The following is a 55,634-nucleotide window of genomic DNA, read 5'->3' as shown; positions in this document are numbered from 1 at the left end:
TGCAGGCCAGCGGCGGCAGCGGCAGCCAGCTGACCGTGGTCAGTTACGGCGAGGAGCGCCCGGTCTGCAACGAATCGGGCGAATCCTGCTGGTCGCAGAACCGTCGCGTCGAACTGGTCTACAGCGCCAAGTGATGCGCGCCCGCACCGCCGTCATGCTGGCCCTGGCGACGCTCGCGGCGTCGCCGGCGGCCTTCGCCCAGCGCGCCAGCCTGGCCGACCGCGTCGCCGCCCTCGAGGCGCGCGCCGCGGCGGACCAAGGCGCCACCGAGCTGGTCAACCAGATCGGCCAGCTGCGCGCGGAAACCCAGGAGCTGCGCGGCCAGATCGAGGTGCTCCAGCAGCAGCTCGAGCAGGCCAAGCAGGCCCAGCGCACCCAGTACCTGGACATCGATGGTCGCCTGAACCGGGTCGAGGGGGCGACGCCCGCCACCCCGGCCTCGACGATGGACGCACCCGCTTCTGGGGCGCCGATTGCGTCGGCATCTCCCGCACCAGCCCCCGCGGCGGTGGCCGGCAAGGGCGAGCGCGGCGCTTACGACCACGCCTTCGAAGCGCTCAAGGGCGGCGACTACGTGGAGTCGTCGCGGCGTTTCCGCGATTTCCTCGCCGCGTTCCCGGCGGGCCAGCTCGCGCCGAACGCGCTGTACTGGCTGGGCGAGAGCTATTACGTGACCCAGAACTACGCCCTCGCCGGCGAGCAGTTCCAGCTGCTGATGGACCGCTACCCGACCCACGACAAGGCCCCGGGCGCGCTGCTCAAGCTGGGCCTGGCTCAGTTGGGGCTGAAGCAGTCGGCGCAGGCCGAGGCGACCCTGCGCCAGGTGGTGAAGCGCTACCCGGGCTCGGACGTGGCGCGCACCGCCGACGACCGGCTGCGCGCCATGCAACTGGCGGGCGCCCGTTAAACTAGCCGCATGGACGCAGTCGCCGATGCGGCCGCCGCATCGGCGGCCGCCCTCCAGCCCGACCGGCTGAAGCTCACCGAAATCTTCCTGTCCCTGCAGGGCGAGGCCCGCGATGCGGGCTGGCCGACCGTGTTCGTGCGCCTGACCGGTTGCCCGCTGCGCTGCACCTACTGCGACACCGCCTACGCCTTCCATGGCGGGCAGTGGTGGGACATCGACGCGATCCTGGCCGAAGTCGCACGGCTGGGCGCCCGCCACGTCTGCGTGACGGGCGGCGAGCCGCTGGCGCAGAAGCGTTGCCTGGTCCTGCTGGCGCGCCTGTGCGATGCCGGCCACGTGGTGTCGCTGGAGACCTCGGGCGCGCTCGACATCGCCGGGGTGGACCCGCGGGTCTCGCGCGTGCTCGACCTGAAGACCCCGGATTCCGGCGAGTCCCATCGCAACCTGTGGTCCAACCTGCCGCTGCTGACCGCGCGCGACCAGGTCAAGTTCGTGCTGTGCTCGCGCGCCGATTTCGAATGGGCGCGCGACGTCGTCGCCGAGCATCGCCTCGCCGACGCCTGCGACGTCCTGTTCTCGCCCAGTTACGCGCAGCTGGCGCCGCGCCAGCTCGCCGACTGGATCGTCGCCGAGCGCCTGCCGGTCCGGTTCCAGATGCAGTTGCACAAGGCCCTGTGGGGCGAGGAGCAGGGCAAGTGAACGCGATCCGGCCCGCGGTGGTGCTGGTGTCCGGCGGCATGGACTCGGCGGTGGTGCTGGCGATCGCCCGCGAAGCCGGCTTCGCCGTGCATGCGCTGAGCGTGCGCTACGGCCAGCGGCATACCTCGGAACTGGATGCCGCCGCACGCGTCGCCCAGGCGCTGGGCGCGGTCGCGCACAAGACCGTGCACGTCGACCTGCGCAGCATCGGCGGCTCCGCGCTCACCGACGACATCGACGTCCCCACCGATGCCGACGGCCACGAGATCGGCGTCGGCATCCCGTCCACCTACGTGCCCGCGCGCAACACGATCATGCTCTCGGTGGCGCTGGGCTGGGCCGAGGTGCTGGGCGGCACCGACCTGTTCTGCGGTGTCAACGCGGTCGACTACTCGGGCTACCCGGACTGCCGCCCCGAGTTCATCGCCGGCTTCGAGGCGCTGGCGAACCTGGCCACCAAGGCCGGCGTCGAAGGCAGCCGCTTCCGCGTGCATGCGCCGCTGATGCGGATGTCGAAGGCCGACATCGTGCGCGAGGGCCTGCGCCTGCGCGTCGACTTCGCGCAGACCGTCAGTTGCTACCAGGCCGATGCCGACGGCCGCGCCTGCGGCCACTGCGATGCCTGCCGCCTGCGTGCGCAGGGCTTCGCCGATGCCGGCGTCGCCGACCCGACGCGGTACGCGTAGCGCGCTGCGCTAGAATGCGCGCCCCGGCCCGCGCCGGGCGTCGAGTTTCCCCGTGGGCCGTTAGCTCAGTCGGTAGAGCATCGGACTTTTAATCCGCTGGTCGATGGTTCGAATCCATCACGGCCCACCATCTCCCCGTTCCCTCCGCGACGATCCCGATGCATGGGCGTCGATGGCCGAGTCGCCGCATCAGCGGTCGTCGGGCGGCAACGGCAAGGCCTCGCACCGACGCTGCAGGAAGTCGCGCAACGCGTGGACGGTGCCGTCCAGCAGGCGGCGATTGGGCACGATCATGTGCATCGGCACCAGTTCACCGGGCCAGTCGCGGCAGAGCAGGCGCAGGCCGCCCGAGAGCACGTCGCGGCCGACGTCCAGCCACGACTTGTAGGCGATGCCGTGGCCCGCCAGGACCCAGCGCCGCACCGCCTCGCCGTCGTCGCTGATGCGGTCTCCGCCCACCTTCACGATGACGTCCCCGCCTGCGGACGAATGGAAGCGCCATTCGGAGTAGGGGTGCTCGTCGCCGACCACGAAGCGCAGGCAGTTGTGATGGCGCAGGTCCTGCGGCGTGGCCGGCGCGGCCTTGCGCGCCAGGTAGGCCGGCGAGGCGACCAGCACCCGGCGGAAGCGCGTGGACACCGGCAGCGCCACCAGCGACGAGTCCGGTGGCACCCCGTAGCGCAGGGCCACGTCGATGGGCTCGCGGAACAGGTCGGTGATCCGATCCGTCAGCTGCAGCCGCACCTCGAGGCCGGGGTGCTGCTCCTGGAATTCGTCCAGCCAAGGCAGCAGCTGGTTGCGCCCGAAGTCCGACGGCGCCGAGATCCGCAACTTGCCGCGGCCCACGCGCTGGGTGCCGTGCATCCGCGCCATGCCTTCCTCGACCTGGCGCAGTGCCTCGCGGGCATGCGCCACGAACAGCTCGCCCTGCGGGGTCAGCCGCAGGCTGCGGGTGGAACGCACCAGCAGCGGGGCGTCCAGCTTGTCCTCCAGGCGCTTGAGCGTTGCGCTGGCGACCGCCGGGCTGATTTCCAGCTGGCGTGCCGCCGCGGACAGGCTGCCCAACTCGACCACCCGCAGGAACAGGCGCAGTTCGCTGACCGCTTTCATTTTCAATATTTCATTGAAGGTGAATCATCGTAACTCGCCTTCATTCAATGCGGACACCGGGCGACATTAGGTGCGGAAAGCAACGCCGCAGCACGATGCAGCCGGCCTCGCGCCTGCCCGGTCGACCCCGGCGCAGGCAGCGCTGCGGGGCGGGTGCCTTCGCACCGCCATTACCCACGGATTCGAGCGCAGGATGCGACGCCATGGTTGCGCGACGTCAACAACACGAGGAAGGCCGCGTGCGAGCTTGCGACGGGCTCGGGGATCGGCGCCGCGATCCCGTCCTGCGCGATGCCTCCCGAATGCCCGCATCCCCATTGCCCTTCATCCACCCGGCGGTCCCGATCCTGGAGAGATGTCCATGAAGCAGTCCCTGTTGGCCCTTGCCGTTTGCCTTGCCCTCGCTGCTTGCAGCAAGCCTGCACCGACCGACACCGCCGCCGCCCCCGCCGATGCGGCGGCGACGGCCCCCGCCGCCGATACCGCGGCACCTGCCGATGCCGCTCCTGCGTCCCCGGCCACGGGTGGCGACCAGGCGGGGGTGAAGATGATCCGCCTGAGCTGCCCCGGCGGAGTGGCCTTGCAGGCGGCCGATGGCGGCCCAGTGCTGATCAACGGCGAGCCTGCCGCCGTCAAGGCCTATCCGCAGGGCGGCTACGACGCCACCGACGCGGCATCCGGCACCACGGTCTCCGTGCTGCTCAATCCCGATGGCAGCCAGTCGGCCAGCTACACCGGCAAGGGGGGCGCGAATGGGGTCTGCACCGTGGAGGATGCGGCACCGGCGGCCGGCAAGGTCGCGCTGCTCAACGCGACCTGCCCGGGCGGGCTGGAACTGCACGCCGCCGATGGCGGCCAGGTGTTCGTCAACGGCAAGGAAGCCAAGCTCGACATCAAGAACCCGCGCTACTACGAAGTCACCGACGCGGCCAGCGGCACGGTCATCGCGGTCGCGACCGACGCGCAGGGCCAGGCCACGGTGAGCTACACCGGCAAGGGCGGCGCCAACGGCATCTGCACGGTGAAGTAAAGGCACCCGGCGTTCCATCGGTTCCCCCGTCGCGGATGGCGTGTCCCCATCCGCGGCGGGGTGCCAGTCCCGGGTATCATCGTTTGGTCGCAAGGCGGCGCATGCCACCGCCCGGTCATTACGATGCCGCGACGAAGGGGACGGACGCGCAGGGCGTCCACACATCGGAGGGGAGTCCGACATGCAAGGCAAATGGAAGCACCTGGTTGTCGCGATCGCGATTGCGGTCGCCAGTGCCGGGCAGGTCTCGGCCGCCGTGCCGTTCTGGGGTGCCAAGACCTCCAGTCCCGCGGACACCCCGCCGGCCCAGCTGAAGCCCGGGCAATGGATCTGGGGAGGCGACCGCAAGACGCTGGGACCGATCGCCGTCGTCGTCAGCCTGACCGAGCAGCGCGGCTACGTGTACCGCAACGGTTTGCTGATCGGCACCACCACGGTCAGCACCGGCAAGCCGGGCCACGAGACCCCGACCGGCGTGTTCCACATCTCGCAGAAGGACAAGGACCACCACAGCAGCAAGTACAACAACGCGCCGATGCCCTACCAGCAACGGCTGACCAACGATGGCGTGGCGCTGCATGCCGGCGGCCTGCCGGGCTACCCCGAGTCCCACGGCTGCGTGCACCTGCCCAGCGAGTTCGCCCGGCTGCTGTTCGAGGCCAGCAACATGGGGATGACCGTGGTGGTCTCGCGCGAGGGCAAGTCGCCCGCGCATGTGACCCACCCCACCGCACTGATCCCGATCGATCCGAAGACCGGCGCGTCCTCGGTCATGCCTACCCTGGACGATGGCCAGCCGTTCCGCTGGCAGCCGGAGCGCGCGCCGGAGGGCATGGTGTCGATGGTGATCAGCACCTCCGACCAACGGATCGTGGTGTTGCGCGACGGCACCGAGATCGGCCGCGCCCGCGTCCACGTGCGCGACCCGCGCAAGCTGGCCGGGACCCATGCCTACATCGCCAATGCCGGGTTCATGGACCGCGAGGTGCCCGGGTTCCCCGGCCTGAAGATGCCCAAGTGGACCGTGCTCGGCATCCCGGGACACGGCGAGCAGCATGGCGAGGCACTCGATGCCGAGGCCATCCACAACCTGGTCCTGCCGCACGAGTTCGCGCGCCTGCTGGCGCCGCTGGTCGTGCCCGGCACCGTCGTGGTCACCACCGACCAACGCATGCTGCCGTCGACGACGGGCAGGCCGCAGGCGGTCATCGATGCGCTGCCACCGGAAACGGGTGCGCGGCGCTGACGCCCGGCCCGTCCGCATTTCCCGCAAGTCCCCCGCGCATCCGCGCGCCAACCACCAGGAGTCGTCATGAACACGCGCAACCTGCTTCGTACCGCCGCCCTCGTCGCCGGCATCGGCTTGGCCGTCGGCCCGGGTACCGCCATCGCCCAGAACGCCCGCAACCTGGGCGACCTCGTCGGCGCGCGCGCCGCCGGCGGCCAGACGGAACTGGAGGTCCGTGGCTTCACCTTCATCAACGAACGCGAGACCTATGGCGATTCGGTCGAGGCCTACTACTGGAACCGCGGCAGCAAGACCTGCGTGCGGGTCGAGACCTACGACGGCCATTTCCGCTCGATCACCGACGCCAGCGCCTCCGACTGCAACCAGCGCGCCAGCAGCAGCAACAGAGACCGCAACACCGCCGCGGCGATCATCGGCGCGGCCGCGATCGCCGCCGCGCTGGCGCACAAGAACAACCAGCACACCAACGCCGGCAACAATGGCGCACAGTGGGACATCGGCTACAACGACGGCCTCCACGGCGTGCCCTACCACAACGTCGCGCGTTCCGATGCCTACGCCACCGGCTACGACGCCGGCGTGCAGCAGCGCAGCCGCAACACCAGCTACCACAGCGGCCGTGGCGGCTATTCCAGCGCGCCGAATTTCCGCAACGTCGTCGGCCAGGGCTTTGCGCGCGGCATCGACATGATGAGTGAAATGGGGTTCCGTGACGTCGATACCATCTCGTCCGGCGACACCACCTATGGCATCTACTACCACCCGGCGAGTCGCACCTGCGTCCAGCTCACCATGGCCAACGGCCAGGTCCTGAGCGCCGACGACATCAAGACCCACCCGAAGTGCCGCTGATCCTTCCCGCATGACCCGGGATGCCGCGGCCTGCAGTGGCCGCGGCATTTTCTTGGGGCGTGCAGGGCAGGACGCTCGCGCGTCCGCCCCCTCGGACCTTCGAAGATTTGCGGACGAGGATCGGTCGGATGCCGAACACGCAGGAAACCCCGCCAGCGGAAACACGCCACGCTCGCCGCCCCTGGTGGGCGCTCGCGACGTGGCTGGCATGGCTGCTCGCCACCATGTACGGCATGCGCTGGGCCAGCGACGGCAGCAAGAAGCCGCTGGTCGACACCGTGACCCACGGCGTGGCCTGGAACCTGGTGATGGCGATCGCGGTGCTGGCGATCGCGACCTTCGCGTGGCGTTGGCGCGACCTGAAATTCGTCGCGCCCAGCCGACCGGGCTGGCCCAGGCTGCTGTGGTTCCCGGTGCTTTACCTGCTGTTCTTCGCCCTGCTCGCCGGGCTGCTGGGCTTGCCGCCAGCCGGCAAGCTGGGCTTCGTGCTGGTCAATACCCTGCTGGTCGGCCTCTCGGAGGAATGGGCGTTCCGCGGCGTGTTGTTCCAGGGGCTGCGCAGCCGCCTGTCCGTCTGGCCGGCGCTGGTCGCCACCACGCTGGTGTTCGGCGGCGTGCACGTGCTCAACGTGATCACCACCGGCAACCTCGGCGAGGCAGTGGTGCAGGCCGTCGCCGCCGCGATGAGCGGGACGGTGATGATGGCGCTGCTGCTGCGCACGGGGTCGTTGTGGGTCCCCATCGCCTACCACGCGCTGTGGGACTTCGGGACGTTCGTGGTGTCCGCTGGCCCGGCCGATGGCGGCGCGGCGGCGGCCGACATCACCCAGGGCATGCGCTGGGCGATCCCGATGCTGCTGGTCCTGCCCAATTTCCTGTACGCGGTGTTCCTGCTGCGCAAGGTGCGCAACGATCCAGCGACCACCCGGGCCGCCGCATGAGCCGGCCCGCGCCTGCGGGTCCGGCATCGGCAGCCTCCGCGTGCCGCGTGGGCACTGCGCCCGCCCACCCGGCGTCGCGGCGGACCGCGCCAACGCAGGCCGCTTTGTCCGCGTTGCTGGCGGTGGCATTGCTGCCGGTCGCCGGCTGCCGACCGCAGGCGCCCGTCGAAGACGCGACGCCTCCGGCATCGCCAGCCAATGCGCGATCGACGCAGCCTGCACCCGCGCTCGCGGCTTCCACCCGCGTCGCCCTTCGCCCGGAGATGGCCATGAAAACCCTGCAGGATGTATTCGGTGGTCCATCCTCGAACGGCTTCGGCAGCGCAAGCTTCGTGGTGCCAGCGGCCACGGAGGCGCAACTGGACGCCCTGGCCCTCGCTCGTTACCAGGACTTCGTCGGGGCTGCGTGGTCGAAGCGCGGTGACGCGTGGCGTTCGGGCTTCCACGAGGTCTACCGGCGCCCGGCGGCGGGTGACGGCGGCATCGAGGCGGCGCTGCATGCAGTGGCGGATCCAGCCGTGCGCGGCGTGGCCGGCGGGGTCATCGACGACCACGAGGATCCGGCTGGCGCGCGCGCGGCCATGGTGGGCGTGTTCGATGCGCCCGATGTCCGCGCGTTGCGGATCTATGCGCTGGGCGACGGCGAGGCGATGTCCGGGATCGAAGTCGCGGCGCTCCGCGACTCCGGCGAGGCGGTGTTCCTGCTGGTCCTGCTGGATTGAGTGCTTGGCGGCGGGGCGCCTGCCGCCACCCCTCGAGCGCGAACGGCCAGGCGAGGCCTGACCGTCCGGGTGCTTGCCGCAGGATGCTTACTGCAACAACGAACGCAGCATCCACGCGTTCTTCTCGTGGATGTTCAGGCGCTGCGTCATCAGGTCCACGGTGGGGTCGTCGCCGGCGCCATCCGCGGTCTTCAGCACCTTGCGCGCGGTCTTGCACACGGCCTCGTTGCCGACCACCAGCTGGCGCACCATCTCGCGCCAGTCGGCGGCGTCGGCCAGGCCCGGCTCTTCCTTGATCGAGCCCAGCCGGATGAACTCCGGGTAGGAGCCCGGCGCGTTGTAGCCCAGCGCGCGCATGCGCTCGGCGATCTCGTCCAGCGCGTTCCACTGCTCGGTGTACTGGCCCTCGAACATCACGTGCAGGCTGTTGAACATCGGGCCCGAGATGTTCCAGTGGAAGTTGTGGGTCTTCAGGTAGAGGGTGAAGGCGTCGGCCAGCATGTGGCCGAGGCCCTCGGAGATCTTGCGGCGGTCGCCGGCCGACAGGCCGATGTCGATGCCGGGCGCGCCGTCGGCGTGCGCGGGCGGGACGGGTTGGGAAGCCTTGGCGGGCTTCGCGGCCGATTTCTTCTTGGTCATGACGATGTCCTCTGGGGGGCTTGCGCCAGAATACGCTCCTGCGGCGTTGCCGTTGGATGAAATCGCGAACATCACCGATCCATGGAACCTATCGAAGCCGATGGCCGCAAGGCCCTGCGCCAGGCCCGGCGCGCCATCGACGGCGCGTCGACCCGCGACCGAGGGCGCCTGCTCGGCCTGTGGACGAAATGGAACGCCAAGCCGGGCGACGCGGCGCTGCGCGATGCTTTCGCCGACAAGCTGCAGGCCTCGGTGGCCGCGCGCGATGCCCGGGCGGCGGCGCTGCCGGCCGCGCGCTTGGACGAGGCGTTGCCGATCGCCGCGCATGCCGACGAGATCGTCGGCCTGGTCCGCGCCCACCAGGTGGTGGTGATCGCCGGCGAAACCGGCAGCGGCAAGACCACCCAGCTGCCCAAGCTGTGCCTGCTGGCGGGACGCGGCGCGGCCGGGATGATCGGCTGCACCCAGCCGCGACGGATCGCCGCGCGCTCGGTCGCGCGCCGCGTGGCCGAGGAGCTGCAGGTGCCGATCGGCGGGGCGGTCGGCTACCAAGTGCGCTTCAACGATGCCGTCGGCGACGCCACCGCGGTCAAGTTCATGACCGACGGCATCCTGCTCGCGGAGATCCAGGCCGATCGCTGGCTGTCGAAGTACGACACCCTAATCATCGACGAGGCGCACGAGCGCAGCCTCAACATCGACTTCCTGCTCGGCTACCTCAAGCAGCTGCTGCCGCGCCGGCCCGACCTGAAGCTGGTGGTGACCTCGGCGACCATCGACACCGCCCGCTTCGCCGCCCACTTCGGCGGCGCGCCGGTCGTCGACGTGGAGGGCCGCGGCTACCCGGTCGAGGTGCGCTACCGCCCGCTCGAGGGCGAGGCCGAAGAGGACGGCGGGCAGCGCACGCTCGTGGACGGCATCGTCGCCGCGTGTGATGAAATCCAGAAGGACAAGGGCATCGGTGACACCCTCGTGTTCCTGCCGGGCGAGCGCGAGATCCGCGATGTCCACCAGGCGCTGGAACGGCGCAAGTACCGCCATACCGAGGTGCTGCCGCTGTACGCGCGGCTGTCGGCGAAGGATCAGGACCGGGTGTTCCATCCGGGTCCGCAGCGCCGCATCGTGCTGGCGACCAACGTGGCGGAAACCTCGCTGACGGTGCCGCGCATCCACTACGTCGTCGATCCCGGCGTGGCCCGGGTCAAGCGCTACAGCCCGCGGCAGAAGCTGGACCGGCTGCACATCGAGGCGGTGTCGCAGGCCAGCGCCAACCAGCGCGCCGGTCGTTGCGGCCGCATCGCGCCGGGCACCTGTATCCGCCTGTATTCGGAAGCCGATTTCGCCGCGCGCGCCGCGTTCACCGACCCGGAGATCCGCCGCGCGGCGCTGGCCGGGGTGATCCTGCGGATGCTGTCGCTGGGGCTGGGCAATATCGAAGGCCGTGTTTCGGCTTCGCCGAAACGCGCAAGTTCGCATCGGCCATCGGACGATGCGAACGTTATCGAAAATTTCCCGTTCCTCGAACCGCCTGACCCGCGTGCGATCGCCGACGGCTGGCAGCAGTTGAACGAACTCGGCGCGATCGATGCCGACCGCAAGCTCACCGCCATCGGTCGCACGATGGCGAAGCTGCCGGTCGACGTGAAGCTGGCACGCATGCTGGTGGCCGCACACGCGCACGGCGTGCTGCGCGAGATGCTGGTGATCGCCAGCTTCCTCGGCATCCAGGACCCGCGCGAACGCCCGGCCGACGCGCGCGCCGCCGCCGATGCCGCGCATGCGCAGTTCGCCGACGCGAAATCCGAATTCGTCGGCATCCTCAAGCTGTGGGACGGCTACCGCAGCGCGCACGAGGAACTGACCCAGTCCCAGCTGCGCAAATGGGCCGACAAGCACTTCCTCGGGTTCCTGCGCCTGCGCGAATGGTGGGAACTGCACCGGCAGCTGAAGCTGCAGTGCGAGGAGCTGTGGCCGGCGGCGGAAAGGGGAGCAGGTGCACTTTCCGCCCTTGCTGCACAGGGTGAGGAGGCAAGCGGGCAGTCCTACGCGGCGCTCCACCGCGCGCTGATCGCCGGCCTGCCCACGCAGCTGGGCCATCGCGGTAGCGATGGTGATCGAAAGGCAGGGGGCCTCTACGACGGTCCCCGCGGCCGCAAGTTCCAGCTGTTCCCGGGTTCGAAGCTGGCCAGCAAGCCGCCGCCGTGGCTGCTGTCGGCCACGCTGCTGGACACCGAGAAGGTCTGGGCGATCACCAACGCCGCCATCGAGCCGGACTGGGCGATCGCCGAGCTGCCGCATCTGCTGGCGCGCCGCCACCACGATCCGCACTGGTCGCGTGCGCAGGGCCGCGTGCTGGGCAGCGAGCAGATCAGCCTGTTCGGGCTGGTGCTGGCGCCGAAGAAGCCGGTGCATTACGGCGCGCTGTTCCCCGAGGAGAGTCGCGGGATCTTCGTGCGCGAGGCCCTGCTCACCGGCGAGATCAACACGCGCAGTGCGTTCCTGCCCCGCAACCTGCGCACGTTGGAACTGGCGCAGCAGGAGGAGGCCAAGCAGCGCCGGGTCGGCCTGGTGGTGGACGAGGACTGGCAGGCGCGCTGGTACCTGGACCGGCTGCCGCCGCACGTGCACAACGCGCAGGCGCTGGACGCCTGGTTCGGCAAGTTGTCGAAGGACGAGAAGGCCGCGCTGGAGTGGTCGCGCGACGACCTGCTGGTGGCCGACCAGACCGACGCCGCGCGCTTTCCGGCCTACATCGGCCTCGGTGATGCGCGGCTGGCGGTGCAGTACCGCTTCGAGCCGGGTGCGCCGGACGACGGCATGACGGTGGCGGTGCCGCTGCACCTGCTCAACGCGCTGGATGCCGACCGCCTGTCGTGGCTGGCGCCGGGCTTCGTCGAGGACAAGGCGACCGCGCTGATCAAGTCGCTGCCGAAGGCGCTGCGCCGCAACTTCGTGCCGGCCCCCGATTTCGCGCGTGCCTTCGCGGAAGCCTTCGCGCAGCCGGACGCCGACAGCATCGAGGGCGCGCTGGCGCGCTTCCTGAAGAAGCTCACCGGCGTCGCCGTGGCCACGACCGATTTCGATGCGGCCGCGATCGAGCCGCACCTGCGCGCCAACCTGCGCCTGCTGGACGGCAAGGTAGTGCTGGCCGAATCGCGCGACCTCGACGACCTCCGCGCCCGCTTCGGCGAGCGCGCTGCGCAGGCGTTCGCGCGGCATGCGGCGCAAGGCATGGCGCAGGCCGGCTTGACCGTGTTCCCCGACGCGCGGATCCCGGTGTCGGTGCCCGGCGCCGGCGGGCTGCCGGCCTATCCCGCCTTGCAGGACGACGGCCACAGCGTCTCGCTGGCCCTGCACGCACAACGCGAGGTCGCCGAACGCCTGCACCCGCAAGGCGTCCGCCGGCTGCTGGCGATCGCGCTGGCGGACAAGCTGAAACAGGCGCGCAAGCAGCTGCCGGTACAACCGAAGATCTCGTTGCTGTACGCGGCCATCGAGTCCGCCGACCCGCGCCGCGATGGCTTGAAGGACGCAGACCGCCTGCGCGCGGACCTCGTCGACGGCGCATTCGATGCGCTGGCCGCCGACGGCCTGCTCGAGGTGCGCGACGCGGAGGCCTTCGCCCAGCGCCGCGACGTCCTCGCCAAGGCGCTGTTCGCCGAAGCCATGCAGCGGTTGCGCCAGGCCGAAGCGATCCTGGGCCTGGTCGCGGAGGCGCGGGCCAAGCTCGAATCCACGCTGATGGGCTGGGCGCGCGGCAACCTCGACGACATGCGTGCGCAACTCGATGCGCTGGTGCCGCCGGGTTTCCTGCGCGACGTTCCGGCCGCGGCGCTCGCCGAGTACCCGCGCTACCTGAAGGCGTTGGCCTTGCGCGGCGAGCGTGCGCAGCGCGACCCGGTCCGCGACCAGGCGCGGATGCTGGAACTGGCGCCGTTCGTCGCCGCGCTGGCGGACGCCGAGCCCGACGACCCGGAGGCGCAGGCGTTGCGCTGGGACCTGGAGGAACTACGGGTCCAGGTGTTCGCGCAGGAGCTCGGCGCGAAGGGCGGGGTGTCGCCGAAGCGGCTGGCGGCGCGGGTGCAGCGCCTGCGCCGGGCGTGATGGCTGGCTGCGCGACCGGCGCGTCGCTACTGTAGGGCCATGTCCCCCGAGACCGCTGCCCCCGACCATGCCGGTGTGCTCGCGCGCTTGCCGGCGGGCGCCTTGCCCGGGCCGCTCGCGGCGCTGTGGCGGGCCCGCGCGGAAGCCGGCGCGCCGATGCGCGACCCACCCGCGGTGCTGGCCGACACCCTGGCGATCCTCGCCTCGCTGAACGCCGACGCGGAAGTGATGGCCGCGACCCTGCTGGATGCGCTGGTCGATGTCGAGGCGATCGCCGCCGAGGCAGGGGTGCCGATTCCCGAGCGCCTGCACGCGATGCTCGAGGGTCAGCGTGCCGCCAGCCGGGTCTGGGCCCTGCACCGCGACCATGGAGGCGGCCGCAACCCGGAAGGCATGCGCCGGCTGCTGCTGGCCCTGGTGCGCGACCTGCGGGTGGTGCCGATCGTGCTGGCGCGGCAGCTCTCGCGGATGCGCGCGTGCGAGCGTTTGCCGTCCTCCGAGCAGCGGGCGCTGGCCCAGCTCACCCGCGACATCCACGCGCCGCTCGCCAACCGGCTCGGCATCTGGCAGCTGAAGTGGGAACTCGAGGACCTCGCGTTCCGGGTGCTGGAGCCGGACACCTACAACGCCATCGCGCGTCTGCTGGACGACAACCGCGCCGGTCGCGAGCGCTACATCGCGGCGGCCCTGGCGCAGCTGCGCGAGGCGCTGGCGGCGCAGGGCATCTCCGGCGACGTCGCCGGGCGACCGAAACACATCTTCAGCATCTGGAAGAAGATGCGCCGCAAGGATGCGCCGATCGGCGAGCTCTACGACCTGCGCGCCTTGCGCGTGCTGGTGGACGACGTCGCCGCCTGCTATGCCACCCTTGGCGTGGTGCATGCGCTGTGGCTGCCGGTGCCGAGCGAGTTCGACGACTACATCGCCCGGCCGAAGCCCAACGGCTACCGCTCGCTGCACACCGCGGTGATCGGCCCCGAGGGCAAGACCCTCGAAGTGCAGATCCGCACCCGCGAGATGCACGCGCAGGCGGAACTCGGCGTGGCCGCGCACTGGCGCTACAAGGAAGGCAGCGCGGCCGGCGGCGCGGCGATGGACAAGCGCATCGCGTGGATGCGCAAGCTGCTGGAGCAGGCCGCCGAGGCCGCCCGCGAGGGCGAGGCCACGCCACTGCAGGGCATGGACGCGGAGCTGGCCGAAGACCGCGTCTATGCGCTGACCCCGAAGGGCGAGGTGGTCGACCTGCCGCAAGGCGGCACCGTGCTCGACTTCGCCTACCAGGTCCACACCATGGTCGGCCACCGCTGCCGTGGGGCGAAGGTGGACGGCCGCATCGTGCCGCTGAACTACCAGCTGCACACCGGCGAGCGCGTGGAGATCCTGACCGGCAAGACCGCGGAACCGCGCCGCGACTGGCTGCAGGCGGGCGCGGGCTTCCTCGCCAGCGGTCGCTCGCGCGACAAGGTGCGCGCCTGGTTCAACAAGCTGGACCGCGCGCGCAACCTGCAGGCAGGCCGGGAGTTGCTGGACCGCGACCTGCGCCGGCTGGGCCTGCTCAACGCCGACCTGGCGCCGGTGCTGGCGCGCTTCAACGCGGCCAGCGTCGACGACCTGCTGGTGCTGGTGGCGCTGGGCGACGTGGGCCCGAACCAGGTCGGGCGCGCCTTGCTCGACCTCGAGCGTGCCGCGCAGGAGCCGGCGCCACCGGCGCCCGCTGCGCTGCCGGCGCGACCGGCCGGCGCTGCGGCACCGGGCCCGGGTGCGGTCACCGTCGAGGGCGTCGACAACCTGCTGGCGCAGGTCGCGCGCTGCTGCCAGCCGTTGCCCGGCGAGCCGATCGTCGGCTACCTCACCCGTGCGCGCGGGGTCAGCGTGCATCGTCCCGACTGCGCGTCGTTCCTCCGGCTGGCCGCGCGCCAGCCGGCGCGCGTGCTGCCGGTCGAATGGGGCAGCCGCCGGCGCGAGCAGGAGGTCGGCATCCGCATCGAGGGCGTCGACCGCAAGTGGCTGCTGAAGGACATCACCACCCTGGTCGCGCAAGTCGGGGTGCATGTCGCCAGCCTGCACGCGGAACCGGTGCGCGGCGGCCATGGCCGGGTGCGCGTGCAGTTGCAGGCGCGCATCGCCGACTTCGGCCAGCTCGGGCAATTGCTCTCGCGACTGGAGGCCTTGCCCGGGATCCAGTCCGCGCGCCGCGCATGATCCCCGGCGAACGCCCGCGTCCCTGGTCGCGCCCGCCACGCGGGTGGGGCTGGGCGGTGGCTGCCGGGGGCGTGCTGGTGGTGACGGCGCTCGCCATCGGCCCGCGCCTCGCCGATTGGTGGTGGCCCGAGTCCGATGCCGCTGCGTTGCGTGCCCGCGCCGAGCGGGCCTTGCAGGACGGACGCTTGTCGATGGCCGACGGCAGCGGCGCGCGCGAGTTGTACGAGGCGGCGCTCGCGCTGCAGCCGGACCAGGTGGAGGCGCGCGAAGGCCTGGCCCGGGTCGCCCGCGCGGCACTGGCCGATGCGCGTGCCAAGGCCGCGGCGGGACAGGCGGCGCAGGCGCGGATCGCGCTGCGGCTGGCGCGCGAACTGCAGGCGCCGCAGGCCGGGATCGACGCGGTCGAGGCAAGCCTGCGCGACGGCGAGGCCGGCCTGGCCGGCGTCGATGCGCTGCTCGATCGCGCCGAGGCGGCGCGTGCGGCCGGGCGCCTGGATGGCGACGATGCGGCGGCGCTGCCGCTGTACCGGCGGGTGCTCGCGCTGTCGCCGCGCAACCAGCGCGCGGTCGAAGGGCGCGAGGATGCGTTGGCCGACTTGCTGCGTCCCGCGCACGCCGCGCTCGTCGCCGGCGACCTCGGCGCAGCGATGGCGGTGGTGCGGCGTGCGGAGGCCTACGATCCGGGCCATGCCGACCTGCCGGTGCTGCGTGCCGGCGTCGCGCGCCTGCTGGAACAGGCGGCCGCGCGGGTGCAGCGTGACGTGCGGGCGGGTCGCCTCGCGCAGGCCGAGGCGGCCTGCCGTCGCCTGCTGGGCAGCGTGCCCGATGTCCTGCCGGCGACGTGCAGTGGTGCCGTGGTCGATGGCCTCCTGGCGCAGGCGCGGCGGCAGGCGGAGGCGGGCGATGCGCGTGCCGTGCGGGTATCGATTGCCCAAGCGGAACGGCTCGCCCCGGAGGATCCACGCCTGCGCGAGGCCCGCCAGCTGTTGCGCAGCGAACATCGGGTGGAAGCCGCGCCCGACCCGGCGCGGATCCGCGACGCGCATGCCTTGCTGGCGACAGCGCGTGCCGCGCAGGCCCGCGGCGACTGGCTCACCCCACCGGGCGACAGCGCCTGGGACGCGTTGCGCGCCGCGCGTGCGCTGGCACCGCGCGATCCCGCCGTGGTCGCGGCATCGCGGGCGATTAGCATGGCCACCCGCGATTGCTTCGAACAGGCCCTGCGCGACAACCGCCTGGGCGAGGCCGGCAACTGCCTGGATGCATGGCGCCAGCTCGATCCCGATGGCAGCCGTCGCGCCGAGGCGCGCCACCGGCTGGCGCAGCGCTGGCTGGCATTCGGCGACGAGCGCCTGCAGGCCGGCGAGGTCACGCGTGCAGTACGCGCGCTGGAGCAGGCGCGCGTGCTGGAGCCGTCGTCGCCGGAACTCGATGCCTTCGCCGCGCGGGTCGAGCGCGCGCGGCAGGCGGTGCCCTAGCGCGCGAGGAAGGTCTCGCGGACCACGTCGCGGGCGGCATCCAGCGAGAAGTGCCGGGCCACGTTGTCGCGGCCGTGGCGCGCCAGCCGCGTCCACAGGTCGGCATCGCCATGCAGGCGCGCGATCGCGGCAGCGAATGCCTCCGCGTCCGCGCCGACCAGCACGTCGTGGCCGTCGACCAGGTGCATGCCTTCCACCGCCGCGGGCGTGCCGACCACCGGCAGGCCATGCGCCATCGCTTCGTTGACCTTGCCCTTGACCCCGGCGCCGTAGCGCAGCGGGGCGACCGCGGCGACGCAGCCGTCCAGCCAGGGTCGCAGGTCCGGCACGTGGCCGTGCACGTGCACGCCATCGATGCCGGCCAGCGCGGCGATCGCGGGCGGCACGTCGCCGCCGATGCAGTGGAAGCCGATCCCGGGCAACGCGGCGCGCACGCGCGGGAACACTGCCTCGACGAACCAGCGCACCGCATCCACGTTCGGCGGGTGGCGGAACCCGCCGACGAACAGCAGGTCGCGGCGCCCTGCGCGGCCGGGTCCGGGCGCGGGCAGGACGTGCAGGTTCGACAGCACGCGCACGCGGGCACCGGGGGCTTCGCGGGCGAGCAGGGCGCGCTCGACGTCGCTGACGACGAAGGTGGCATCGGCCATGCCGATCAACGCGAGTTCGCGCGCGCGGGTGGCATCGGCGGCGCGCAACGCAGCGGCATCGCCGGCGAGTTCGGCGGCGCGGCGTTCGCGCAGGAAATGCAGGTCCACGGTATCGAACAGCAGGCGTGCCTGCGGGGCGTGCCGGCGCAGCAGCGGGAAGACTTCGCTGGCCACGTAGTGACGGCTGACCATCGCGGCGTGGAAGCGCGGGCCGTGCGCGCGCAGCCAGGCCGGGATGCCTGGCGCCCACGGGGCGTGCCAGCATTCGATCCCGAGGGCCTGCAGCGCCTGCGTGTACGCGCCGTCTGCGCTGCGATTGGCAGGCAGGAACACCACGTGCGCCCCTTCGTCGCGCAGCAGGCGCATCAGATTCACCAGGCGCACCGAGCCGGAATCGCGGTCGGGTTGCGGGGTCAGCGCATCGATCAACAGGACCTGCGGGCGGTCGCGATGCAGGCGCGCCGGGGTCGGCAGGGTGCCGGCCGGCAACTGCCGCGCGAGGGCGTCGGCCCATTTCGCGGCGAACACGGCCTGGTTGCGCGCCTGCGCCGCCTTCGGCCCGCTGGCGAGGTCGGTGCCGGCGGTGCCGCCCTCGTCGTGGGCGACCACGGCCGCGGGCTGGAACAGCGTGCGCAGGCCGGCGGCGCGCACCGCGAAGGCAAGGTCGGTGTCTTCGTAATAGGCCGGGGCGTAACGCATGTCGAAACCACCCAGCCGTTCGAACAGGGTCCGCGGCAGCGCGATCGCCGCGCCGCTGAGGTAATCGGCATCGCGCAGGTAGGCGTAACGGCAATCAGCCGGATCCTCGCCACGGCCGTAGTTCCAGCCGGCGCCATCGGCGAACACCACGCCGCCGGCTTCCTGCAGGCGGCCGTCGGGATAGACCAGCTGGGCGCCGACCAGGCCGACATCGGTCTGGGTGTCGAAGGTCCGCAGCAGCGCGTCCAGCCAGCCGGGCTGCGGGACCGTGTCGTTGTTGAGGAACACCAGCCAGTCGCCGCGGGCCAGCGCGGCGCCCTCGTTGCAGGCGGCGATGAAGCCGCCGTTGGTCGCGCGCGCATGCACCCGCACGCCCGCGACCTGCCCCAGCCTGGCCAGGGTGTCGTCCGGCGAGGCATCGTCGACCACGATCACCTCGAACGGCACCGCCGGCGGATGCGCCGCGAGCGCGCGAAGGCAGGCGAGGGTGTGCGGAAACGCCCCGTGCACTGGGATCACCACGCTGGCGCGCGGCTGCCCGGAGGTCGCCAGCGCGAACGGCGCGAACGGGGTGGGTTCGGGGCGCCACAGCACGGTCGTGGGTGCTGGCCGGCGTGCGAACTGCGCCCGCAGCCGGGCCCAGCTGGCGCGCAGGCCACGGGTGCGCAGGCTGGCCCAGCCGCGCCGCCACAGTCCCAGCGCGCGCGCGAGCCAGAAACGCGCGTCGGCGGGGATCGGCATGCGGCGGAACTCCTGCTGAAGGATGGGGCGAACGCCGACGCCGGGCCGTGCGACCCCTGCGCTAGACTCGCCCGCGACGTCCCGCCATTGTCGCATTCCGCGTACAGGCCGCCAGCAGCCCACCCATGCCCCGCATCGAAGACGAAGACGACCTGCACGACGACGAGGAAGGCGAAACCGGCGGCCAACCGGGCTGGCGCCAGCGTCTGCTGACCTGGGGCCTGGCCGGTGCGGCCCTGCTGCTGGGATTCCTGATCCCCTACATGCTGTACCTGAACCACCAAGTCGGCGAGCGCTTCGGCAAGCTGCGCTGGCAGGTTCCGACGCGCGTTTACGCGCGCCCGTTGCTGCTGCGCACCGGGCTGGCGATGGACGCGCAGACCCTGAAGACCGAGTTGGACGCCGCCTCCTACCACGCCGGCGACGGCAAGCGCGCCGGCACCTACGCGCGCAACGGCGGGCGCTGGCACATCGCCAGCCGCGGCTTCGACGACGTCGACGGGCGGATCGCGCCGGCGCGGCTGGAGGTGACGCTGTCCGGTGGCGAAGTGCTCGCCATCCGCGACATCGCCAACCGCCGCGCGTTGCGCAGCGCGCGGCTGGACCCGGCGCGCATCGCCACCCTTTACGGGCAGCAGCAGGAAGAACGCCGGCTGGTGCGCATCGAGGAGGTGCCCGAACTGCTGGTCACCGGCCTGCAGGCGGTCGAGGACCGCGACTTCAACCACCACATGGGCATCGACCTGGGCGGCATGCTGCGCGCGGTCTTCGTCAACGTGAAATCGGGCGGCGACACCCGCCAGGGCGCCAGCACCCTGACCCAGCAGCTGGCCCGCAGCGGCCTGCTCGGCATCGGCAAGGAGCAGACCTACACCCGCAAGTTCAAGGAAATCCTGTTCGCCCTGCTGCTGGAGGCGCGCTACGACAAGCGCACCATCCTCGAGGCCTACCTCAACCAGGTCGACCTGGGGCAGCGCGGCGCGCAGGCGATCCGCGGGGTGGCCGCGGCCTCGGAGTTCTGGTTCGGCCGCGACCTCCGCGACCTGTCGACCGAGCAGGTCGCGCTGCTGATCGGCATGGTCAAGGGGCCGTCCTGGTACAACCCGCGGCGCAACCCCGAGCGCGCCACCGAGCGCCGCAACTTCGTGCTGACGAAGATGCACGAGAGCGGGCTGATCGACGACAAGGAGCTGCAGCGCGCCAGCAAGGCCCCGCTCGGCGTCACCACCAACGCCGGCAACCTGGCCGCCAACCGTTTCCCGGCCTACGTCGACCTGGTGCGCAAGCAGCTGGCGCGCGATTACCCGGCCGATTCGATCTCCGGCGCCGGCTTGTCGGTGATGACCGGGATGTCGCCGGCCGCGCAGGGCTATGCCGAAGGCGCGGTGGTGCGCACCCTGAAGTCGCTGGGCAGCAAGGGCAGGCCGCCGTTGCAGGCCGGGCTGGTGATGACCGACGTGCACAACGGCGACGTGCTGGCGGTGGTCGGCAGCCGCGACGTCACCGAGGCCGGGTTCAACCGTGCGATCGACGCCAGGCGCCCGGTCGGCTCGCTGCTGAAGCCGTTCGTGTACCTGCTGGCGCTGGCGCAGCCGGACAAGTGGTCGCTGGCCAGCACCATCAGCGACGGACCGATCTCGGTCAGCCTGGGCCGCGCGCGGACGTGGAAGCCCGGCAATTCCGACGGACGCAGCCACGGCACGGTGCGCCTGCAGGACGCGCTGGCGCAGAGCTACAACCAGGCCACGGTGCGGCTGGGCATGGAGGTCGAGCCGAAGCGGCTGGCGGACCTGATCCGTACCCTGGCCGGCATCAATTCCGATGGGCAGCCCTCGCTGATCCTCGGCGCGGTCGACCAGAGCCCGTACGCGATGGCGCAGCTCTACCAGTTCCTCGCCGCCGACGGACGCATCCAGCCCCTGCATGCGGTGCGCGGCGTGCTCGACTCGCGCGGCCGCGCGATCAAGCGCTACGACGCGGCGCCGCCGCCGGCGCAACGCGGCGATGCGGTGGCGGCCCGGCTGGTCGGCACCGCGCTGCAGTACGCGGTGAGCTCCGGCACCGGGCGGCCGCTGGTGCGCGACGGCCTCGGGCGGTTGTCCGCCGCCGGCAAGACCGGCACCAGCAACGACAGCCGCGACAGCTGGTTTGCCGGCTACACCGGCGACCACCTGGCGGTGGTCTGGGTCGGCAACGACCAGAACCAGCCTACCGGCCTGTACGGCGCAACCGGCGGCATGCGGGTGTGGTCGGACACCTTCGCGCGGATGCCGAGCGCGCCGTTGCGCTTGTCCGGCGATGGCCTGGACTGGCAGTGGGTCGCCGACGGCCACAGCACCGACGCTGGTTGCCCCGGCGCGCGCCGCTTCGCCTTCGTCGCCGGCTACGCGCCGAGCTACCAGGCCTGCGCCTTCGCGCCTCCGCCGGCGCTGGACGAGTTCGGCAATCCGATCGCGCCGCCGGAGGAAGGCGAAAGCGCGCTCGAACGTGCCGGCCAGGCGATCCGCGACTGGTTCGGCGGCGGCGACCCGGCCAAGCAGGCGCCGCCCGAGCCGGTTCCCGAACCGGCGCGCTGACCGCGATGGCAGGACCCGCCTCCCGCCTCGCCGCGGGCGTCCGCGACGCCTTGTCGGCAGAGGCCGCGCTCGCCGCGCGCATCCCCGGCTTCGTCGCGCGTCCCGCGCAACAGCGGCTGGCGATGGCGATCGCCGATGCCTTCGAGCACCGCGACGCCCTGCTCGCCGAGGCCGGCACCGGCACCGGCAAGACCTTCGCCTACCTGGTGCCGGCCTTGCTCTCGGGCATGAAGACGATCGTCAGCACCGGCACCCGCGCCCTGCAGGACCAGCTCTACCTGCGCGACCTGCCGCGGGTGCGCGACGCGCTGGGCACCGGGCTCAAGACCGCGCTGCTGAAGGGGCGCTCGAACTACCTCTGCCGCTACCGGATGGAGCAGGCGAAGGGGGAGCCGCATCTGTTGAAGGGCGCGTTCGCGTCGCGCGAGATTGCCGCCCAGTTCCAGCGGGTGGTGGCGTGGAGCGGGCGCACCCGCATGGGCGACCTGTCCGAGCTCGATGCCTTGCCCGAGGATTCGCCGCTGCTGCCGCAGGTCACGTCGACCGCCGACAACTGCTTGGGCAGCGAATGCCCGTTCTGGGGCGAGTGCTTCGTGGTCCAGGCGCGCCAGCGCGCGCAGTCGGCGGACCTGGTGGTGGTCAACCACCACCTGCTGCTGGCCGACCTCGCGCTCAAGCAGGAGGGCTTCGGCGAGATCCTGCCGGGCGCGCAGGCATTCGTGGTCGACGAGGCGCACCAGCTGCCGGAGCTGGCTGCGCAGTTCTTCGGCGAAGGGCTGGGCGCGCGGCCGCTGGTGGAACTCGCGCGCGACGTGGTCGGCGAATGCAAGGACGTGCCGGGTGCGTTGGCCAGCGTGCAGGCGCCGGCGTTCGCCCTGGAACAGGCGGCGCGCAGCCTGCGGGCGGCGATGGACGGCTTGCCGGTGCGCGGCACGGCATGGCGCGCGCTGGACGAGGTCGACATCGAGCCCGCGTTCGCGACGCTGTCCGCGGCCCTGCACGGCATGGTCGAGGCACTCGCGCCGCTGCGCGAGGCGGCGCCCGGCTTCGATGCCGCCCACCTGCGCGCGCGCGACCAGCTCAGCCGCTTGCGGCGCTGGCTGGGCGAGCAGGCGGCGGATGCCGCCGATGGCGACGACGATGACGACGCCGGCTTCGACTGCACCGGCGGCGCGAAGAGCGTGCATTGGTACGAGCTGACGCCGAAGGGCTTCCGCCTGCAGCGCACGCCGCTGGACGTGTCCGGGCCGTTGCGCACGCATCGCGAGCAGTCGCGCGCGGCCTGGGTGTTCACCTCGGCGACGTTGGCGGTGGCCGGGCGCTTCGACCATGTCGCCCAGCGCCTGGGCATCGAGCACGCCGCGGAATTGATCGAACCCAGTCCGTTCGACTGGGACCGCCAGGCCCTGTGCTACCTGCCGCCGCGGATGCCGGAACCCGCCGCGCGCGAGTTCGGCGCCGCGGTGCTGGAGGCGGTGCGCCCGGTGCTGGAGGCCTCCGCCGGCCGCGCCTTCCTGCTGTTCGCCTCGCATCGCGCCCTGCGCGAGGCCGCCGAGGCGCTGCGCGACGGGCCCTGGCCGCTGTTCGTGCAGGGAACCGAGCCGCGCCACGTGCTGCTGCAGCGCTTCCGCGAGTCCGGCAACGGGGTGCTGCTGGGCACCGCCAGTTTCCGCGAGGGCGTCGATGTCGCCGGCGATGCGCTGTCGGTGGTGGTGATCGACAAGCTGCCGTTCGCGGCGCCCGACGACCCGGTGTTCGAGGCGCGCCTGGACGCGATCCGCCGCGCCGGCGGCAATCCGTTCCGCGACGAACAACTGCCGCAGGCGGTGATCGCGCTGAAGCAGGGCGCCGGCCGCCTGATCCGCACCGAGACCGACCGCGGGGTGCTGGTGCTGTGCGACCCGCGGCTGACCCAGAAGACCTACGGCCGCGTGTTCCTCGATTCGCTGCCGCCGCTGCCCACCACCCGCGACCTCGCCGACGTGCAGGCGTTCTTTTCGGCACAATCCGGGCCACACCCGATGCCCGCGGGAGGGCACCCATGAGCGACACGCCACGCGTCCACGGAATCGGCGGGATCTTCTTCAAGGCCAACGACCCGCAGGCGCTGGCCGACTGGTATGGCCGCCACCTGGGGCTGGACGTGCCGACCGGCTGGGCCGGCGCGCTGCTGCCCTGGAAGCGCGCGGACACCGGCGCGGATGCGCTGACCGTGTGGTCGCCGTTCGCCGCCGACACCCGCTACTTCGAACCCGGCGACAAGCCCTACATGCTGAACTTCCGCGTCGACGACCTCGACGCGATGCTGGCGTCGCTGCGTGCCGCCGGTTGCACGGTGCTGGATCGCTACGACGAGACCGAGCAGGGCAAGTTCGGCTACGTGCAGGATCCGGAGGGCGCGGTGGTCGAGTTGTGGCAGCCGGCCGCCGACGACGCCGGATGAAGCTGCTCGCGTTCGAGACCGCGACCGAGGCCTGTTCGGTCGCCGTGTACGCCGATGGTGCCGTGCTGGAGCGCTTCGAGGTTGCGCCGCGCCGCCATGCGGAACTGGCCTTGCCCTGGGCGGAGGCGGTGCTGGCCGAGGCCGGCATCGCCCGCAGCGCGCTGGATGCGATCGCGGTCGGCCGTGGCCCGGGCGCGTTCACCGGCGTGCGCCTGGCGATCGCGATCGCGCAGGGGATCGCGCTGGGACTGGATCGCCCGCTGCTGCCGGTGTCCACCCTCGCCGCGCTGGCGATGCGCGCGCCGGGCGATGGCGACGTGCTCGCCGCGATCGACGCGCGCATGGGCGAGGTCTACGTCGCCGCGTTCCGTCGCTCGGGCGATGCCGTCGACGCCTGCAGCGACGAACGCGTGGTCGCACCCGCCGCCTGCGTGCTGCCCGCCGGGACGGGCTGGCAGGGCGTCGGCACCGGCTTCGCGGCCGCCGACGGCCTGCTGCAGGCGCGGATGGGCGATCGCCTCGTTGCGGTCGATGCGGCTGCGCTGCCGCATGCCGCCGATGTCGCCCGCCTGGGCGCGCGGCTGTTGGCGGAGGGGCACGCGGTCGCCCCGGAACGCGTCGAACCCGCCTACCTGCGCGACAACGTCGCCCAGACCATCTCCGAGCGCGAGGCGTTGCGCGCAGCGTCGGGGTGAGCGGTATCGCGCGGCACCACTTGCGCGGACCGTGATCCAGTGCAGCGCGCCTGTCATGTCGGGTCGATATCGTGCGGCTGGGCATTCCAAGGACGCGACTCCCCATGGCTTATCGTCACGGCATCCTGCTCGTGCTGCTGGCGACCGCGCCGGCATTGGCCGACGATGCGCAATTCCTGGGGCATGCCATCGAAACGGACGGCGCTGCCGACGCCCGGCAGGTGCTGCGTGCGAAGGGGACGCGCTATGCCATTCCCGGCATGCCCGCGCAGATCGTGCGCAAGGCGCAAGTCTGCCTGGCGAGGCCGGACAGCCAGGCGGGCATCGTCTCGGTGGATGCCGAGGGCGGGCGGCTGGTCGCGATCAGCCGGGTCGAGTTCCGCGACGCGGCGGGGAGCGGCCTGGCCAAGGGACGCCTCGCGCTGGAGGCGGGCGATGGGGGGTTCCAGGTCGTGTTGGGCAACCTCGGGATCCGGCAGGGCGCTGCGGATGCGAACGGCGACGAGGTGTTCCAGCCCTTGGCGATGCGCCCGGATTCCGGATGGGAACCGGCGCTGGCCGCGCTGATCGGCGTCGAACAGGCGCTGGTCGACTGCATGTTCCTGTGAGCGGTCGCTAGCGATCCAGGAGTTCGCCGCCCGGCAGGAACTGCCAGGTGCGCGTCACGTGCAGGACATCGGGGTCCTCGCGCGTCTTCGGCAGGGGTTCGAACGGCGCGGACAGTTGCACGATCCGGATCGCCGCGTTGTCCAGCATCGGGATGTTGCTGGACTGGATGATGCGGGTGCTCTCGACGGAGCCGTCGCGGCGCACGCCGACGCTGATCACCACCAGTCCGCCGATCCGGCGCCGGCGCGCCTCGTCCGGGTAGTTGAGGTTGCCGACCCGCTCCACCCGGTCGACCCAGCCGCGCAGGTACTGCGCCCAGGCGTACTCCTTGGTGCTGGCGGACACGAACTTGCGCTTCGGGCGCTTGGCGTATTGCTGCGAGCGCAGCTGGATCTCCGCCGCGAGCCGTGCCATCTCGATGTCGCGCGCGATCTTCTCCTGGCCGGGCGGCAACGGTGCCGGCGCCACGTCGGGCGTGGGCTGTGCCGTCGGGACCGTCTCCTCGGCGCGGATCGACGAGATCACCCGGGCATCCGGTGGCGGGCTGGGCGCCGGGGTCTGCGCGCGCAGCGGCCGGGGCGCCAGGCCATCCTCCGGTTGCGGCAGCGGACCGGCCTGTGGCGCGGTGGGGCGGGTGCTGCGGTCGTGCTCGCCGCCGCCCTGGTTGTTGGCCTGGGCCAGGAAATCGGCCTGCGCCGGCGTCAGTTCGGTGCGGGTCTGCGACAGGATCACGTCCAGGGTCGGCACCATCGGCGCCGCGTCCTCCGCGGCAAAGCCGATCCCGAGCACCAGCATCGCGTGCACCAGCGCCGACAGCACCAAGGTGGCGCCGAGCCGGGAGGACTCGCCGATCGCCGGCGGTGCCGGGAGCGCGGATGCAGCCTCGGCCTGCATGCGCCTATGCGCCCGCCAGCCCCGCCTCGATGCGGTCGAACAGGGTGCCGGCGATGTTCAACCCGAACTGGGCATCGAGCTCGCGGATGCAGGTCGGGCTGGTGACGTTGACCTCGGTCAGCCAGTCGCCGATGACATCCAGGCCGACGAATCGCATGCCGCGGCGGCGCATTTCCGGCCCCACCTGGGCCGCGATCCAGCGGTCGCGTTCGGTCAGCGGCCGGCCTTCGCCGCGGCCGCCGGCGGCGAGGTTGCCGCGGAACTCGTCCCCTTGCGGGATGCGCGCCAGGCAGTAGTCCACCGGTTCGCCATCGACCAGCAGGATGCGCTTGTCGCCATCGGTGATCTCCGGCAGGTAGCGCTGCGCCATGGCGAGGTGCCGGCCACCGGCGGTCAGCGTCTCGAGGATCACGTTGAGGTTCGCCTCGCCGGCGCGTGCGCGGAAGATCGAGCGCCCTCCCATCCCGTCCAGCGGCTTCAGCACCGCGTCGCCGTGCTCGCCGACGAAGGCCTTGAGCGCGGCGGCGTCGCGGCTGACCAGCGTGGACGGGCAGCATTGCGGGAACAGCAGCGCGGCCAGTTTCTCGTTGAAGTCGCGCAGGCCCTGCGGATCGTTCGCCACCAGCGCACCTTGCCGCTGGGCCATGCCCAGCAATTGGGTGTCGTGCAGGTAATCCGCGTCGACCGGGGGGTCCTTCCGCATCAGGACGACCTGGCCGGGCCCGAAGGCGATTTGAGACCAATCGCCCAATTCGAAGAACTCGTGGGTGTCGTCGCGCACCCCCAGCGGCGCCACCCGGGCCACCGCCAGCGCGCCGGCGACGGCCAGCCCGCCCGGCTTGACGTAGTGCAGCCGGTGCCCCCTGCGCTGCGCCTCGAGCAACATCGCAAACGTCGAATCCTTGGCGGTCTTGATGGTTCCGATCGGATCCATGACCACGATCACGTCGAGCGGTTTCACGGCGGGCGAGCGCTCAGCAGGGGTGGCCCCGCATGTTACCAGCGGCCGCGAGGCGCCCGGCTGGCGCCATGTCGCGGCGCTTGACAGTGCACGTCGAGGCTGGGATATAAGCGGTCTGCCCAGCGGCCATCCGCCGTGGCTGGTACGTGCGGGCGAAGGGGATTGCATGTCGCAACAGAACGGACAGGACATCAGCCTCAAGGGCTTGAGGGTGATGGTCATCGATGACTCCAAGACCATCCGGCGCACGGCGGAAACGCTGCTTGCGCGCGAGGGCTGCGAGGTCGTCACCGCCACGGACGGTTTCGAGGCGTTGTCCAAGATCGCGGACCATCATCCGCAGATCATCTTCGTCGACATCATGATGCCGAGGCTCGACGGCTATCAGACCTGCGCACTGATCAAGAACAACCAGACCTTCAAATCTGTGCCGGTCATCATGCTTTCGTCGAAAGACGGTTTGTTCGACAAGGCCCGGGGACGTATCGTCGGGTCCGAGCAGTACCTGACGAAGCCGTTCACGCGGGAAGAACTGCTCGGAGCGATTCGGACGTACGTCAACGCCTGACCGGGGGGTAGGGCACGCATGGCACGCATTCTGCTGATCGAGGATTCGCCGACCGAAGCGGCGGTAATGGTCCAGTTGCTGGAGCGCAACGGCCACCAGGTCACCACCTCGGGCAACGCCGAGGACGGCATCGCCAGTTGCAAGCGCGACAAGCCCGACCTCGTCCTGATGGACGTCGTCCTGCCCGGCATGAACGGGTTCCAGGCCACCCGCGCGCTATCGCGCGACGCCGAGACCAGCCACATCCCGGTCCTGATCGTGAGCACCAAGGGGCTGGATACCGACCGCGTCTGGGGCCTGCGGCAGGGTGCGAAGGACTACATCGTCAAGCCGCCGCGCGAACAGGACCTGGTCGCGCGCATCAACGCACTGGTCGGGCACTGACGCGATGGCCAAGCGCGGCAAGAACAAGCACAAGTCCGCCAAGTCGCTGCCTGCGCAGGCGGAGCAGCCGGCCGTGGAGCTTGCAGCGGCCGCCGACGAAGCAGCCGCGGCGGTCGAACCGGTCGCGGACGTTGGGCCTGGGGCAGAGATCGAGCCGGCTGCAACGCCGGCCGCAAGCGAGCCCACGGCGGATGTCCGGCCCTCGAAGCGCGTGCGCGAGGTGCCCCGGCGCGCACGCGACGCGCGTTCGCCCTTCCTGGTCTTGGCCGACTACGAACAACGCAGCCTGGCCCACGTGGCGGGCCTGCCCGAGCAGCTTGATGCGCCCGGCCTCTGGCGCGGCGTGGCCTACCGGGTCGGCGCGCACCGGCTGGCCTCGGGTTTCGACGAGGTGGTCGAGATCCTGTCGATGCCGGCGGTGACGCCGATCCCCGGCGCCGAGTCGTGGATGCTGGGCGTCGCCAACGTGCGCGGCACCCTGCTGCCGGTGGTCGACCTCAAGCAGTTCCTCGAGGGCGAGCGCACGGTCATCCACGAGAGCCAGCGCGTCCTGGTCGTCCGCCAGTCGGGCGGCGATGTCGCGGTGACGATCGACGAATTGTTCGGCCAGCGCAGCTTCGTCGAGGCGCAGGGCGTCGACCTCGATGGCGTGGCGGATGGCCGTTACGCGCATTTCATCGATCGTGCCTACCGCGTGAACGACCAGGCCTGGGGCGTTTTCAGCCTCGAGCGCCTGACCCGCACCCCCGAATTCCGCCAAGCCGCCGCGTGATCCGCGGCCAACTCCGCAAGCCTGAGGTCGCAACATGAGCACTCTGATGGATTCCGTCGCCGGCAAGGGCCGCAACCTCAGCACCAATGCGTGGATCGCGCTGCTGGTGGGGTCGCTGGTGGTGTTCGCGGGCAATACCCTGTATGCCACGACCAAGGCATCGCGACTCGGTAGCGCCAGCACCGCGGCCTCGCGCCTGCAGCTGAATTCCCAGCGCCTCGCGAACCAGGGGCGCGAAGCGATCGGTGGCGATGCCTCGGCATTCGAAGCGTTCAAGGCGACGAAGGCGGAAGTCGACGCGGACATCAAGACCCTCAACGAACGCTTCGGCGACGAAGTGGGCGTGTCCGGGCCGATCCGCACCGTCAGCGCCACGTGGGATCCGCTGTCCAAGCGCGCCGACGAGGTCACCGGTTCGCAGCAGGCCGTGCTCGGGCTCGCAGGCAAGGCCGACAGCTTCACCGCCAAGGTGCCCCAGTTGCAGGCGCAGTTGAACGAAGTCGTCCGCGGCCTGGCCACGGGTGGCGCCGGCTCCGGCCAGGTGTTCACCGCGCTGCAGCAGGTGGTGACCTCGGCGGCCATGGCCCGCCGCATCGCCGAATTGCGGGCGGGTGGTTCCGGTGCGCAGGTCGCGGCCGGCGCGCTGGGCCGCGACGCCGCGGTGTTCGATCGTTCGATGAACGCGCTGCGCAATGGCGGCGCCGACATCACCAAGGTCACCGCCGCCGGCGCGGTCGGTCCGCTGAACCAGGCCTTCACGCTCTGGCAGGGCATGAAGACGGACCTGAACGCGATCGTGGCCAGCTCGGGCAACCTGATCAAGGCGCAAAGTTCCGCCGAAGCGCTCGCGACCGGTTCCGACAAGTTGCTGTCGGACAGCGAGAACCTGTTCGCGGCGTTCACCTCCTTCGGTTCGTTGAAGGACACCAGCGTCATCGGTGGCGTCTGGGTGAGCATCCTGTCCGGCCTGCTGGCCCTGGCCGCCCTGGCCGGCCTGATCTGGTCGCTGGGGCGTGCCAACCGGCTGCGCTACCAGACCACCAAGGAGCTCAACGACCGCAACCAGGAGGCGATCATGCGCCTGCTGGACGAGATGGGCTCGCTCGCGGAAGGCGACCTGACCGTGAAGGCGACCGTGACCGAGGACATGACCGGCGCGATCGCGGACTCGATCAACTTCGCGGTCGAGCAGCTGCGTACCCTGGTGGCCACGATCAACGACACCTCGGTGCAGGTCTCCGCCAGCGCGCAGGAAACCCAGGCCACCGCCATGCAGCTGGCCGATGCCGCCGAGCACCAGGCGCAGGAGATCAACTCCGCGACCGACCGCATCAACGAGATCGCGACCAGCATTAACGAGGTGTCCCGCAGTTCGGCGGACTCCGCGGAAGTGGCGCGGCGTTCGGTGCAGATCGCGACCAACGGCGCCGGCGTCGTGCGGCAGACGATCGCCGGCATGGACAGCATCCGCGACCAGATCCAGGAGACCTCCAAGCGCATCAAGCGACTGGGCGAGAGCTCGCAGGAAATCGGTTCGATCGTGGAACTGATCAACGACATCTCCGAGCAGACCAACATCCTGGCGCTGAACGCGGCCATCCAGGCGGCCTCGGCCGGCGAGGCGGGCCGCGGGTTCGCGGTGGTGGCCGACGAAGTGCAACGACTCGCGGAGCGCTCGTCGAACGCGACCAAGCGCATCGAATCGCTGGTCCAGACCATTCAGGCCGACACCAACGAGGCGGTCAGCTCGATGGAACAGACGACCTCGGAAGTGGTCGCGGGTGCGCGCCTCGCCGAGGACGCGGGTACCGCGCTGGGTGAGATCGAAAAGGTGTCGGCGGACCTGTCGAACCTGATTGAAGGGATCTCGGTGTCGGCGGCGCAGCAGTCGCATGCCGCGACCGACATCACCCAGACCATGAACACGATCCAGTCGATCACCGCGCAGACGTCGCAGGGCGCCAGCCAGACCGCCGAATCGATCGGCAACCTCGCGCAGCTCGCCGCCGACCTGCGTCGTTCGGTCGCCGACTTCAAGCTGCCGGCCTGACGGAAAGGTAGCCCCGGCATGAACGGCCCCGTCCACCAGGCTCGCCCCGACCGTGCGCGGGGCCATAGCGGAGCGTCCCGATGACGACGGCGTTGCGTGATGCCATCGACCACACCGCGCTCGGATGGGTGAAGCCCGAGATCGACGAGACCCTGCGCCAGGCGCGGATCGAGATCGAAGCCCACCTCGAGGATGCCGCCGATGGCGCGTCCATGCGTGCTTGCGCCGACCACCTGCACCAGGTGCTGGGTACCCTGCGCATGCTCGAATTGCAGGCGCCGGCGATGGTCGCCGACGAGATGGAGCAGCTCGCGCGTGCGCTGGCTGCCGGCGGAGCCGAGGCGCGCGAGGAAGGTTGCGCCGCGCTGATGCGCGGCATCGTGCAGCTTCCCGATTACCTGGAACGGCTGCAGGGCGGCCATCGCGACATCCCGATCGTGCTGCTGCCCCTGCTGAACGAGCTGCGCAACGCGCGCGGGGTCGAAGCGCTGGCGCAGGAGGCACTGCCGAGCCTGCTGGTCGAACCGACCGAGGCAGAACTGGAGCATGCCCGCGGAAGCCTGGCGGGTCGCAACCGCGCGCTGCTGGATACCGTGGCCGCTGCGCTCAAGGAAGACCTGCTCCGGGTCAAGGATGCGCTGGACCTGCAACTGCGCGCGGGCTTGACCGACGTTGCAGGCCTGCAACCGCAGGCCGATGCGCTCGAGCGCATCGGCGAGACCTTGGGCATGGTGGGCCTGGACGCGGCGCGCGGCGTCGTGCTGGAGCAGCGGCGGGTGGTGCGGGACATCGCCACCGGCGTGCGGCCGCCCAGCGAAGACGCGCTGTTGGAGGTTGCGGGCGCCCTGATCCAGATCGATCACTCGCTTGACGACCAGGTTTCGCGTCTCGGCCAAGGTCCCGCGGAGGGCGGCGAGGACCAACTCGCGTTGGAGTCGCGCAAGGTCATGGGCGCGCTCTCGCGCGAGGCCGCCGCGAACTTCACTGAGGTCCGCAACGCCTTCGTGGCCTTCGTCGAGACCAACTGGGACCACGCGAGCCTGGACCCGGTGCCGCGCCTCCTCGCCGAGGTCGCCGGTGCCATGCGCATCCTGCAATTGCCGGAGCCGGCCGGGTACCTGGAGGCACTCAGACGCTACAGCCAGGCGGAATTGCTGGAGAAACGGCAGGTCCCGGGTGGTCGCGAGCTCGACACCCTGGCCGAAGCCCTCGCGGGGATGGAGTACTACCTGGAGTCCTTGCGCGATCCGCTCGGGCAACGCCTGGACCTGCTGGATCGTGCCCGCGCCAGCATCGAGGGACTCGGGTATTGGCCGCTCGACGATGATGGCCAGGCGCCGGCGGACCATGGGGCCGAGGCCGAACCGGCCATGCCTGCAGTGCCAGAAGTGTCCGCGCAGCCCACCGTCGAACCCACGGCTGCGGTCGTGGTGACCGCGCAGTCGGGGACGCCGGCGCTGAGCGCCGGATTCGATGCCGCGGGCGACGAGATCGACGACGAGATCCGCGAGATCTTCCTCGAGGAGTTCCAGGAGGAGATCGCCAACCTCGACGAGCTCCTGCCCGTCTGGCGCCGCGGTCCGGACGACCTGGAACAGTTGCGCCCGATCCGGCGTGTCTTCCATACCCTCAAGGGCAGCGGCCGCCTGGTCGGCGCGAAGACCCTCGGCGAGTTCAGTTGGCATGTCGAGAACATGCTCAACCGCGTGCTCGACGGCTCGCGTTCCGCGAGCCCCGCCGTCGTCGCGTTCGTGTCGCAGGTGCGGGACGTGTTGCCGCAACTGCATGCGGCCCTGCGCGGGGAGACGAGCCTGTCGGTGGACCTTGCCGCGATGGAGGGCGTGGCAGATCGCCTCGGCGCTGGCGAGGAAGTCTTGCTGGATGTCGCGCCCACTCGCGAACCGTCGGTGCCATCGACCGAGTTCGAAGCAGCGCTGCCGGGCGATGCAGCCGGCGATACCACCACGGTTCGGGTGGATCCGGTCTTGCTGGAGATCCTCGGTACCGAGGTCGGCGGTCACCTGGAAACCATCGATGCGTGGCTCGCCACAGCGCGCGATGGCGACGCGGCGGTCAACGATGGCCTGCTGCGCGCGATCCATACGCTGAACGGCGCGTTCGCGATGACCGAGGTGCCCTCCGTCACGGCATTCACGGCGCCTGCGGAAACCTACGTGAAGCGGTTGCTCGCCGCGCGCGCACCGGCCGATGGCGTCGGCGTTGCGGCACTCGGGGAGATGGCCGAGGCGATCCGTGCGTCGACCCACGCATTGCAGGCAACACCTGATCGAGTGCCGGTGTATGCCGGCCTGGCGGCGAGCATCGCCGCGCTGCGGGATACCCTGCCGGAGGCAAGCCTCCCGTTCGTGGTGGACACGACCGATGCAGCCGACGAGGCCGCCGAAGCGGCGCGCCTGGAGGCCGAGCGCGTGGCCGCCGAACAGGCCGAAGCCGAACGCTTGGCTGCGGAAGCCGCTGCGCAGGCTGCGGCGGAAGAAGAAGCGGCGCGCCTGGACGCCGAGCGCGTGGCCGCCGAACAAGCCGAAAGCGAGCGCCTGGCTGCGGAAGCGGCAGCGCAGGCTGCGGCGGAAGAAGAAGCGGCCCGTCTGGAAGCCGAGCGCGTCGCCGCCGAGCAGGCCGAAGCCGAACGCCTGGCGGCGGAAGCGGCGGCGCAGGCTGCGGCGGAAGAAGAAGCGGTGCGCCAGGAAGCCGAGCGCGTCGCCGCCGAACAGGCGGAAGCGGAACGTCTGGCTGCGGAAGCAGCCGCGCAGGCTGCGGCGGAAGAAGCGGCGCGCCTGGAAGCCGAGCGCTTCGAAGCCGAGCGCGTGGCCGCCGAACAGGCCGAAGCCGAACGCCTGGCTGCGGAAGCAGCCGTGCAGGCTGCGGCGGAAGAAGCGGCGCGCTTGGAAGCCGAGCGCGTGGCCGCCGAACAGGCCGAAGTCGAGCGCCTGGCTGCGGAAGAAGCCCGCCTGGAGGCCGAGCGAGTGGCCGCGGAGCGCGCCGAGGCCGAACGCCTGGAAGCGGAGCGCATCGCTGCAGCCCGCGCCGAGGCCGAACGCCTGGAAGCGGAGCGCATCGCCGCAGCCCGCGCCGAGGCCGAACGTCTGGAAGCGGAGCGTCGCGCAGCAGAAGCGGCTGCAGCCGCCAAGGCGCGCGAGCAGGCGGCACTGGCGGCGTTGCTGTCCGCGGCGACATCCGCCGAAGATCCGGATCAAGCCCTCGACATGGCCGGCTTGGACGCTGAACTGGTCGACATCTTCGTGGAGGAAGGCGGGGACCTGCTGGACCATTCCGATGGCCTCCTCGCGCAGCTGCGGGAGACGCCGGACGATCGCGAAGCGATGGTGGGGCTGCAGCGCGACTTGCACACGCTGAAGGGCGGTGCGCGCATGGCGGGCATGATGCCCATCGGCGAGCTGGGCCATGCCATGGAGTCCCTGCTCGAGGCCGTGGTGGCCCAGCGCGCCGAGCTCGGCACCGATGGCGTGCCGCTGCTGGAACGTGGTTTCGACCGCTTGCACGGCATGGTGACCCGCGTCGCGGCGCGCCGTGCGGTCGGCATGCCGGTTGGCTTGATCGACGAGTTCAATGCGCGGGCGGAAGCACCGCTGCAGGCCGCCCAGGCGACCCCCAAGGTCGAGCTCAAGCCCTTGTCCGCGCCGATGCTGGTGGAGGGGCTCGGCGAAGACGACGACATCGGCGTGCGGGCGCCCCAGGAACAAGTCCGCATCCGTGCGGACCTGCTCGACCGGCTGGTGAACTACGCGGGCGAGGTCGCGATCTACCGCGCCCGTCTGGAGCAGCAGCTCGCCGCATTCCGCGCCACCGCGCAGGAAATGGAGCGCACCAACATCCGACTGCGCGACCAGCTGCGCCGCCTGGACGCGGAAACGGAAGCGCAGATCATCGCCCGCTACCAGCGCGAGAGCGAAGCCGGCAACGAAGCCTTCGACCCGCTGGAGCTCGACCGCTTCAGCAACCTGCAGCAGCTGTCTCGCGGCCTCGCCGAGTCCGCCGCCGACTTGCAGAGCCTGCACGAGTCGATGGACGACCTGACCCGCCAGTACGAGACCCTGCTGCTGCAGCAGTCGCGGGTGAGCTCGGACCTGCAGGAAGGCCTCATGCGCACGCGCATGCTGCCGTTCGATTCGCTGGTGCCGCGCCTGCGCCGCGTGATCCGCCAGGCCGCCGGCGAAACCGGCAAGCAGGCCCAGCTCAAGCTCGAGGGTGCGCAGGGCGAACTCGATCGCAACGTGCTGGAGCGCATGACCGCGCCGCTGGAGCACATGCTCCGCAATGCAGTGGCGCATGGCCTAGAGGCTCCCGACGCGCGTCGCAAGGCGGGCAAGGGCGAGGAAGGCAGCATCCGCGTGTCGGTGCGGCGCGAAGGCTCCGAAGTGGTCCTGCAGGTCGCCGACGACGGCACCGGCCTGGATCGCCAGGCGATCCGCGCGCGTGCGGTCGAGCGCGGTTTGCTCAAGCCCGACGCGATCCTCGCCGATGCCGACCTCGACGTGCTGATCCTGGAGCCCGGTTTCTCGACGGCCCAGTCCGTCAGCCGGCTGGCCGGGCGCGGTGTCGGCCTCGACGTGGTCGCCAGCGAAGTCCGCCAGCTGGGCGGCTCGCTCGACATCGCGTCCAGCCCGGGCGAGGGCACTACGTTCACCCTGCGCCTGCCGCAGACGCTCGCGGTCACGCAGGCGGTGTTCGTCAAGATCGGCGAGATGCAGTACGCCGTGCCGATCGCGTCCGTGCGCGGCGTCGGCCGCATCTCCCGCGAGGACATGGCCAAGCCCGATGCGAGCTATCGCTACGGCGGCGAAGACTATGCCCTGCACGATCTCGGGACGCTGGTCGGTGGCGCCACGGCGAAGGCCGAGGGCCAGCTCCAGGTGCCGCTGTTGCTGGTGCGCTCGGGCGACCTGCGCGCCGCGGTCGCGGTCGACCAGGTGGTGGGCAACCGCGAGATCGTGGTCAAGCCGGGTGGTCCGCAGCTCGCGTCGGTGCCGGGCATCTTCGGCGCCACCATCATGGGCGATGGCTCGGTCGTGGTGATCCTCGACGTCGCCCCGCTGGTGCGCAGGTCCATCGCGATGCCGCGCGATGCCGTGCCGGTGCGCCAGGCGGTGGAGCAGCGGCGGGTGCCGCTGGTCATGGTGGTCGACGACTCGGTCACCATGCGCAAGGTCACCGGGCGCGTGCTCGAGCGCCACAACTTCGAGGTCGCGACCGCGAAGGATGGCCTCGACGCGCTCGAGCGCATGGCCGACGTGATCCCGGACCTGATGCTGCTCGACATCGAAATGCCGCGCATGGACGGCTACGAGCTGGCGACCGCGATGAAGGGCGACCCGCGGATGCGCGACGTGCCGATCATCATGATCACGTCCCGTACCGGCGACAAGCACCGCGAGCGCGCGTTGCAGCTTGGCGTCGAGCGCTACCTCGGCAAGCCTTACCAGGAGGCCGAGCTCATGCGCAACGTGTTCGAGCTGCTCAAGCTGGAGCGCGTGGGCGACGGTCCCGCGCAATGAAACGCAAGCGCGTCGTCCTGCTCGCGCGCGCCGGGGCCGCGCGCGAGCGCACGCAGGCGGCGATCGTCGATGCCGGCGGCGACGTGGTCGCCTGCCTCGACCCGGGCGAAGCCGACGAGGACGCGGTGCGCGCCGCCGATCCCGGCGTGCTGATGGTGGTGCTGGATCCGGCGGTCGAGCACGCGCTCGAACGCTTCGACGGGATCCTCGGCGATCCCTCGATCGAAGCCATCTTCGAGGATGCCGATGTCGCGATGCGCCGCGAGGGCTGGGAAGCCGCGCGCTGGGCGCGGCACCTCGCCGCCAAGCTGCAGGGCCACGACGACGTGCTGCCGCGGACTGCCGCGCCTCTCGCCACCGATGCCCCCGTGGCCGCGGCCGACGATGATGCGAGGTTCCACGACGAGATCGCCGCGTTGCAATTGCGGGTGGCGGCGATGCCGGCACTGCCGCACGGCAACGAACTGGCCCAGGCGCCTCGCCTGCAGGGCGCAGTCGCGGTGGCGGCCGGCGTTGGCGGCCCGGATGCGGTACGGCAGCTGCTGGGCGGCCTGCCTGGCGATTTCCCGCGCCCGGTGCTGCTGCGCCAGCGGATCGACGGCGGCCAGTACGAGAAGCTGGTGCGGCAAATGCAGCGCGCGGGCAGCCTGCGCGTGGTGTTGGCGCAGCCGGGCGACACGCTGGCCGCAGGGACCGTGCATGTCCTCCCGGACGGCATGGACGTGCACGCCGCGCCTGCCGGCCTGGTCGTCGTGCCCGGCGAAGGGGAGCCCCGTTTCGCCGCGTTACCGCCTGGCGACAGCGCGATCCTCCTGCTGAGTGGCGCGGATCCGATGCTGGTCGAACGCGCGCTGTCCGTGGCCCTCGGTGGCGGACTGGCGCTGGGCCAATCGGCGGAAAATTGCTTCGACCCGGCGGCCAGCCAGGCCTTGGTCGCCCGTGGCGGCCAGGCGGACGGCATTGCCGGCCTCGTCCACCGCCTGCAACAACGTTGGCCTGCCTGAGGTAACCCATGTCCGATTCCGCCCAGATCATCCGCGGGGTGCTGATCCAGGTCGCCGACGCGCGCCTGCTGCTGCCGAACGCGACCATCGCCGAGGTGCTCTCGTTCTCCGAGCCCGACCCGATCGCCGATGCGCCGGACTGGCTGCTCGGCCGCATCCGCTGGCGCGGCTGGCAGCTGCCGCTGGTGGGCTTCTCGCGCTTCACCGGCACCGGCCGCGACGAGGGCGGGCTGGGCAGCAAGGTGATCGTGCTGAAGGCGCTCGGCGGCGACCCCAAGCATCCCTACATCGCGCTGCTGACCCAAGGCTTCCCGCGCCTGGTGACCGTGGCCGAGTCCGCGCTGCAGGCGGTGGACGATGGCGATGAACTCCCCGAGGGCGTGCTCGCGCGCGTGCGCCTGAACGAGGACGAGGCGCTGCTGCCCGACCTCGCCGCGCTGGAGCAGCACGTGACTCACGCGCTGGCGGAAGCGGCCTAGCCGAGGTCCCCGCGCAGGGCTTGCAAGGCCGCGATCGCCGCGATGCCGGCGGTCTCGGTGCGCAGGATCCGCGGCCCGAGCCGCACGCCCTCGTAGCCCGCGGCGTCCAGCTGGCCGCGGTCGCGTGGCGACCATCCGCCCTCGGGGCCGATCGCCAGCGTGCATGCATCGAACGCCTGCCCGCCCAGGGTCGCCAGCGATGCCGCGCCCTGCGGGTCCAGCAGCAGGCCACGGCCTTCGCGCAGCGGCGCCGCCTGCGCCAGCGCCTGCGGCGGAAGCACGTCCGGGACCACGGCGCGACCGCTCTGCTCGCAGGCCGCGACCACCACTTCGCGCCAGTGCGCCAGCCGCTTCTGCGCGCGGGCGGCATCGAGCTTCACCTCGCTGCGCTCGCTGTCCACCGGCAGGATCCGCGCGACGCCCAGCTCGGTCGCCTTCTGCAGGATCCAGTCCATCTTCTCGCCGCGGGCGATGCCCTGCAGCAGGGTGACCCGAAGCGGCGCCTCGTTGTCGACCCGGCGCGCCGACAGCACGTCGGCGCGCGCCTCGCGCTTGCCGGCGGCGACGATGCGCGCCTCGTAGTCGTGGCCGTCGCCATTGAACAGCACGCAGGCATCGCCGGGCTGCAGGCGCAGCACGCGCACCAGGTGTGCGGCGGCATCCTCCGGCAGGACGACCTCGCTTCCCACCGCCAGCGGCATCGCGACATGGCTGCGGGTCAGGCGCATCGGACGGCCTCGGCGAGCGCGGCGGCGGTGGCGTCGGCCATCAGCGCAAGCTGCGCATCATCCACGCAATAGGGCGGCATCCAGTACAGCACGTCGCCGAGCGGGCGCAGCAGCACGCCGGCGTCGAGCGCCGCGCGATACATGCGCAGGCCGCGGCGGCCGGCGATTTCCACCGCATGCCCGTCCTCCGCGGACGCGGCATCCGGATGCAGCTCGATGGCCAGGATCATCCCGGTTTGCCGCACCTCGGCGACCGCTGGGTGGGTGGCGAACGGCGCGGCCAGGGCGGCCATCCTCGCCCCGGTGGCGCGGTTGCGGGCGAGCACATCGTCGCCCTCGAGGATGTCCAGCGAGGCCAGCGCGGCCGCGCAGGCCAGCGGGTTGCCGCTGTAGCTGTGCGAATGCAGGAAGGCGCGGTCGCGCGAGTCGTCGAGGAAGCCGTCGTAGATCGCCTGGGTGGCGAGCACCGCGCACAGCGGCAGGAAGCCGCCGGTGAGGCCCTTCGACAGGCACAGCAGGTCGGGCTGGATGCCGCCGCCCGGGGCCTGCTCACAGGCGAACAGGGTGCCGGTGCGGCCGAAGCCGACCGCGATCTCGTCGGCGATGAGCAGGACGCCGTGGGCGTCGCACAACTCGCGCACGCGGCGCAGGTAGGCGGGATGGTGCATGCGCATGCCGCCGGCGCATTGCACCAGTGGCTCGAGCACCAGCGCGCACACTTCGCCCGGGTGGGTGTCGAGCAGGTCGGCCAGCGCGTCCGCCGCGGCCAGCGCGCGGGCCTCGGCATCGGCGGCATCGGCGGCCCCGAACGCATCCGGCGACGGCGCGAACAGCACGTCCAGCAGCAGCGGGGCGTAGACCCGCCGATACAGCGGGATGTCGCCCACCGACAACGCGCCGAGGGTTTCGCCGTGGTAGCTGCCGGTGAGCGCCACGAAGCGGGTGCGCCGGGTCTCGCCCCGGTTGTGGAACCAGTGGAAGGCCATCTTCAGCGCGACTTCCACGCCGGCCGAGCCGTTGTCCGCGTAGAACACCTTGGCCAGCGGGGCGCGGCCCGGTTCGCGCGGGGCACGCGCCAGCAGGCGTTCGGCCAGCTCGACCGCGGGCGGGTGCGAGAAACCGGCGAGGATCACCTGCTCCAGCGTGCCCGCCTGCCGCGCGATCGCCGCGGCGATGCGCGGTTCCGCGTGGCCGTGCAGGTTGGTCCACCAGCTGCTGACGCCGTCCAGCACCCGGCGGCCGTCGTGGCCGACCAGCCAGGCGCCCTCGCCGCGCGCCGCCGGGAACAGCGGCAGGGCATGCGGGTGCTCGCGCATCTGCGTGCAGGGATGCCACAGCACGGCCAGGTCGCGGGCGCGCCAGCGGTCGGCGGCGGCTATCATGTCGGCATCGTGAAGGCCTTCCATCCCCCCATTATCGCCGCGGGCGGCGCCCGATGAGCCGCCCTTTGCCGATCATCCATCGCGTCACCGAGCACGATGCCGGGCCGTACCGGATGGAGCGGCTCGACCTCGAGTTCAGCAATGGCGAGCGCCGCCTCTACGAACGCCTGCACGGGCGCGGCCACGGCGCGGTCGCGGTGGTGCCGATGCTGGATGCGGACACCGTGCTGCTGGTGCGCGAATACGCCGCCGGCATGCACCGCTACGAACTGGGCTTGGTGAAGGGCCGCATCGACGCCGGCGAAACCCCGGAGCAGGCCGCCAACCGCGAGTTGATGGAGGAGGCCGGCTACGGCGCGCGCGACGTGCGCGTGCTGCGCAACCTCACCCTCGCGCCGACCTACATGAGCCACCAGACCCACGTGGTGCTGGCGCGCGACCTCTACCCGCAGCGCCTGCCCGGCGACGAGCCGGAGGCCCTCGAGCTGGTGCCATGGAAGCTGGCCGACCTCGGCCAGCTGATCCTGCGCGAGGAATTCTCGGAGGGGCGCAGCATCGCCGCGCTGTTCCTGGTGCGCGAGTGGCTGCAGCAGCATGCGCATGGATGAGGCGCTGCGCGAGGGCGTGATCGCGCTTGCCCATCGCGCCGCCGCGCGGATCCTCGCGGTGTACGACAGCGCCGCGTTCGAGGACGAGGCCGCGATCCGGCAGAAGGACGACCGTTCGCCGCTGACCGCCGCCGACCTTGCCTCGCACCGCTGCATCGTCGACGGCCTCGCGGAGCTGACGCCGGGCGTGCCGGTGCTCTCCGAGGAATCGGCGACTGTGGAGATCGCCGCGCGCCGCGGCTGGCAGCGGTTCTGGCTGGTCGATCCGCTGGACGGCACCCGCGAGTTCATCAAGCGCAATGGCGAGTTCACCGTGAACATCGCGCTGGTGGAAGCGGGCGTGGCCGTGTTCGGTGTGATCCAGCAGCCGGTCACTGGCGCCCTGTGGCACGGCGTGCCCGGTGGCGGTGCGTTCCGTCGCACGGAGGGTGGCGACCTCGCGTTGCGCACGCGGGTGCCCGCCGCCCGACCGCTTCGGGTGGCGGCGAGCCGCTCGCATCGCGACGCGCGCACGCAGGCGTTGCTGGACGCCCTGCCGGCGCACGAAACCCTTGCCTGCGGCTCCTCGCTCAAGTTCTGCCGGATCGCCGAGGGCGAGATCGACCTCTACCCGCGCTTCGGCCCGACCAGCGAGTGGGACACCGCGGCCGGCCAGGCCATCCTCGAGGCGGCCGGCGGCGCGGTGCTCGACCCGCGCGGGCGTCCGTTTCGCTACAACCAGCGCGAGGGCCTGCTCAACGGCGATTTCGTCGCCCTGGGCGACCCTGCGCTGCGCGCGGTGCTGCCGGCATGAGCGATCCCCGGGCACACGATCGACGCGACATCGCCGCCCTGCTCGGGATCATGGCGGCGCTGCGCGATCCCGCCGGTGGTTGCCCGTGGGACCTGGAACAGGATTTCGCCAGCATCGCCCCCTACACCATCGAGGAAGCCTACGAGGTCGCCGATGCGATCGACCGCGGCGAGCTGGGCGAGCTGAAGGACGAACTGGGCGACCTGTTGCTTCAGGTCGTCTTCCATGCCCGGATGGCGGAGGAAACCGGCGCGTTCGCCTTCGGCGACGTCGTCGCGGCGATCTGCGACAAGATGGTGCGCCGGCATCCACATGTGTTCGATGCATCGGGCCGCCCGCTCGATCCCGCCGCGCGGGCGGTGGCGGTGGCGGATGCCGAGCAGCAGACCCGCGCCTGGGAGGCGTTGAAGCGCGCCGAACGCGAGGCCAGGGGTGATGCCGATGCGTCCGCGCTGGCCGGCATTTCCCGCGGGCTGCCGGAATGGCAGCGGGCGGTGAAGCTGCAGCACAAGGCGGCCAAGGTCGGCTTCGACTGGCCGGGGCCGGATCCGGTCATCGCCAAGCTGCACGAGGAGATCGAAGAGGTTCGCGCGGAATTCGCGGCGGTGGCGGCAGACCCCGGCGATCCCGCCGCACGCGACCGGCTGGAGGACGAACTGGGCGACCTGTTGTTCGTCTGCGCCAACCTCGCGCGGCACGCGAAGGTGGACGTCGGCGCCGCGCTGCGTCGCGCCAACCTCAAGTTCGAGCGTCGCTTCCGCGCGATGGAAGCGCTGGCCGCCGCCGATGGCGGCCTTGCCGGGCAGTCGCTGGAGGCGCAGGATCGCTACTGGGACTTGGCGAAGGCGGCGGAGAAGGCAGGACGGCGATGAGCGAAGGATTCACCAGCTTCCGCGCGTTCTACCCGTACTACCTCGGCGAGCACCGCGACCGCACCTGCCGGCGCCTGCATTTCGTCGGCACCAGCTTCGCCCTCGGCTTCATCGTGCTGGCGATCGTCCGCGCCGAGCCACGCTGGCTGCTGGCCGCGCTGGCCTCGGGCTATGCCTTTGCCTGGGCGGGCCACTTCTTCTTCGAGAAGAACCGCCCGGCGACGTTCAAGCATCCGTTCTACTCGTTCGCCGGCGACTGGGTGATGTACCGGGACATGCTGCTCGGCAGGATCCCGTTCTAGCCGCCGGCCACGCCCGCGACGCGCCGCCCCGCGTCATTCCAGGAAGATCAGCCAGGCCGCCGCCACGATCAGCGCGAAGCCGGCCCAGTGGTTCCACTTCAGCGGCTGCCCCAGGTACCAGAACGAGAACCCGGCGAACACCAGCAGGGTGATCACTTCCTGCATGCCCTTGAGCTGCGCGGCGCTGTACAGGTTGCTGCCCATCCGGTTGGCCGGGATCATGAACAGGTACTCGAAGAACGCGATCCCCCAACTTGCGAGGATCACCTTCGGCAACGCGACCTCCTTGTGCTTGAGGTGCGCATACCAGGCGAAGGTCATGAAGATGTTGGAGCAGACCAGCAGCAGCGGGGGCAGGAAACGGTCGTAGGGCATGGGAGGGGTCCTTTGGGCCGCGCTAGGGTAGCCCTTCACGCGTCATCCACCCGTCGACCCGGATGCTTCACAAAACTGAAGCCATCACGGACACGCCACGCATGCGCACCCAGGAACAAGCCGGACTGGTCCTCATCGTCGAGGACAATCGCAACATCTCGGAAATGGTGGGGGAGTACCTCGAGAGCCGCGGTTTCGAGGTCGATTACGCCTCGGACGGCCTGGACGGCTACCGGCTGGCGGCGGAGAACAGCTACGACGTGATCGTGCTCGACCTGATGCTGCCGCGCCTGGACGGCGTCGAGGTCTGCAAGCGCCTGCGCAACGAGGCGCGCAAGTCCACGCCGGTGCTGATGCTGACCGCGCGCGACACCCTCGACGAGAAGCTCACCGGCCTGTCGTCGGGCGCCGACGATTACCTGACCAAGCCGTTCGCGATCCAGGAGCTGGAGGCGCGGCTGCGTGCGCTGATCCGTCGCGAACGCCGCCAGGTGGGATCCGAGGTGCTGAAGGTCGCCGACCTGGTGCTGGACCCGGCGTCGCTGCGCGTCACCCGCGCCGGCATGGAACTGCAGCTGTCGCCGATCGGCCTGCGCCTGCTGACCATCCTGATGCGCGAATCGCCGCGGGTGGTGAGCCGTCAGGAAATCGAACGCGAGATCTGGGGCAACAGCCTGCCGGACTCCGACACCCTGCGCAGCCACCTGTACAACCTGCGCAAGGTGATCGACAAGCCGTTCGACAGCTCCCTCCTGCATACGGTGCAGAGCGCCGGTTACCGCATCGCGGACCTGTCCGGCCATCCGGGCTGAGCCGCGCGGGGGGGGGGGGCTCGTGTCGTTTTCGTGGCGCAACATCCGCGTGGTGTTCCTGCTCCAGGTGGCGATCGCCAGCCTGGTGGTGCTGCTGTGCATGCTGGGCCTGGCCGCGGCTTACGGGCAGCTGCCTTTCGCGGGGCCGGTGCTGGCGGCGATCCTGGTCGCGCTGGGCGCGATCGCCGCCGCGACCTGGCTGGGTTACCGTGCCACCAAGCGCATGCTCACCCCCGTGCACTGGCTGTTGCGCGAAGTCTCGCGCTGGGATCCGGCGCGGCCCGACACCCATGTGTTCGCCCCGGAGCGCATCCCGCCGGGGTTGCAGGGCGACGCGCGCAAGCTGGCCGACGCCCTGCACGGGCTGGGGTCGCGCGTGGATGCCTGCGTGGCGCGCGAGCGCGACTTCACCCGCGATGCCAGCCACGAGCTGCGCACGCCGCTCACGGTGATCCGCATGGCCGCGGACCTGATGGCGCACGATGACGGGTTGTCGGAACGTTCGCGGCGCTCGCTGGCGCGCATCCAGGCCGCGAATGCCTCGATGGAAGCGCTGATGGAAGCCCTGCTGCTGCTGGCGCGCGACGAGCAGGTGCCGCTGGAGACCGAGGACTTCCCGGCCCGCGACATCGTCGAGGATGCGGTCGCGAGGTTGCGCGACGAGCTCGAGGGCAAGCCGGTGGACTTGCAGGTGGAGTACGCCGCCGATCCCGTGCTGCATGCGCCGCCGCGCGTGCTCGGGGTGATGCTGGGCAACCTGCTCAGCAATGCGGCGCGGTTCACCGACGCCGGCAGCATCCGGGTTCGCCTCGGGCACAACCGACTGGAGGTCGAGGACACCGGCATCGGCATGGACGCCGCCTTGCTCGCGCGCGCGTTCGAGCCCTTCCAGCGCGGCGATGGCGGCCAGGGCGGGCCGGGGCTCGGCCTGTCGATCGCGCATCGGCTCGGCCAGCGCTGCGGCTGGCCGTTGCAACTGGAGAGCACGCCCGGGGTCGGCACGCGTGCGGCGATCCTGTTCGGCGCATCGACCCAAGACCTCTGACACGTGGCGCGCAGGGTGTCGCGCCGCTAGCATCGCCGGCTGTCAACGGACGCGCCGCTGGCGCGTTCCGCTCCCTTTGCCCCCATCAGATCGTCTCCCATGACCCAGCCACGCCGCCGCAACGCCCTGCCGCTCCGGCAGATCGGCATCGTCCTTGCCGTCATCGTCATCGCCGGCCTGGGCTGGAAATACTGGAGCGGGCGCAAGGCCGCCGCGGACGGCGGGTATCGCACCGAGGCCGTGCAGCGCGGCGACATCCGGGTGGCAATTTCCGCCACGGGCACGCTCAGCGCGATCTCGACGGTGACGGTGGGCAGCCAGATCTCGGGCCAGGTCACCGACGTGCGCGTCGACTTCAATTCGCCGGTGAAGAAGGGCGACATCCTCGCCACCATCGACCCGTCGACCTACCAGGCGCAGATCGAGCAGGGCGCGGCGCAGATCGCCAGCGCCCAGGCGCAGCTGCGGCAGGCCCAGGCCGGGCTGCGCAACGCCACCCTCGACTACCAGCGCAAGGCCGACCTCGGGCGGCAGCAACTGGTCGCCAAGAGCGACGTCGACCAGGCCCGCGCCGCGCTGGAGCAGGCGCAGGCGCAGGTGAATTCGGCGCAGGCGCAGATCCGCCAGCAGACGGCCTCCACCCAGACCACCCGGGTCAACCTGCAACGCACCGTGATCCGTTCGCCGGTGGACGGCGTGGTGCTGACCCGCAAGATCGAGCCCGGCCAGACCGTGGCCGCCAGCCTGCAGGCACCTGAGCTGTTCACGATCGCCGAAGACCTCTCGAAGATGCAGATCGAGTTGCTGGTCGACGAATCCGACATCGGCCAGGTCAAGGTCGGCCAGTCGGTGGGCTTCACGGCCGATGCCTTCCCCGACCGCCAGTTCAAGGGCACGGTGGAGCAGGTGCGGCTGGCTGCCGCGACCAACAACAACGTGGTGACGTACCCGGTCGTGGTCACCGTGGACAACAGCGACGGCACGCTGTTGCCGGGCCTGACCGTGAACGCCGAGATCGAGGTCAGCAAGAAGCCGAACGTGCTCAAGCTGGCGAACGCAGCGCTGCGCTTCAAGCCCAGCGACACCTCGCCGCTGGCGCAACTGCAGCCGCAGGGCCCGGGCCAGGGCGGCGGCCAGGGCGGGCGCGCCGGTGGTGGCATGGCCGAAGGCCTGCGCGCCGCGGTGGCCGGCTTGTCGCTCAATCCGCAGCAGCAGGCGGCGTTCGACAAGACCCTGGAGGAGATGCAGCAGCGCCAGGCGCAACGCGCCGCGCAAGCCAGCCAGCAGGGTGGGCAGCAAGGCGGCAGCCGCCTGTTCGGTGGCGGTGGCATGCGCTTCGGCGGCCCGAGCAGCGGGGGCCCCGACGCCAGCATGCAGGCGCAGATGCGCGCCCGCATGCGCGAGCGCATGAACCAGCAGTTCGCGGCATTCCGCGCCAGCCTCGATGACGGCCAGCGCGCGCGCTGGGACGCCGCGCTGGAAGAACAGTTGAACGCCAAGCGCGTCACCATCTACAAGCTGGTCGATGGCAAGCCGCAACTGGCGATGGTGCGGGTCGGCGCCAGCGACGGCACCGCCACCGAGGTCAGTGGCAACATCCGCGAGGGCGACGAGGTGATCAGCGGCGAGCGCAGCGCGGGGACGCCGTGAGCGCGATCCCGCCGGTCATCGCCACCCGCCAGCTGACCAAGGTCTATTCCGCCGGCACCGAGGCGGAAGTGGTCGCGTTGCGCAGCGCCGACCTCGTCGTGAACCGCGGGGAATTCGTCGCGATCATGGGGCCCTCGGGGTCCGGCAAGTCGACCCTGATGAACCTGATCGGGTGCCTCGACACGCCGACCTCCGGCAGCTACCACTGCGACGGCGTCGATGTCGCCACCCTCGACGCGGAGGCGCTGGCCACCCTGCGCCGCGACAAGATCGGCTTCGTGTTCCAGGGCTTCAACCTGCTCACCCGGATGGATGCGCTGGAGAACGTGGCGATGCCGCTGGGCTATGTCGGCATCCCGCCCGCGCAGCGCCGCGAGAAGGCGCTGGCGATGCTCAAGGCGGTCGGCCTGGGCGAACGCGCCGGCCACCTGCCCACCGAACTCTCCGGCGGCCAGCAGCAGCGCGTGGCGATCGCGCGCGCGCTGGTCAACCAACCGCCGATCCTGCTCGCCGACGAGCCCACCGGCGCGCTGGACAGCAAGACCGGCGAGGAGATCCTCGCCCTGTTCAAGCGCCTGCGCGACGACGGCCACACGGTGGTGCTGATCACCCACGACGCGCACGTCGCCGAACACGCCGACACGGTGTACGAGATCCGCGACGGCGTGCTCGGTCCGCGCACCCCGGGAGCCCGCGCATGAACCCCACCGACATCCTGCGCACTGCGTTCTTCGCCCTGCGCGGCAACTGGATGCGCAGCGCGTTGACCTCGCTGGGCGTGATCATCGGCATCGCCGCGGTGATCGTGATGGTGTCCATCGGCCAGGGCACCCAGGCCGAGATAGACAAGCTGGTGTCCGGCCTGGGCTCGCAGCGACTCGACATCGGCGGCGCCGGCGGCATGGGGCCCGGCGGTGCGCGCCTGGCCCAGGGCAGCCGCTGGAGCCTCAGCGAGGGCGATGCCGACGCGATCCGCGCCGAGGTGCCGTCGGTGCAGTACGTCTCCGGTTCGCTGCGCGGCGGCACCCAGGTGGTGTTCGCCGAGAACAACGCCTCGACCCAGTGGCAGGGCGTGCAGCCCGACTGGTTCACCATCAACGACTGGCAGATCGCCAGCGGCGACGCCTTCCAGGCCGCCGACTACGGCGGCTCGGCGAAGCCGGTGATCCTCGGCGACACCGTGCGCCGCACCCTGTTCGGCGACGACGACGGGATCGGCCAGACCATCCGCCTGGGCCGGGTGCCGTTCACCGTGGTCGGCACGCTCAAGTCGAAAGGCCAGGGCGGCTTCGGCCAGGACCAGGACGACCTGGTGGTGGTTCCGCTGGAAACCGCGCGGCGGCGCCTGTCCACCTCGCAGGGCATGCCGCCCGGCGCGGTGCAGCAGATCTCGGTGGGCGTGGACGACGCCCGCAACCTGGAGGCCGCCCAGTCGGAGATCGAGGGCCTGCTGCGCCAGCGCCACCGGATCCAGCCGGGCGACGACGACGATTTCGCCGTGCGCAACATCAGCCAGATCGTGGCGACGCGCACCCAGACCACCAACCTGATGTCCAAGCTGCTGGGCGCGGTCGCCGGCATCTGCCTGGTCATCGGCGGCATCGGCATCATGAACATCATGCTGGTCTCGGTGACCGAGCGGATCCGCGAAATCGGCCTGCGCATGGCGGTGGGCGCCGGTCCGCGCGACGTGCGCCGGCAGTTCCTCGCCGAGGCCATGCTGATCTCGCTGATCGGCGGGGTGATCGGCATCGCCATCGGCGTGGCCGGGGCGCTGCTGGTCGGCAAGTTCAGCGAGCTGCCGGTGCAGCTGAACCTCAAAGTCATCGGGCTGGCGGCCGCATTCGCGATCGCCACCGGCCTGTTCTTCGGCTACTACCCGGCGCGCAAGGCCTCCCTGCTGGACCCGATCGAGGCACTGCGCTCGCAGTAGCCCGCCCACCGGGTCGGCCTGCCCGACCCCGGCGGTATGGCAGAATCGCCGCCTGCGGCCATGCGGCCGGACTGGAATGGCATGGCGATCCCTGCGTTGACGCCCGGCGACCTGCCGGGCATGCGCCGCGATCCGGGACTCGGGGGCGGTGGCTGATGGCGGACATCTACGGGCACCTGCCGCGCGGGCCGGCGGGCATCTGGCGGGCCACGGTGTGGTCGCTGCAGGGCCTGCGGGCGGCATGGCTTCACGAATCCTCCTTCCGCCTCGAGGTCTACTTGTTCCTCGTGCTGGGTCCGCTGGGCGTGCTGCTCGGCGACACCGGCGTCGAGCGGGCCCTGCTGGTCGGCAGCTGCCTGCTGGTGATGGCGATGGAACTGATGAATTCGGCGATGGAAGCGGTGATCGAGCGCTACGGCGCCGAACACCACGAACTGGCCGGGCGCGCCAAGGACATGGGGTCCGCGGCGGTGTTCGTGCTGATGATGAACGTGATCCTGGTGTGGGCGCTGGTCCTGGGGCCGCGCTACCTGTAACCGCCCGCTGGGCGCCCGAACGACGAGCAACGCATGGACTTGAGTTTCCTGGCCTCCCCCGACGCATGGCTGACCCTGGTCACCCTCAGCGCCCTGGAAATCGTGCTCGGCATCGACAACCTGGTCTTCATCTCGATCGCCGTGGGCCGGCTGCGCCCGGAGCAGCGCCCGCTGGCGCGCAAGATCGGCATCGCGGTGGCCTGCGTCACCCGCATCCTGCTGCTGGTCATGCTCGCGTTCCTGGCGCGGATGGCGCAGGACCTGTTCGTGCTGTTCGGGATGGGCATCTCCATCCGCGACCTGGTGCTGATCCTGGGCGGCGCCTTCCTGCTGGTGAAGGGCGTGCTGGAGATCCGCGACCTGATCACCGGCGGCGAGGACGAGGATCCGCGCACGACCAAGGCCTCGGCGGTCTTCGGCATGGTGATCGCGCAGATCGCGGTGATCGACATCGTGTTCTCGCTGGACTCGGTGATCACCGCGGTGGGCATCGCCAGCCATATCCCGATCATGGTGTTCGCGATCCTGCTGGCGGTGAGCGTGATGCTGCTGGCGGCGAACCCGCTGGGCCGCTTCATCGACGCCAACCCGACCGTGAAGATGCTCGCGCTGGCGTTCATCCTGCTGGTGGGCGCGGTGCTGATCCTCGACGGCTTCGACCGCCACGTGCCCAAGCCCTACATCTATTTCGCCATGGGCTTCGCGGTGATGGTCGAGTGGCTGAACCTGCTGATGCGGCGCAAGGCGGTGGAACACCACGTCCCCGGTGCCGGCGAATGGTGACCGCGTGCACGCGGGCTTAACGCGGCGTGCCCCCCACTGATCCTGCTTCCAACACTTCCATCCCGGAGATCCCGATGCGTGCCGTTCCGTTCGTCCGAGGCCTGCTGCTGGCGCTGGTGGTGCTCCTGCTTAGCGGCTGCGGCTACAACCAGATCCAGGGCAAGGACGAGGCTGTCAAGGCCGGCTGGTCGGAAGTGCTCAATCAGTACAAGCGCCGCGCCGACCTGATCCCCAACCTGGTCGCCACGGTCAAGGGTTATGCCGGGCACGAACAGCAGGTGCTGACCGCGGTCACCGAGGCCCGCGCCAAGGTCAGCCAGATCACCGTCAACGCCGACGACGCGGCATCGCTGGCGCAGTACCAGGCCGCGCAGGGCGAACTGGCGCAGGCGCTGGGCCGGCTGATGATGGTCACCGAGGCCTATCCCAACCTGAAGGCGGACCAGCAGTTCCTGGCCCTGCAGACGCAGCTGGAAGGCACGGAGAACCGCATCACCGTGGCCCGCGGCCGCTACATCCAGCTGGTCCAGGACTACAACACCTACATCCGCAAGTTCCCGGTGAACCTGACCGCGATGTTGTTCGGCTACAAGGCCAAGCCCAATTTCACGGTGGAGAACGAGGCGCAGATCCAGCAGGCGCCGAGCGTCGACTTCTCCGCGCCGCCGGTGGCCCCGGCCGCCGCGCCGTCGGTCGCGCCCGCCCCGGGCGGGGTGGTCAATCCGCCGCAGCCGGCCAGTCCGCCGGTGCAGGGCGGCAACGCGCCGCAGGCCGCGGAAACCCAGTAAGCCGCCGCCGGTCGCAACGGCACGCGCCGTGTCGACGCTCGCCCACCCCCCGCGTTGGCGGCAGGTGCTTCTCGCCTGCGTCCTGCTGGCCGTGGGGGGATTCGCCTCGGCGCAGGACGCGCCGATCCCGCGCTTCGATTCGCCGGTCGTCGACACCACCGGCACCCTGGATGCGCAGGTGCGCGGCCAACTGGAACGCCAGGCGCTCGACTTGCAGCAACGCAAGGGCGCGCAACTGCAGGTGCTGATGGTTCCCAGCACCCAGCCGGAGAGCATCGAGGCCTATGCCGTGCGCGCGTTCGAGTCATTCAAGCTGGGGCGCAAGGGCATCGACGACGGCGTCCTGCTGGTCGTCGCCAAGGACGACCGCAAGGTCCGCATCGAAGTGGGCTACGGCCTGGAGGGCGCGATCCCCGACATCACCGCCGGCCGGGTGATCCAGGAATACCTGGTGCCGCGGTTCCGCCAAGGCGACTACGCCGGCGGCATCGTCGATGCGACGGCGCAGCTGGTGAAGCTGGTGGACGGCGAGCCGCTGCCGGACCCCGTGGCCGACCACCCGACCGGTGCCGATCGCGGGGCCGGTTGGCTGTTCGCCCTGTTCGTCGCCTTCATCGTGGGCCAGGTCGCGCGCGGGATGTTCTCCCGGCTGCCGGCGGGCGTGCGCGCCGTGCTGGGCGGTGGTGCCAGCGGCGGCGTCGCCTGGATGCTGTCCTCGGTGCTGCTGGTGGGCGGCCTCGGTGCCTTCATCGGCGTGTTGCTGGGCCTGGCCAGCGGCGGGGGCGGCGGTCGGTATGCACGCGACCGCGGCTGGGGTGGCTGGGGCGGCGGCGGGATGGGCGGTGGCGGCTGGGGCGGAGGTTCGTCCGGCGGCGGCTGGTCGGGTGGCGGCGGCATGTCCGGGGGCGGTGGCGCCTCGGGGAGTTGGTGATGGCCGGCGTCCTGGCCCGTGCATGGCGCCACCTGGCGACGCCGGCGGCCCCGGCCTGGTTCCCGGCCGAGGCGATGGACCGCATCGCCGCGGCGATCGCGATGAGCGAGAGCTGCCATACCGCCGAAGTCTGTTTCGCGGTCGAGGCGACCCTGCCCTGGGGTGCGCTGCTGCGTGGCGTCGAGGCGCGCGAACGGGCGGAGGGCGCGTTCGCGCAGCTCAAGGTCTGGGACACCGCCGCCAACAACGGCGTCCTGGTCTACCTGCTGATGGCCGACCACCGGATCGAGATCGTCGCCGACCGCGGCCTGGCGGGGCGGGTGAGCGAGGCCCAGTGGCGCGGCGTCTGCCAGCTGATGGAAGGGGCGCTGGCCGGCGGCGAGCACGTGGATGCGGTGGTCGCCGGCATCGAGGCGATCGGCGACCTGCTGGCGAGCCACTATCCACGCGAACCCGGCGACGGCGACATCGATGAATTGCCCAATCGGCCGGTGATGCTCTGAGGGCGCATCCACGTTGATCGACGCGCGCGCGGTCGCGACGCTGGGGCACAATAGCCGGATGCCTTACCTCCACCAGATCGATCCCATCGCCCTCGACCTCGGGACCTGGAACCTGCCGCTGCTCGGCAGCGTGCATCCGCAGGTCCACTGGTACGGCGTGATGTACCTGCTGGGCTTCCTCGTGGCCTGGTGGCTGGGGCGCAGGCGCGTGCGCGCAGGGCGCCTGCCCGGGGTCGACGAGCAGGGCTTCGGCGACCTGATGTTCTACGGCATGCTCGGCGTGGTGCTGGGCGGCCGCCTCGGCTACATCCTGTTCTACGACTTCCCGGCGTTCACCGCCGCGCCGCTGTCGATCTTCAAGGTGTGGGAAGGCGGCATGAGTTTCCACGGTGGCCTGCTGGGGGTGCTGGTCGCGGTCGCGTGGTGGGCGCGCAAGCATCGCCTGCACTTCTTCGACGTGGTCGATTTCGTCGCGCCGCTGGTACCCGCGGGCCTCGGCTTCGGCCGCCTCGGCAACTGGATCGGCGGCGAGCTCTGGGGCAAGCCGACCCAGGGCACGGCCTTCGATGGTTGGGGCGTGGTGTTCCCGCGCGCGCTGCCGCAGCCGTTCGCATCGATGGATGCCGCCACCCTCAAGGCGCAGTTCGATGCCGGCCTGCTGGATGCCTTCGCCCGCCATCCTTCCCAGCTCTACCAGGCCTCGCTGGAGGGCGTGGCGATGTTCGCGGCGCTGGTCTGGTACTCGCGCCGGCCGCGCCCGCGCTACGCGGTGTCGGGCCTGTTCGCCCTGCTCTACGGCAGCTTCCGCTTCCTGGTCGAGTTCGTACGCGAACCCGACGCGCAGTTGGGCTACCTGGCGTTCGGCTGGGTGACGATGGGGCAGGTGCTCAGCACGCCGTTGATCCTGCTCGGGCTGTTCTGGCTGTGGAAGTCGCGGACCTCGCCGACCCTGATGCCGAACCCCTCTCCCGCCCCTTCGGGGCACCCTCTCCCGCCAGGGGAGAGGGGCAAGCATGACGCCTGACGGATGAAGCAGTACCTCGACCTGCTGCGCCACGTGCTGGAACACGGCACCGAGAAGTCGGACCGCACCGGCACCGGCACGCGCAGCGTGTTCGGCTGGCAGATGCGCTTCGACCTGGCCGAGGGCTTCCCCCTGGTCACCACCAAGAAGCTGCACCTGCGCTCGATCGTGCATGAACTGCTTTGGTTCCTGCAGGGCAGCACCAACATCGCTTACCTGAAGGCGAACAAGGTCAGCATCTGGGACGAGTGGGCCGATGCCGACGGCGAGCTCGGCCCGGTCTACGGCAAGCAGTGGCGCAGCTGGGAAGGCGCCGACGGCAAGACCGTGGACCAGATCGCGTGGCTGGTCGACGAGATCCGCCGCAACCCCGATTCGCGCCGGCTGATCGTCAGCGCCTGGAACGTGGCGGAGCTGCCGCGGATGGCGCTGATGCCCTGCCATTCGCTGTTCCAGTTCTACGTGGCCGACGGCAAGCTCAGTTGCCAGCTCTACCAGCGCAGCGGCGACATCTTCCTCGGCGTGCCGTTCAACATCGCCAGCTATGCGCTGCTCACCCACATGGTCGCGCAGGTCTGCGGGCTCAAGGTCGGCGATTTCGTGCACACCCTGGGCGACGCGCACCTGTACTCGAACCATTTCGAGCAGGCCCGCGAGCAGCTCGCGCGTGAGCCGCGCGCGTTGCCCCGGTTGAGGCTCAATCCCGACGTGCGCGACATCTTCGGCTTCCGCTACGAGGACATCGCCATCGACGGCTACGACCCGTGGCCGGCGATCAAGGCGCCGGTCGCGGTCTGATGCCGGCAACTCGCATGCATGTGTCGCTGATCGCCGCGCTGGATCGCAATTTCGCCATCGGCCGCGGCAATGCCTTGCCTTGGCACCTGCCCGACGACCTGAGGCGCTTCAAGGCGCTGACCCTGGGCAAGCCGGTGCTGATGGGGCGCAAGACCGCCGAGTCGCTCGGTCACGCGCTGCCGAAGCGGCGCAACCTGGTGCTGACCCGCGGCGGCCGGGTGCCGTTCGCGGGCATGCAGGCGGTGGCCTCGTTGGACGAGGCGATCGCGCTGGCGGCGGGCGAGGCCGGCGAACTGTGCGTGATCGGCGGCGGCGAGGTGTATGCGCAGGCCTTGCCGCGGGCCACGCAGTTGCACCTCACCTGGGTGGACACCACGGTCGACCAGGCCGATGCCTTTTTCCCGCGCTTCGATGCGGCCGACTGGCGGGAAGTGGCGCGCGTCGCGCATCCGGCCGATGCGGCGCACGCCCACGCGTTCGCCTTCGTGGACTACGTGCGCGCCTGATCGGCGGCGGGCGCCGGCGGGCGCCGGTTCGGGTCGCGGCGGCGGTCGTGCGGGCGCGGCCCGCGCTTCTTCGGCGGCGGGGCGGGGACGTCGCGGCCGGGCACCTGCACCACGTGCAGGCCCTCGGCATCCAGCTGCAATGCAGTGAGCTTGCCGCCCCACACCGCGCCGGTGTCGATCGCGTGCACGCCATGGCCGACGAACAGGCCGAGCGTGCTCCAGTGCCCGCAGACCACCTTGAGGTCGCGCGCCGCGTGGCCCGGCACCGAATACCACGGGTACAGGCCCGGCGGCTGGCTGCCCGGTTCGCCCTTGTGCTCGAAGGCGATGCGCCCGCGCGGGCTGCAATAGCGCATGCGGGTGAAGATGTTGATGATCGCGCGGTCGCGTTCGCTGCCGTTGAGCCGCGGCGACCAGTCAGGGCCGTCGCCATACATGTTCTTCAGCAACTTGCGGTACTGGTCGCCGCGCAGCTTCGCCTCGATCTCGCGGGCGTGCTTCTCCGCCAGTTGCGTGGTCCACTTCGGGGCCAGCCCGGCGTGCACCATCATCCAGCCGAGTTCGCGATCGACGTGCGCCAGCTCCTGCGAGCGCAGCCAGGCCAGCAGCATCGGGCCATCCTCGGCGAACAGGACACCCTGCAGGTCCGGGTTGACCTTGCGCTGCTCGTCCGGCGTGCGTTCGCCGATCGCCAGCAGCGACAGGTCGTGGTTGCCGAGCACCACGTGCGCCGACGCGCGCAAGGAATGGACCAGGCGCAGGGTCTCGATCGACTGTCCGCCGCGGTTCACCAGGTCGCCGCAGAACCAGAGCCGGTCGACCGCCGGGTCGAAGCGGATGCGCTCCAGCAGGCGCTGGGTGACGTCGTGGCAACCCTGCAGGTCGCCGATGGCCCAGACCGCCATCTCAGTGCAGCGTGCGCGGCACGGACAGCGTGAACGGCGGGATCGGCGCGGCGAAGCGCGTGCCGTCGTCGGCCAGCACGTCGTAGCTGCCGCGCATGGTGCCGATGTCGGTTTCCAGCACCGCGCCCGAGGTGTATTCGAAGCCCTCGCCCGGGCGCAGCCAGGGTTGCTCGCCGACCACGCCCTCGCCGACCACTTCCTGCACCTTGCCGTTGCCGTCGGTGATCAGCCAGCGGCGGCCGAGCAGGCGCGCCGGCACCTTGCCCTCGTTGCGGATGTGGATGGTGTAGGCGAAGACGTAGCGGCCCTCTTCTGGGGCCGACTGGTCGTCGAGGAAGCGGGTGTCGACGTCGATGTCGAACTGGTAGTCGGTGTTGCCCATGCGCGCATTCTAGCGAGCCGGCGCGGGTGCCGGCATCACGCCGCGCGCACGGCGCTCAGCGCGAGGCCAGCAGGTTGGCCAGGCGGATGAAGCCGGCCACCTCGACCTGCTCGGCGCGGGCGTCCGCGCGCAGGCCGGCGGCCTCGATCGCGGACGCGTCGGCCACGCCCTGCAGGGCATTGCGCAGGGTCTTGCGACGCTGCCCGAAGGCCGCGCGGACCACGTGCGCGAACATCACGCGATCGGCGACCTCGATGCGGTCCGCGGGCTTTGGGACCAGCCGGACCACCGCCGAGTCCA

The 55,634-nt window shown here is 71.1% G+C and carries 52 protein-coding genes and 1 tRNA gene (2 of these 53 running past the window's edge); 42 read left to right on the top strand and 11 right to left on the bottom strand.

Annotation, left to right across the window (positions count from 1 at the left end; genetic code table 11):
• The 5 genes from pal to ON759_RS09340 form a co-directional block, all read left to right on the top strand.
• Positions 1–134, top strand: the 3' portion of a protein-coding gene (pal, locus tag ON759_RS09360) for a peptidoglycan-associated lipoprotein Pal (protein WP_271680104.1). 406 nt of this gene lie to the left of the window's left edge; the window shows 134 of its 540 coding nt (coding positions 407–540); its start codon lies off the left edge, out of view; the stop codon is at positions 132–134.
• Positions 134–907 carry a tol-pal system protein YbgF gene (ybgF, locus tag ON759_RS09355; protein ID WP_271680103.1) on the top strand — a complete coding sequence of 258 codons (774 nt, stop codon included), beginning with the start codon at positions 134–136 and terminating at the stop codon, positions 905–907. The genes pal and ybgF overlap by 1 nt, the downstream gene beginning before the upstream one ends.
• A gap of 9 nt (positions 908–916) precedes the next feature.
• Entirely contained in the window at positions 917–1,606 is a 690-nt protein-coding gene (gene queE / locus ON759_RS09350; RefSeq protein WP_271680102.1) for a 7-carboxy-7-deazaguanine synthase QueE, read from the top strand.
• Positions 1,607–1,611: 5 nt separating this feature from the next.
• Positions 1,612–2,292 carry a 7-cyano-7-deazaguanine synthase QueC gene (queC, locus tag ON759_RS09345; RefSeq protein ID WP_271680293.1) on the top strand — a complete coding sequence of 227 codons (681 nt, stop codon included), beginning with the start codon at positions 1,612–1,614 and terminating at the stop codon, positions 2,290–2,292.
• Positions 2,293–2,346: 54 nt separating this feature from the next.
• A tRNA-Lys gene (locus tag ON759_RS09340) sits at positions 2,347–2,422 on the top strand.
• Positions 2,423–2,481: 59 nt separating this feature from the next.
• On the opposite strand, the gene ON759_RS09335 is transcribed toward ON759_RS09340, so the two are convergent.
• A complete protein-coding gene (locus ON759_RS09335; RefSeq protein WP_271680101.1) occupies positions 2,482–3,402 on the bottom strand; it encodes a LysR family transcriptional regulator in 921 nt (306 codons plus the stop codon).
• Between the two features lie 361 nt (positions 3,403–3,763).
• On the opposite strand from ON759_RS09335, the gene ON759_RS09330 reads away from it, so the two are divergent.
• From ON759_RS09330 to ON759_RS09310, 5 genes are all read left to right on the top strand, one after another.
• On the top strand, positions 3,764–4,432 hold the full coding sequence (locus ON759_RS09330; protein WP_271680100.1) for a hypothetical protein: 669 nt from the start codon (positions 3,764–3,766) through the stop codon (positions 4,430–4,432).
• 181 nt (positions 4,433–4,613) lie between these two features.
• The gene (locus tag ON759_RS09325; protein ID WP_271680099.1) at positions 4,614–5,678 is read left to right on the top strand and encodes a L,D-transpeptidase; all 1,065 of its coding nucleotides are present in this window, start codon (positions 4,614–4,616) and stop codon (positions 5,676–5,678) included.
• A gap of 66 nt (positions 5,679–5,744) precedes the next feature.
• Complete coding sequence (locus tag ON759_RS09320; RefSeq protein ID WP_271680098.1) at positions 5,745–6,533, top strand: hypothetical protein; 789 nt, start codon at positions 5,745–5,747, stop codon at positions 6,531–6,533.
• A gap of 128 nt (positions 6,534–6,661) precedes the next feature.
• Entirely contained in the window at positions 6,662–7,474 is an 813-nt protein-coding gene (locus ON759_RS09315) for a CPBP family intramembrane glutamic endopeptidase (RefSeq protein ID WP_271680097.1), read from the top strand.
• A 269-nt stretch (positions 7,475–7,743) separates the two neighbouring features.
• Entirely contained in the window at positions 7,744–8,196 is a 453-nt protein-coding gene (locus tag ON759_RS09310; protein WP_271680096.1) for a hypothetical protein, read from the top strand.
• 87 nt (positions 8,197–8,283) lie between these two features.
• On the opposite strand, the gene ON759_RS09305 is transcribed toward ON759_RS09310, so the two are convergent.
• On the bottom strand, positions 8,284–8,835 hold the full coding sequence (locus ON759_RS09305) for a Dps family protein (RefSeq protein WP_271680095.1): 552 nt from the start codon (positions 8,833–8,835) through the stop codon (positions 8,284–8,286).
• Positions 8,836–8,916: 81 nt separating this feature from the next.
• Between ON759_RS09305 and ON759_RS09300 the strand changes: the two genes are divergently transcribed.
• Genes ON759_RS09300 through ON759_RS09290 form a run of 3 tightly spaced genes read left to right on the top strand, consistent with a single transcriptional unit; the run spans position 8,917 to position 16,619 of the window.
• Positions 8,917–12,939 carry a DUF3418 domain-containing protein gene (locus ON759_RS09300; protein ID WP_271680094.1) on the top strand — a complete coding sequence of 1,341 codons (4,023 nt, stop codon included), beginning with the start codon at positions 8,917–8,919 and terminating at the stop codon, positions 12,937–12,939.
• 39 nt (positions 12,940–12,978) lie between these two features.
• Complete coding sequence (locus ON759_RS09295) at positions 12,979–15,141, top strand: RelA/SpoT family protein (protein WP_271680093.1); 2,163 nt, start codon at positions 12,979–12,981, stop codon at positions 15,139–15,141.
• Positions 15,138–16,619: a tetratricopeptide repeat protein gene (locus ON759_RS09290; RefSeq protein ID WP_271680092.1), complete on the top strand. Its 1,482-nt coding sequence runs from the start codon at positions 15,138–15,140 to the stop codon at positions 16,617–16,619. Before ON759_RS09295 ends, ON759_RS09290 begins: the two co-directional genes overlap by 4 nt.
• Here the strand turns inward: ON759_RS09290 and ON759_RS09285 are convergent.
• A complete protein-coding gene (locus ON759_RS09285) occupies positions 16,616–18,709 on the bottom strand; it encodes a glycosyltransferase (protein ID WP_271680091.1) in 2,094 nt (697 codons plus the stop codon). The genes ON759_RS09290 and ON759_RS09285 overlap by 4 nt on opposite strands.
• 125 nt (positions 18,710–18,834) lie before the next feature.
• On the opposite strand from ON759_RS09285, the gene mrcB reads away from it, so the two are divergent.
• The 5 genes from mrcB (at position 18,835) to ON759_RS09260 (ending at position 25,031) form a co-directional block, all read left to right on the top strand.
• The gene (gene mrcB / locus ON759_RS09280; RefSeq protein WP_271680090.1) at positions 18,835–21,285 is read left to right on the top strand and encodes a penicillin-binding protein 1B; all 2,451 of its coding nucleotides are present in this window, start codon (positions 18,835–18,837) and stop codon (positions 21,283–21,285) included.
• Between the two features lie 5 nt (positions 21,286–21,290).
• Positions 21,291–23,330 (top strand): DNA repair helicase YoaA, encoded by a 2,040-nt coding sequence (yoaA, locus tag ON759_RS09275; RefSeq protein WP_271680089.1) that lies wholly within the window; start codon positions 21,291–21,293, stop codon positions 23,328–23,330.
• Positions 23,327–23,728: a VOC family protein gene (locus tag ON759_RS09270; protein WP_271680088.1), complete on the top strand. Its 402-nt coding sequence runs from the start codon at positions 23,327–23,329 to the stop codon at positions 23,726–23,728. The genes yoaA and ON759_RS09270 overlap by 4 nt, the downstream gene beginning before the upstream one ends.
• Positions 23,725–24,423: a tRNA (adenosine(37)-N6)-threonylcarbamoyltransferase complex dimerization subunit type 1 TsaB gene (gene tsaB / locus ON759_RS09265; protein WP_271680087.1), complete on the top strand. Its 699-nt coding sequence runs from the start codon at positions 23,725–23,727 to the stop codon at positions 24,421–24,423. Before ON759_RS09270 ends, tsaB begins: the two co-directional genes overlap by 4 nt.
• Positions 24,424–24,527: 104 nt before the next feature.
• Positions 24,528–25,031 (top strand): hypothetical protein, encoded by a 504-nt coding sequence (locus ON759_RS09260; RefSeq protein ID WP_271680086.1) that lies wholly within the window; start codon positions 24,528–24,530, stop codon positions 25,029–25,031.
• Positions 25,032–25,038: 7 nt separating this feature from the next.
• Here ON759_RS09260 and ON759_RS09255 read toward each other — a convergent pair whose 3' ends face one another.
• Positions 25,039–25,926 carry an energy transducer TonB gene (locus ON759_RS09255; protein ID WP_271680085.1) on the bottom strand — a complete coding sequence of 296 codons (888 nt, stop codon included), beginning with the start codon at positions 25,924–25,926 and terminating at the stop codon, positions 25,039–25,041.
• Between the two features lie 4 nt (positions 25,927–25,930).
• Positions 25,931–26,860: a glutathione synthase gene (gshB, locus tag ON759_RS09250; protein ID WP_271680084.1), complete on the bottom strand. Its 930-nt coding sequence runs from the start codon at positions 26,858–26,860 to the stop codon at positions 25,931–25,933.
• A gap of 193 nt (positions 26,861–27,053) precedes the next feature.
• Here gshB and pilG point away from each other — a divergent pair, with 193 nt between their 5' ends.
• The 7 genes from pilG (at position 27,054) to ON759_RS09215 (ending at position 37,678) form a co-directional block, all read left to right on the top strand.
• The gene (gene pilG, locus ON759_RS09245; RefSeq protein ID WP_271680292.1) at positions 27,054–27,455 is read left to right on the top strand and encodes a twitching motility response regulator PilG; all 402 of its coding nucleotides are present in this window, start codon (positions 27,054–27,056) and stop codon (positions 27,453–27,455) included.
• Positions 27,456–27,473: 18 nt separating this feature from the next.
• Positions 27,474–27,839: a response regulator gene (locus ON759_RS09240; protein WP_271680083.1), complete on the top strand. Its 366-nt coding sequence runs from the start codon at positions 27,474–27,476 to the stop codon at positions 27,837–27,839.
• Positions 27,840–28,059: 220 nt separating this feature from the next.
• The gene (locus ON759_RS09235; protein ID WP_271680291.1) at positions 28,060–28,611 is read left to right on the top strand and encodes a chemotaxis protein CheW; all 552 of its coding nucleotides are present in this window, start codon (positions 28,060–28,062) and stop codon (positions 28,609–28,611) included.
• Positions 28,612–28,645: 34 nt separating this feature from the next.
• Positions 28,646–30,661, top strand: coding sequence for a methyl-accepting chemotaxis protein (locus ON759_RS09230; protein WP_271680082.1), 2,016 nt, complete (start codon positions 28,646–28,648; stop codon positions 30,659–30,661).
• A gap of 80 nt (positions 30,662–30,741) precedes the next feature.
• On the top strand, positions 30,742–36,195 hold the full coding sequence (locus tag ON759_RS09225) for an Hpt domain-containing protein (protein ID WP_271680081.1): 5,454 nt from the start codon (positions 30,742–30,744) through the stop codon (positions 36,193–36,195).
• Positions 36,192–37,199, top strand: coding sequence for a chemotaxis protein CheB (locus tag ON759_RS09220; RefSeq protein ID WP_271680080.1), 1,008 nt, complete (start codon positions 36,192–36,194; stop codon positions 37,197–37,199). The genes ON759_RS09225 and ON759_RS09220 overlap by 4 nt, the downstream gene beginning before the upstream one ends.
• 8 nt (positions 37,200–37,207) lie before the next feature.
• Positions 37,208–37,678 carry a chemotaxis protein CheW gene (locus ON759_RS09215; RefSeq protein ID WP_271680079.1) on the top strand — a complete coding sequence of 157 codons (471 nt, stop codon included), beginning with the start codon at positions 37,208–37,210 and terminating at the stop codon, positions 37,676–37,678.
• On the opposite strand, the gene ON759_RS09210 is transcribed toward ON759_RS09215, so the two are convergent.
• Entirely contained in the window at positions 37,675–38,406 is a 732-nt protein-coding gene (locus ON759_RS09210; protein ID WP_271680078.1) for a 16S rRNA (uracil(1498)-N(3))-methyltransferase, read from the bottom strand. The genes ON759_RS09215 and ON759_RS09210 overlap by 4 nt on opposite strands.
• Positions 38,397–39,812 (bottom strand): adenosylmethionine--8-amino-7-oxononanoate transaminase, encoded by a 1,416-nt coding sequence (gene bioA / locus ON759_RS09205; protein WP_271680077.1) that lies wholly within the window; start codon positions 39,810–39,812, stop codon positions 38,397–38,399. Before bioA ends, ON759_RS09210 begins: the two co-directional genes overlap by 10 nt.
• 29 nt (positions 39,813–39,841) lie before the next feature.
• Between bioA and nudE the strand changes: the two genes are divergently transcribed.
• The 4 genes from nudE to ON759_RS09185 are packed head-to-tail and all read left to right on the top strand — an operon-like array spanning position 39,842 to position 42,363.
• Positions 39,842–40,396: an ADP compounds hydrolase NudE gene (gene nudE / locus ON759_RS09200; RefSeq protein ID WP_271680076.1), complete on the top strand. Its 555-nt coding sequence runs from the start codon at positions 39,842–39,844 to the stop codon at positions 40,394–40,396.
• Positions 40,383–41,189: a 3'(2'),5'-bisphosphate nucleotidase CysQ gene (cysQ, locus tag ON759_RS09195; protein WP_271680075.1), complete on the top strand. Its 807-nt coding sequence runs from the start codon at positions 40,383–40,385 to the stop codon at positions 41,187–41,189. The genes nudE and cysQ overlap by 14 nt, the downstream gene beginning before the upstream one ends.
• Positions 41,186–42,061 (top strand): nucleoside triphosphate pyrophosphohydrolase, encoded by an 876-nt coding sequence (mazG, locus tag ON759_RS09190; RefSeq protein WP_271680074.1) that lies wholly within the window; start codon positions 41,186–41,188, stop codon positions 42,059–42,061. The genes cysQ and mazG overlap by 4 nt, the downstream gene beginning before the upstream one ends.
• Positions 42,058–42,363 carry an Mpo1-like protein gene (locus ON759_RS09185; RefSeq protein WP_271680073.1) on the top strand — a complete coding sequence of 102 codons (306 nt, stop codon included), beginning with the start codon at positions 42,058–42,060 and terminating at the stop codon, positions 42,361–42,363. The genes mazG and ON759_RS09185 overlap by 4 nt, the downstream gene beginning before the upstream one ends.
• Before the next feature lie 33 nt (positions 42,364–42,396).
• Here the strand turns inward: ON759_RS09185 and ON759_RS09180 are convergent, their stop codons facing one another.
• Complete coding sequence (locus ON759_RS09180) at positions 42,397–42,738, bottom strand: DMT family protein (RefSeq protein ID WP_271680072.1); 342 nt, start codon at positions 42,736–42,738, stop codon at positions 42,397–42,399.
• A gap of 101 nt (positions 42,739–42,839) precedes the next feature.
• Between ON759_RS09180 and ON759_RS09175 the strand changes: the two genes are divergently transcribed.
• The 13 genes from ON759_RS09175 to ON759_RS09115 all read left to right on the top strand — a co-directional run bounded on the left by ON759_RS09175 (position 42,840) and on the right by ON759_RS09115 (position 54,047).
• Positions 42,840–43,550, top strand: coding sequence for a response regulator transcription factor (locus ON759_RS09175; RefSeq protein WP_271680071.1), 711 nt, complete (start codon positions 42,840–42,842; stop codon positions 43,548–43,550).
• A 22-nt stretch (positions 43,551–43,572) separates the two neighbouring features.
• Entirely contained in the window at positions 43,573–44,595 is a 1,023-nt protein-coding gene (locus ON759_RS09170; RefSeq protein WP_271680070.1) for a sensor histidine kinase, read from the top strand.
• Positions 44,596–44,694: 99 nt separating this feature from the next.
• Positions 44,695–46,245, top strand: coding sequence for an efflux RND transporter periplasmic adaptor subunit (locus ON759_RS09165; protein ID WP_271680069.1), 1,551 nt, complete (start codon positions 44,695–44,697; stop codon positions 46,243–46,245).
• Complete coding sequence (locus ON759_RS09160) at positions 46,242–46,946, top strand: ATP-binding cassette domain-containing protein (RefSeq protein ID WP_271680068.1); 705 nt, start codon at positions 46,242–46,244, stop codon at positions 46,944–46,946. The genes ON759_RS09165 and ON759_RS09160 overlap by 4 nt, the downstream gene beginning before the upstream one ends.
• Positions 46,943–48,178: an ABC transporter permease gene (locus ON759_RS09155; protein WP_271680067.1), complete on the top strand. Its 1,236-nt coding sequence runs from the start codon at positions 46,943–46,945 to the stop codon at positions 48,176–48,178. The genes ON759_RS09160 and ON759_RS09155 overlap by 4 nt, the downstream gene beginning before the upstream one ends.
• Positions 48,179–48,333: 155 nt before the next feature.
• Positions 48,334–48,714, top strand: a complete 381-nt coding sequence (locus ON759_RS09150) for a diacylglycerol kinase (protein WP_271680066.1) — start codon at positions 48,334–48,336, stop codon at positions 48,712–48,714.
• Positions 48,715–48,747: 33 nt separating this feature from the next.
• The gene (locus ON759_RS09145) at positions 48,748–49,497 is read left to right on the top strand and encodes a TerC family protein (protein WP_271680065.1); all 750 of its coding nucleotides are present in this window, start codon (positions 48,748–48,750) and stop codon (positions 49,495–49,497) included.
• Positions 49,498–49,571: 74 nt separating this feature from the next.
• Positions 49,572–50,285 carry a LemA family protein gene (locus ON759_RS09140; protein ID WP_271680064.1) on the top strand — a complete coding sequence of 238 codons (714 nt, stop codon included), beginning with the start codon at positions 49,572–49,574 and terminating at the stop codon, positions 50,283–50,285.
• Between the two features lie 28 nt (positions 50,286–50,313).
• Positions 50,314–51,216: a TPM domain-containing protein gene (locus ON759_RS09135; RefSeq protein WP_425608469.1), complete on the top strand. Its 903-nt coding sequence runs from the start codon at positions 50,314–50,316 to the stop codon at positions 51,214–51,216.
• Complete coding sequence (locus ON759_RS09130) at positions 51,216–51,719, top strand: TPM domain-containing protein (RefSeq protein ID WP_271680063.1); 504 nt, start codon at positions 51,216–51,218, stop codon at positions 51,717–51,719. The genes ON759_RS09135 and ON759_RS09130 overlap by 1 nt, the downstream gene beginning before the upstream one ends.
• 58 nt (positions 51,720–51,777) lie before the next feature.
• Positions 51,778–52,743, top strand: a complete 966-nt coding sequence (gene lgt / locus ON759_RS09125; protein WP_271680062.1) for a prolipoprotein diacylglyceryl transferase — start codon at positions 51,778–51,780, stop codon at positions 52,741–52,743.
• 3 nt (positions 52,744–52,746) lie between these two features.
• Positions 52,747–53,541: a thymidylate synthase gene (locus ON759_RS09120; protein WP_271680061.1), complete on the top strand. Its 795-nt coding sequence runs from the start codon at positions 52,747–52,749 to the stop codon at positions 53,539–53,541.
• Between the two features lie 14 nt (positions 53,542–53,555).
• Positions 53,556–54,047, top strand: coding sequence for a dihydrofolate reductase (locus tag ON759_RS09115; protein WP_271680060.1), 492 nt, complete (start codon positions 53,556–53,558; stop codon positions 54,045–54,047).
• Here the strand turns inward: ON759_RS09115 and ON759_RS09110 are convergent.
• The 3 genes in view from ON759_RS09110 to rsmA are tightly spaced (at most 55 nt apart) and all read right to left on the bottom strand, a layout consistent with a single transcriptional unit that may run on beyond the window.
• Positions 54,032–54,952 carry a symmetrical bis(5'-nucleosyl)-tetraphosphatase gene (locus tag ON759_RS09110; protein ID WP_271680059.1) on the bottom strand — a complete coding sequence of 307 codons (921 nt, stop codon included), beginning with the start codon at positions 54,950–54,952 and terminating at the stop codon, positions 54,032–54,034. The two genes, ON759_RS09115 and ON759_RS09110, sit on opposite strands and share 16 nt — an antisense overlap.
• A 1-nt stretch (position 54,953) precedes the next feature.
• The gene (apaG, locus tag ON759_RS09105; RefSeq protein WP_271680058.1) at positions 54,954–55,334 is read right to left on the bottom strand and encodes a Co2+/Mg2+ efflux protein ApaG; all 381 of its coding nucleotides are present in this window, start codon (positions 55,332–55,334) and stop codon (positions 54,954–54,956) included.
• Positions 55,335–55,389: 55 nt separating this feature from the next.
• Positions 55,390–55,634: the final stretch of a 16S rRNA (adenine(1518)-N(6)/adenine(1519)-N(6))-dimethyltransferase RsmA gene (gene rsmA / locus ON759_RS09100; RefSeq protein ID WP_271680057.1), read on the bottom strand. The gene runs 589 nt beyond the window's last position; 245 of the gene's 834 nt are visible here — the last part of the coding sequence; its start codon lies beyond the right edge, outside the window; it ends in the stop codon at positions 55,390–55,392.

Source organism: Thermomonas mangrovi, assembly GCF_028201335.1.
Lineage (GTDB): Bacteria > Pseudomonadota > Gammaproteobacteria > Xanthomonadales > Xanthomonadaceae > Thermomonas > Thermomonas mangrovi.
Note: the sequence above shows the minus strand (reverse complement) of the source record. Positions and strands in the feature narration are given on the sequence as shown.

What these genes read in the sequence shown, in the direction of transcription:
- ybgF (WP_271680103.1), top strand. Translation starts at nt 134, where the DNA reads ATGCGCGCCCGCACCGCCGTCATGCTGGCCCTGGCGACGCTCGCGGCG.
- queE (WP_271680102.1), top strand. Translation starts at nt 917, where the DNA reads ATGGACGCAGTCGCCGATGCGGCCGCCGCATCGGCGGCCGCCCTCCAG.
- ON759_RS09335 (WP_271680101.1), bottom strand. Translation starts at nt 3,402, where the DNA reads ATGAAAGCGGTCAGCGAACTGCGCCTGTTCCTGCGGGTGGTCGAGTTG.
- ON759_RS09330 (WP_271680100.1), top strand. Translation starts at nt 3,764, where the DNA reads ATGAAGCAGTCCCTGTTGGCCCTTGCCGTTTGCCTTGCCCTCGCTGCT.
- ON759_RS09325 (WP_271680099.1), top strand. Translation starts at nt 4,614, where the DNA reads ATGCAAGGCAAATGGAAGCACCTGGTTGTCGCGATCGCGATTGCGGTC.
- ON759_RS09320 (WP_271680098.1), top strand. Translation starts at nt 5,745, where the DNA reads ATGAACACGCGCAACCTGCTTCGTACCGCCGCCCTCGTCGCCGGCATC.
- ON759_RS09315 (WP_271680097.1), top strand. Translation starts at nt 6,662, where the DNA reads ATGCCGAACACGCAGGAAACCCCGCCAGCGGAAACACGCCACGCTCGC.
- ON759_RS09310 (WP_271680096.1), top strand. Translation starts at nt 7,744, where the DNA reads ATGAAAACCCTGCAGGATGTATTCGGTGGTCCATCCTCGAACGGCTTC.
- ON759_RS09305 (WP_271680095.1), bottom strand. Translation starts at nt 8,835, where the DNA reads ATGACCAAGAAGAAATCGGCCGCGAAGCCCGCCAAGGCTTCCCAACCC.
- ON759_RS09300 (WP_271680094.1), top strand. Translation starts at nt 8,917, where the DNA reads ATGGAACCTATCGAAGCCGATGGCCGCAAGGCCCTGCGCCAGGCCCGG.
- ON759_RS09295 (WP_271680093.1), top strand. Translation starts at nt 12,979, where the DNA reads ATGTCCCCCGAGACCGCTGCCCCCGACCATGCCGGTGTGCTCGCGCGC.
- ON759_RS09290 (WP_271680092.1), top strand. Translation starts at nt 15,138, where the DNA reads ATGATCCCCGGCGAACGCCCGCGTCCCTGGTCGCGCCCGCCACGCGGG.
- ON759_RS09285 (WP_271680091.1), bottom strand. Translation starts at nt 18,709, where the DNA reads ATGCCGATCCCCGCCGACGCGCGTTTCTGGCTCGCGCGCGCGCTGGGA.
- mrcB (WP_271680090.1), top strand. Translation starts at nt 18,835, where the DNA reads ATGCCCCGCATCGAAGACGAAGACGACCTGCACGACGACGAGGAAGGC.
- yoaA (WP_271680089.1), top strand. Translation starts at nt 21,291, where the DNA reads ATGGCAGGACCCGCCTCCCGCCTCGCCGCGGGCGTCCGCGACGCCTTG.
- ON759_RS09270 (WP_271680088.1), top strand. Translation starts at nt 23,327, where the DNA reads ATGAGCGACACGCCACGCGTCCACGGAATCGGCGGGATCTTCTTCAAG.
- tsaB (WP_271680087.1), top strand. Translation starts at nt 23,725, where the DNA reads ATGAAGCTGCTCGCGTTCGAGACCGCGACCGAGGCCTGTTCGGTCGCC.
- ON759_RS09260 (WP_271680086.1), top strand. Translation starts at nt 24,528, where the DNA reads ATGGCTTATCGTCACGGCATCCTGCTCGTGCTGCTGGCGACCGCGCCG.
- ON759_RS09255 (WP_271680085.1), bottom strand. Translation starts at nt 25,926, where the DNA reads ATGCAGGCCGAGGCTGCATCCGCGCTCCCGGCACCGCCGGCGATCGGC.
- gshB (WP_271680084.1), bottom strand. Translation starts at nt 26,860, where the DNA reads ATGGATCCGATCGGAACCATCAAGACCGCCAAGGATTCGACGTTTGCG.
- pilG (WP_271680292.1), top strand. Translation starts at nt 27,054, where the DNA reads ATGTCGCAACAGAACGGACAGGACATCAGCCTCAAGGGCTTGAGGGTG.
- ON759_RS09240 (WP_271680083.1), top strand. Translation starts at nt 27,474, where the DNA reads ATGGCACGCATTCTGCTGATCGAGGATTCGCCGACCGAAGCGGCGGTA.
- ON759_RS09230 (WP_271680082.1), top strand. Translation starts at nt 28,646, where the DNA reads ATGAGCACTCTGATGGATTCCGTCGCCGGCAAGGGCCGCAACCTCAGC.
- ON759_RS09225 (WP_271680081.1), top strand. Translation starts at nt 30,742, where the DNA reads ATGACGACGGCGTTGCGTGATGCCATCGACCACACCGCGCTCGGATGG.
- ON759_RS09220 (WP_271680080.1), top strand. Translation starts at nt 36,192, where the DNA reads ATGAAACGCAAGCGCGTCGTCCTGCTCGCGCGCGCCGGGGCCGCGCGC.
- ON759_RS09215 (WP_271680079.1), top strand. Translation starts at nt 37,208, where the DNA reads ATGTCCGATTCCGCCCAGATCATCCGCGGGGTGCTGATCCAGGTCGCC.
- ON759_RS09210 (WP_271680078.1), bottom strand. Translation starts at nt 38,406, where the DNA reads ATGCGCCTGACCCGCAGCCATGTCGCGATGCCGCTGGCGGTGGGAAGC.
- bioA (WP_271680077.1), bottom strand. Translation starts at nt 39,812, where the DNA reads ATGGAAGGCCTTCACGATGCCGACATGATAGCCGCCGCCGACCGCTGG.
- nudE (WP_271680076.1), top strand. Translation starts at nt 39,842, where the DNA reads ATGAGCCGCCCTTTGCCGATCATCCATCGCGTCACCGAGCACGATGCC.
- cysQ (WP_271680075.1), top strand. Translation starts at nt 40,383, where the DNA reads ATGCGCATGGATGAGGCGCTGCGCGAGGGCGTGATCGCGCTTGCCCAT.
- mazG (WP_271680074.1), top strand. Translation starts at nt 41,186, where the DNA reads ATGAGCGATCCCCGGGCACACGATCGACGCGACATCGCCGCCCTGCTC.
- ON759_RS09185 (WP_271680073.1), top strand. Translation starts at nt 42,058, where the DNA reads ATGAGCGAAGGATTCACCAGCTTCCGCGCGTTCTACCCGTACTACCTC.
- ON759_RS09180 (WP_271680072.1), bottom strand. Translation starts at nt 42,738, where the DNA reads ATGCCCTACGACCGTTTCCTGCCCCCGCTGCTGCTGGTCTGCTCCAAC.
- ON759_RS09175 (WP_271680071.1), top strand. Translation starts at nt 42,840, where the DNA reads ATGCGCACCCAGGAACAAGCCGGACTGGTCCTCATCGTCGAGGACAAT.
- ON759_RS09165 (WP_271680069.1), top strand. Translation starts at nt 44,695, where the DNA reads ATGACCCAGCCACGCCGCCGCAACGCCCTGCCGCTCCGGCAGATCGGC.
- ON759_RS09155 (WP_271680067.1), top strand. Translation starts at nt 46,943, where the DNA reads ATGAACCCCACCGACATCCTGCGCACTGCGTTCTTCGCCCTGCGCGGC.
- ON759_RS09150 (WP_271680066.1), top strand. Translation starts at nt 48,334, where the DNA reads ATGGCGGACATCTACGGGCACCTGCCGCGCGGGCCGGCGGGCATCTGG.
- ON759_RS09145 (WP_271680065.1), top strand. Translation starts at nt 48,748, where the DNA reads ATGGACTTGAGTTTCCTGGCCTCCCCCGACGCATGGCTGACCCTGGTC.
- ON759_RS09140 (WP_271680064.1), top strand. Translation starts at nt 49,572, where the DNA reads ATGCGTGCCGTTCCGTTCGTCCGAGGCCTGCTGCTGGCGCTGGTGGTG.
- ON759_RS09130 (WP_271680063.1), top strand. Translation starts at nt 51,216, where the DNA reads ATGGCCGGCGTCCTGGCCCGTGCATGGCGCCACCTGGCGACGCCGGCG.
- lgt (WP_271680062.1), top strand. Translation starts at nt 51,778, where the DNA reads ATGCCTTACCTCCACCAGATCGATCCCATCGCCCTCGACCTCGGGACC.
- ON759_RS09120 (WP_271680061.1), top strand. Translation starts at nt 52,747, where the DNA reads ATGAAGCAGTACCTCGACCTGCTGCGCCACGTGCTGGAACACGGCACC.
- ON759_RS09115 (WP_271680060.1), top strand. Translation starts at nt 53,556, where the DNA reads ATGCATGTGTCGCTGATCGCCGCGCTGGATCGCAATTTCGCCATCGGC.
- ON759_RS09110 (WP_271680059.1), bottom strand. Translation starts at nt 54,952, where the DNA reads ATGGCGGTCTGGGCCATCGGCGACCTGCAGGGTTGCCACGACGTCACC.
- apaG (WP_271680058.1), bottom strand. Translation starts at nt 55,334, where the DNA reads ATGGGCAACACCGACTACCAGTTCGACATCGACGTCGACACCCGCTTC.